The 57,671-nt window shown below is 60.2% G+C and carries 49 protein-coding genes (1 of these 49 cut by a window edge); 16 read left to right on the top strand and 33 right to left on the bottom strand.

Features of this window, described 5'->3' with window-relative positions; translation table 11 throughout:
* The 13 genes from ACE3SE_RS17660 to ACE3SE_RS17600 all read right to left on the bottom strand — a co-directional run.
* Window positions 1-443, bottom strand: the 5' portion of a protein-coding gene (locus ACE3SE_RS17660) for a flagellin N-terminal helical domain-containing protein (protein WP_045846808.1). Its footprint begins 400 nt before the window's first position; the window shows 443 of its 843 coding nt (coding positions 1-443); it begins with the start codon at window positions 441-443; the stop codon falls past the left edge of the window.
* A gap of 90 nt (window positions 444-533) precedes the next feature.
* The gene (locus ACE3SE_RS17655) at window positions 534-5,414 is read right to left on the bottom strand and encodes a glycosyltransferase (RefSeq protein WP_374557205.1); all 4,881 of its coding nucleotides are present in this window, start codon (window positions 5,412-5,414) and stop codon (window positions 534-536) included.
* Window positions 5,415-5,446: 32 nt separating this feature from the next.
* On the bottom strand, window positions 5,447-6,595 hold the full coding sequence (rffA, locus tag ACE3SE_RS17650) for a dTDP-4-amino-4,6-dideoxygalactose transaminase (RefSeq protein ID WP_131355941.1): 1,149 nt from the start codon (window positions 6,593-6,595) through the stop codon (window positions 5,447-5,449).
* A 94-nt stretch (window positions 6,596-6,689) separates the two neighbouring features.
* A complete protein-coding gene (locus tag ACE3SE_RS17645; protein ID WP_131355944.1) occupies window positions 6,690-6,917 on the bottom strand; it encodes a hypothetical protein in 228 nt (75 codons plus the stop codon).
* A gap of 41 nt (window positions 6,918-6,958) precedes the next feature.
* Window positions 6,959-7,447: an acyltransferase gene (locus tag ACE3SE_RS17640; protein ID WP_045846803.1), complete on the bottom strand. Its 489-nt coding sequence runs from the start codon at window positions 7,445-7,447 to the stop codon at window positions 6,959-6,961.
* An 8-nt stretch (window positions 7,448-7,455) separates the two neighbouring features.
* Window positions 7,456-8,568, bottom strand: a complete 1,113-nt coding sequence (locus tag ACE3SE_RS17635; RefSeq protein WP_045846802.1) for a radical SAM protein — start codon at window positions 8,566-8,568, stop codon at window positions 7,456-7,458.
* Between the two features lie 89 nt (window positions 8,569-8,657).
* On the bottom strand, window positions 8,658-10,040 hold the full coding sequence (locus ACE3SE_RS17630; RefSeq protein ID WP_374557202.1) for an aldehyde dehydrogenase family protein: 1,383 nt from the start codon (window positions 10,038-10,040) through the stop codon (window positions 8,658-8,660).
* Window positions 10,037-11,452, bottom strand: a complete 1,416-nt coding sequence (locus ACE3SE_RS17625) for a class I adenylate-forming enzyme family protein (protein WP_374557200.1) — start codon at window positions 11,450-11,452, stop codon at window positions 10,037-10,039. Before ACE3SE_RS17625 ends, ACE3SE_RS17630 begins: the two co-directional genes overlap by 4 nt.
* A gap of 44 nt (window positions 11,453-11,496) precedes the next feature.
* Complete coding sequence (locus ACE3SE_RS17620) at window positions 11,497-12,237, bottom strand: S-methyl-5'-thioinosine phosphorylase (RefSeq protein WP_374557198.1); 741 nt, start codon at window positions 12,235-12,237, stop codon at window positions 11,497-11,499.
* 182 nt (window positions 12,238-12,419) lie between these two features.
* Window positions 12,420-12,884: a DUF3592 domain-containing protein gene (locus ACE3SE_RS17615; RefSeq protein WP_062786526.1), complete on the bottom strand. Its 465-nt coding sequence runs from the start codon at window positions 12,882-12,884 to the stop codon at window positions 12,420-12,422.
* Window positions 12,877-13,389 carry a DUF3592 domain-containing protein gene (locus tag ACE3SE_RS17610; RefSeq protein ID WP_062786529.1) on the bottom strand — a complete coding sequence of 171 codons (513 nt, stop codon included), beginning with the start codon at window positions 13,387-13,389 and terminating at the stop codon, window positions 12,877-12,879. Before ACE3SE_RS17610 ends, ACE3SE_RS17615 begins: the two co-directional genes overlap by 8 nt.
* An 11-nt stretch (window positions 13,390-13,400) precedes the next feature.
* Window positions 13,401-13,838, bottom strand: a complete 438-nt coding sequence (ruvX, locus tag ACE3SE_RS17605) for a Holliday junction resolvase RuvX (RefSeq protein WP_199102432.1) — start codon at window positions 13,836-13,838, stop codon at window positions 13,401-13,403.
* Window positions 13,822-14,382 carry a YqgE/AlgH family protein gene (locus ACE3SE_RS17600; RefSeq protein WP_374557195.1) on the bottom strand — a complete coding sequence of 187 codons (561 nt, stop codon included), beginning with the start codon at window positions 14,380-14,382 and terminating at the stop codon, window positions 13,822-13,824. Before ACE3SE_RS17600 ends, ruvX begins: the two co-directional genes overlap by 17 nt.
* Between ACE3SE_RS17600 and smc the strand changes: the two genes are divergently transcribed.
* From smc to ACE3SE_RS17585, 3 genes are all read left to right on the top strand, one after another.
* Window positions 14,381-18,007: a chromosome segregation protein SMC gene (smc, locus tag ACE3SE_RS17595; RefSeq protein ID WP_445290655.1), complete on the top strand. Its 3,627-nt coding sequence runs from the start codon at window positions 14,381-14,383 to the stop codon at window positions 18,005-18,007. The genes ACE3SE_RS17600 and smc overlap by 2 nt on opposite strands.
* Before the next feature lie 124 nt (window positions 18,008-18,131).
* Complete coding sequence (locus ACE3SE_RS17590; RefSeq protein ID WP_062786541.1) at window positions 18,132-19,511, top strand: MFS transporter; 1,380 nt, start codon at window positions 18,132-18,134, stop codon at window positions 19,509-19,511.
* A gap of 16 nt (window positions 19,512-19,527) precedes the next feature.
* Window positions 19,528-20,223: an energy transducer TonB gene (locus ACE3SE_RS17585; RefSeq protein WP_374557191.1), complete on the top strand. Its 696-nt coding sequence runs from the start codon at window positions 19,528-19,530 to the stop codon at window positions 20,221-20,223.
* A 77-nt stretch (window positions 20,224-20,300) separates the two neighbouring features.
* On the opposite strand, the gene ACE3SE_RS17580 is transcribed toward ACE3SE_RS17585, so the two are convergent.
* The 6 genes from ACE3SE_RS17580 to moaA all read right to left on the bottom strand — a co-directional run bounded on the left by ACE3SE_RS17580 (window position 20,301) and on the right by moaA (window position 28,057).
* Window positions 20,301-20,843, bottom strand: coding sequence for a hypoxanthine-guanine phosphoribosyltransferase (locus ACE3SE_RS17580; RefSeq protein ID WP_045846793.1), 543 nt, complete (start codon window positions 20,841-20,843; stop codon window positions 20,301-20,303).
* A gap of 65 nt (window positions 20,844-20,908) precedes the next feature.
* The gene (gene galU, locus ACE3SE_RS17575) at window positions 20,909-21,778 is read right to left on the bottom strand and encodes a UTP--glucose-1-phosphate uridylyltransferase GalU (protein ID WP_045846792.1); all 870 of its coding nucleotides are present in this window, start codon (window positions 21,776-21,778) and stop codon (window positions 20,909-20,911) included.
* A gap of 82 nt (window positions 21,779-21,860) precedes the next feature.
* Entirely contained in the window at window positions 21,861-23,300 is a 1,440-nt protein-coding gene (locus ACE3SE_RS17570; RefSeq protein WP_374557189.1) for a tetratricopeptide repeat protein, read from the bottom strand.
* Window positions 23,301-23,310: 10 nt separating this feature from the next.
* A complete protein-coding gene (gene ligA / locus ACE3SE_RS17565; RefSeq protein ID WP_374557187.1) occupies window positions 23,311-25,737 on the bottom strand; it encodes an NAD-dependent DNA ligase LigA in 2,427 nt (808 codons plus the stop codon).
* Window positions 25,738-25,792: 55 nt separating this feature from the next.
* A complete protein-coding gene (locus ACE3SE_RS17560) occupies window positions 25,793-26,980 on the bottom strand; it encodes a cell division protein ZipA C-terminal FtsZ-binding domain-containing protein (RefSeq protein ID WP_045846789.1) in 1,188 nt (395 codons plus the stop codon).
* Window positions 26,981-27,076: 96 nt separating this feature from the next.
* On the bottom strand, window positions 27,077-28,057 hold the full coding sequence (gene moaA, locus ACE3SE_RS17555) for a GTP 3',8-cyclase MoaA (RefSeq protein WP_374557185.1): 981 nt from the start codon (window positions 28,055-28,057) through the stop codon (window positions 27,077-27,079).
* Between the two features lie 232 nt (window positions 28,058-28,289).
* Here moaA and ACE3SE_RS17550 point away from each other — a divergent pair, with 232 nt between their 5' ends.
* Genes ACE3SE_RS17550 through ACE3SE_RS17535 form a run of 4 tightly spaced genes read left to right on the top strand, consistent with a single transcriptional unit; the run spans window position 28,290 to window position 30,461 of the window.
* Window positions 28,290-28,757: a MarR family winged helix-turn-helix transcriptional regulator gene (locus ACE3SE_RS17550; RefSeq protein ID WP_374557183.1), complete on the top strand. Its 468-nt coding sequence runs from the start codon at window positions 28,290-28,292 to the stop codon at window positions 28,755-28,757.
* Entirely contained in the window at window positions 28,744-29,289 is a 546-nt protein-coding gene (locus ACE3SE_RS17545) for a cytochrome b (RefSeq protein ID WP_045846786.1), read from the top strand. Before ACE3SE_RS17550 ends, ACE3SE_RS17545 begins: the two co-directional genes overlap by 14 nt.
* A 26-nt stretch (window positions 29,290-29,315) precedes the next feature.
* Window positions 29,316-29,867 (top strand): YceI family protein, encoded by a 552-nt coding sequence (locus ACE3SE_RS17540; protein ID WP_242673571.1) that lies wholly within the window; start codon window positions 29,316-29,318, stop codon window positions 29,865-29,867.
* Between the two features lie 21 nt (window positions 29,868-29,888).
* Entirely contained in the window at window positions 29,889-30,461 is a 573-nt protein-coding gene (locus ACE3SE_RS17535) for a YceI family protein (RefSeq protein WP_045846784.1), read from the top strand.
* A 67-nt stretch (window positions 30,462-30,528) separates the two neighbouring features.
* On the opposite strand, the gene ACE3SE_RS17530 is transcribed toward ACE3SE_RS17535, so the two are convergent.
* The 9 genes from ACE3SE_RS17530 to ACE3SE_RS17490 all read right to left on the bottom strand — a co-directional run bounded on the left by ACE3SE_RS17530 (window position 30,529) and on the right by ACE3SE_RS17490 (window position 40,896).
* A complete protein-coding gene (locus ACE3SE_RS17530; RefSeq protein ID WP_374557180.1) occupies window positions 30,529-31,998 on the bottom strand; it encodes an amidase in 1,470 nt (489 codons plus the stop codon).
* Window positions 31,999-32,143: 145 nt separating this feature from the next.
* Window positions 32,144-33,469 (bottom strand): MFS transporter, encoded by a 1,326-nt coding sequence (locus ACE3SE_RS17525; RefSeq protein WP_374557178.1) that lies wholly within the window; start codon window positions 33,467-33,469, stop codon window positions 32,144-32,146.
* A gap of 344 nt (window positions 33,470-33,813) precedes the next feature.
* Window positions 33,814-34,755, bottom strand: a complete 942-nt coding sequence (ylqF, locus tag ACE3SE_RS17520; RefSeq protein ID WP_045846781.1) for a ribosome biogenesis GTPase YlqF — start codon at window positions 34,753-34,755, stop codon at window positions 33,814-33,816.
* A 3-nt stretch (window positions 34,756-34,758) separates the two neighbouring features.
* Window positions 34,759-34,971, bottom strand: a complete 213-nt coding sequence (locus ACE3SE_RS17515; protein WP_045846780.1) for a DUF3820 family protein — start codon at window positions 34,969-34,971, stop codon at window positions 34,759-34,761.
* 353 nt (window positions 34,972-35,324) lie between these two features.
* Window positions 35,325-35,663, bottom strand: coding sequence for a DUF4870 family protein (locus ACE3SE_RS17510; protein WP_374557176.1), 339 nt, complete (start codon window positions 35,661-35,663; stop codon window positions 35,325-35,327).
* A gap of 9 nt (window positions 35,664-35,672) precedes the next feature.
* The gene (locus tag ACE3SE_RS17505; RefSeq protein ID WP_374557174.1) at window positions 35,673-36,287 is read right to left on the bottom strand and encodes a hypothetical protein; all 615 of its coding nucleotides are present in this window, start codon (window positions 36,285-36,287) and stop codon (window positions 35,673-35,675) included.
* Between the two features lie 325 nt (window positions 36,288-36,612).
* Window positions 36,613-38,232, bottom strand: coding sequence for an electron transfer flavoprotein-ubiquinone oxidoreductase (locus tag ACE3SE_RS17500; RefSeq protein ID WP_374557228.1), 1,620 nt, complete (start codon window positions 38,230-38,232; stop codon window positions 36,613-36,615).
* A gap of 105 nt (window positions 38,233-38,337) precedes the next feature.
* A complete protein-coding gene (locus tag ACE3SE_RS17495) occupies window positions 38,338-39,528 on the bottom strand; it encodes a CaiB/BaiF CoA transferase family protein (protein WP_374557172.1) in 1,191 nt (396 codons plus the stop codon).
* A gap of 180 nt (window positions 39,529-39,708) precedes the next feature.
* Complete coding sequence (locus tag ACE3SE_RS17490; protein ID WP_062786581.1) at window positions 39,709-40,896, bottom strand: acyl-CoA dehydrogenase; 1,188 nt, start codon at window positions 40,894-40,896, stop codon at window positions 39,709-39,711.
* 190 nt (window positions 40,897-41,086) lie between these two features.
* Between ACE3SE_RS17490 and ACE3SE_RS17485 the strand changes: the two genes are divergently transcribed.
* A complete protein-coding gene (locus tag ACE3SE_RS17485) occupies window positions 41,087-41,860 on the top strand; it encodes an IclR family transcriptional regulator (RefSeq protein ID WP_045846775.1) in 774 nt (257 codons plus the stop codon).
* 64 nt (window positions 41,861-41,924) lie between these two features.
* Here ACE3SE_RS17485 and ACE3SE_RS17480 read toward each other — a convergent pair whose 3' ends face one another.
* Window positions 41,925-42,359, bottom strand: coding sequence for a CBS domain-containing protein (locus tag ACE3SE_RS17480; RefSeq protein ID WP_374557169.1), 435 nt, complete (start codon window positions 42,357-42,359; stop codon window positions 41,925-41,927).
* A 145-nt stretch (window positions 42,360-42,504) separates the two neighbouring features.
* A complete protein-coding gene (gene argB, locus ACE3SE_RS17475) occupies window positions 42,505-43,377 on the bottom strand; it encodes an acetylglutamate kinase (RefSeq protein WP_231588865.1) in 873 nt (290 codons plus the stop codon).
* 164 nt (window positions 43,378-43,541) lie between these two features.
* On the opposite strand from argB, the gene ACE3SE_RS17470 reads away from it, so the two are divergent.
* The 6 genes from ACE3SE_RS17470 to gabD all read left to right on the top strand — a co-directional run bounded on the left by ACE3SE_RS17470 (window position 43,542) and on the right by gabD (window position 52,731).
* Entirely contained in the window at window positions 43,542-44,186 is a 645-nt protein-coding gene (locus tag ACE3SE_RS17470) for a TetR/AcrR family transcriptional regulator (protein ID WP_045846772.1), read from the top strand.
* A gap of 14 nt (window positions 44,187-44,200) precedes the next feature.
* On the top strand, window positions 44,201-45,280 hold the full coding sequence (locus tag ACE3SE_RS17465; RefSeq protein ID WP_374557166.1) for an efflux RND transporter periplasmic adaptor subunit: 1,080 nt from the start codon (window positions 44,201-44,203) through the stop codon (window positions 45,278-45,280).
* The gene (locus ACE3SE_RS17460) at window positions 45,281-48,343 is read left to right on the top strand and encodes an efflux RND transporter permease subunit (RefSeq protein WP_374557164.1); all 3,063 of its coding nucleotides are present in this window, start codon (window positions 45,281-45,283) and stop codon (window positions 48,341-48,343) included.
* On the top strand, window positions 48,340-49,644 hold the full coding sequence (locus tag ACE3SE_RS17455) for a TolC family outer membrane protein (protein ID WP_374557162.1): 1,305 nt from the start codon (window positions 48,340-48,342) through the stop codon (window positions 49,642-49,644). Before ACE3SE_RS17460 ends, ACE3SE_RS17455 begins: the two co-directional genes overlap by 4 nt.
* A 271-nt stretch (window positions 49,645-49,915) precedes the next feature.
* A complete protein-coding gene (gene gabT / locus ACE3SE_RS17450; protein ID WP_045846768.1) occupies window positions 49,916-51,181 on the top strand; it encodes a 4-aminobutyrate--2-oxoglutarate transaminase in 1,266 nt (421 codons plus the stop codon).
* An 89-nt stretch (window positions 51,182-51,270) separates the two neighbouring features.
* Window positions 51,271-52,731, top strand: coding sequence for an NADP-dependent succinate-semialdehyde dehydrogenase (gabD, locus tag ACE3SE_RS17445; RefSeq protein ID WP_374557159.1), 1,461 nt, complete (start codon window positions 51,271-51,273; stop codon window positions 52,729-52,731).
* Between the two features lie 64 nt (window positions 52,732-52,795).
* Here gabD and ACE3SE_RS17440 read toward each other — a convergent pair whose 3' ends face one another.
* The 3 genes from ACE3SE_RS17440 to ACE3SE_RS17430 all read right to left on the bottom strand — a co-directional run bounded on the left by ACE3SE_RS17440 (window position 52,796) and on the right by ACE3SE_RS17430 (window position 55,479).
* The gene (locus ACE3SE_RS17440; RefSeq protein WP_062786607.1) at window positions 52,796-54,235 is read right to left on the bottom strand and encodes a hypothetical protein; all 1,440 of its coding nucleotides are present in this window, start codon (window positions 54,233-54,235) and stop codon (window positions 52,796-52,798) included.
* An 81-nt stretch (window positions 54,236-54,316) separates the two neighbouring features.
* Window positions 54,317-55,081 (bottom strand): GNAT family N-acetyltransferase, encoded by a 765-nt coding sequence (locus tag ACE3SE_RS17435; protein ID WP_374557157.1) that lies wholly within the window; start codon window positions 55,079-55,081, stop codon window positions 54,317-54,319.
* An 8-nt stretch (window positions 55,082-55,089) separates the two neighbouring features.
* Window positions 55,090-55,479, bottom strand: a complete 390-nt coding sequence (locus ACE3SE_RS17430) for a rhodanese-like domain-containing protein (RefSeq protein ID WP_062786615.1) — start codon at window positions 55,477-55,479, stop codon at window positions 55,090-55,092.
* Window positions 55,480-55,582: 103 nt separating this feature from the next.
* Between ACE3SE_RS17430 and pdxR the strand changes: the two genes are divergently transcribed.
* Together pdxR and ACE3SE_RS17420 are read left to right on the top strand one after the other, a co-directional pair.
* Window positions 55,583-57,037: a MocR-like pyridoxine biosynthesis transcription factor PdxR gene (pdxR, locus tag ACE3SE_RS17425; RefSeq protein ID WP_374557155.1), complete on the top strand. Its 1,455-nt coding sequence runs from the start codon at window positions 55,583-55,585 to the stop codon at window positions 57,035-57,037.
* Entirely contained in the window at window positions 57,034-57,534 is a 501-nt protein-coding gene (locus tag ACE3SE_RS17420; protein ID WP_374557153.1) for a DUF523 domain-containing protein, read from the top strand. Before pdxR ends, ACE3SE_RS17420 begins: the two co-directional genes overlap by 4 nt.
* Window positions 57,535-57,671: the final 137 nt, after the last annotated feature.

The raw sequence follows: 57,671 nt of genomic DNA, 5'->3' as shown, positions 1-57,671 counted from the left end.
ACCTGGAAAGTCAGGGTATTACCACCAGACAGCAGCTTGGTGCCGTTGAACTGGGTGGTTTGTACGATACGCGAAATTTCCTGGGTCAGCTGGTCAACTTCTTTTTGCAGCTGCGAACGGTTGGTGTCGCTAACCGAGCCGTTGGCGGACTGGGTGGCGATTTCACGGATACGTTGCAGGTTGTTACCGATCTGGCCCAGCGCACCTTCAGCCGTCTGGCCTACGGAAGTACCGTCGTTGGCGTTACGGATGGCCTGGTTGTTACCGCGAATGGCGGCAGTCAGGGTCTGGGAAATGGCCAGACCGGCAGCATCATCCTTGGCACTGTTTACGCGCAGACCGGAGGACAGGCGTTGCAGAGACAGGTTGAGCGAAGAGCTGGAGTTGCTCAGGTTGTTCTGTGCGGTGAGCGACGCAATATTGGTGTTGACGGTAAGTGCCATGATGATTCTCCTTAGAGCATTCGGGGGGGCGACTGTGTGGGCCTTGACTAGTTATCGACCCCCCGTTGGCAAACTTTAGTACCGGGATGATTATTTTTTTACAAGCTGCCCGGAAAGTGCCTGCTGCCAGTCATCCAGGTGGTCCTCGATCCAGTAATGCCGGTCCACCCAGGCACGCAGGGCATCCCCTTCCCGATAGGTGCTATCCAGATCATGCACACGGCTACGGATGGCCTCGACCCACGCCTCGGTGGTGTTGGGCACGCGGCACACCGGTGCGTCATTGGTACGATACGGATAGATATCGGTGCAGATCACCGGCCAGCGCATCACACCGTATTCCAGCAGGCGCAGATTGCTCTTGGATTCGTTGAACGGGTTGACTTCCAGCGGGGCAATGGCCAGGTCCAGATTCAGGCTGGCCATCTTTTCCGGGTATTCCTGGAAAGAGACACAAGGGTGTTCTTCCGCGATGTATGGCCGCATTTCCGGCAGGCACATGCCCATGAATACCCATTCGACTTCATCTGCCGTTTGCTTGACCACATCGATGATCAGCGACAGGTCGCCCTGATGCTGCTGGGCCCCCACCCAGCCTACCCGTGGCTTTTTCCCTTGCCCGCGCAATGAGGTCACCTTACCCCACATATGGCGGGCCAGACGGTTAGGCACCACGCGGATATCTGCAATCATGTCGCGGCAGGCGTCGGCCAGGGGCTCGGTAGACACCACCAGGGTGTCAAAATGCTTGAGCATGGCACGCAGACGCGGGCGGGCATCAGGCATGGTCTTGCGCCATACCCGGTTGAGAATGCTCTTCTCCGGCAGTGCGCCTACCAGGTCATCCAGACCGAATACCAGACGCAGGTCCGGCATGAATTCACGGTATTGCTTCACGGCATGCAAAATGCCATCGGTCAGCATGGTGTGAATCAGCAAGGCGTCCGGGTTGAAACGTGCCATCTCCACCACCGACAGCAGCGGCGCGGCACCGTTCTCGGGCGAGATCATGGCGACATCCAGCCGCCCGCCTTCTTGCAGGGCATGGAAGGGCAAGGAAACCCGGTACTCGCCGCTGCCACCCGGAATGGGCAGGCCCAGCACCTTGTAACGGCCAGCCTGGTGCGGCAGCCAGTTCACATCCCGTGTCGGCTCGAACGCCATGTCCTTGGTACGGAAAGTCAGGTGTCGGTTGTAGGCCGGGTCACGCGCCAGCTGTGGCAGCCAGCGCTTGAGTACCACCGACAGCTCTTGCTGTTCGCGCACGGCGGCGGCCAGCGCAACAGCAGGTTCGTAGGTGAGCTTGCCGATACTCTTGGCATGGTGATGCACCATGGTGATATAGGGTGTGAACACGTTCAGCAAGCCCTGCTGCTGCAGCTTGAGGCAGAAGTCCACGTCGTTGAACAGCACGGTGAGCTGCTCGGCATCAAAGCCGCCGACTGCCTGGTATTTCTCGCGCGACACCATCAGGCAGGCTGCGGTGACAGCGGAGTAATTCTGCTCGGTCAGCAGGCGATTCATATAGCCCGGCGTGTCCAGTTCCGACTTTTCAAACACGTGGTCGGCCACCGACAGCACCCCTCCGGGCAAACCCAGCACAATACCGGCATGCTGGATGCTGCCGCTTTCCGGATACACCAGCCGGATGCCCACGGCACCCACTTCCGGACGCTGGGCAATGCCTATCATCCGCTCCAGCCATTCCGGCTGGATGATTTCGGTGTCGTTATTGAGCAGGACAATGTATTCACCACGCGCCTGTTCCACCCCCAGATTGCACTGGGCGGAAAAATTGAAGGGCTGCGGGTAATCGATGATGCGGACCTGCTCCGGGTAATCCTGCTGCAAGTCCTGGTAGAAGCGGAAGGTATCCGGGTCTTGCGAGCCATTGTCGACGATCAGCAATTCGAAATGACGATAGCCGGTGCGGGCAAACAGGCTTTCCACGCATGGCTGCAGGTATTCCATCTTGTCCCGGGTGGGGATGATGACAGAGACTAGCGGCGTGCCGCTGACCTGGTATTCCACATGCAAGGTGTTGTCGGCATAGCCGTTGACCACACTGGCAGCAATCCCCAGACGCTGCAAGTGATTTTCCAGTGCCACCTGGCGCGCGGCCTCGCGCTGATGCTGCACACCCAAGGGTTCGGCTGGCAGGTGCATCAGTACTTCGTCGATATGCTGCACCACGTTCAGGCCGAAGTTCTCGGCCAGACGCAACAGATGGTTCCAGCTTTCGCAAGCCGGGTAGGCTTCGAAGCCGCCCAGACTGGCCAGCCCCTGATAGGACAGCGCCACGGCGGCACCGACATAATCCTGCGCCCGCAGGTAATCCAGCGAGAAGTCCGGCTTCAGTTGTGGCAGTACACGGCACTCAGGCTGGGTATAGCTGTCATGGTCGGTGTAAATGGCCAGTGCTTGCGGCTGGGCGTGGATGGTGTCACCCATGCGCAAGAACAGCTGTGGGGCAGGCATGGCGCCGGCCGGCAGCAACATCACCCAGTCGGCCGGCACCTCGCCAAGCAAACCGTTGAGTGCCATGGTAAACAGCTGCGGGTCATCCAGCGTGTCCAGCTGCAACCAGCCCAGGGTGTCGTTCTGGCTGAAAATGGGGTCCGGCATGTCCCAGTCGGCAATGACAATCAGCTTCCAGTTTTTGTACAGCTGCTGTTGCAGGGCATCGATGGTATTGGCCAGCAGCTCGGCTTCGCTGGCGCGGATGGGCATCAGCATCAGGAACTGCGGCCGCTGCTGCCACTGCATCAACATGCGTTCGGCCATCATTTCGGCGTCGATTTCACGCAGCTGATGCAATTTGTCCCAGTTTTGCCAGGCGCGATAGGTATTGGGCCACATCAGTTGCAGGCGCTGGCTTTCCACCACGCCATGCTGATCGGGATGATAGCCAGCCAGGGGTTCGAGCAAGGGCGTGGGCAACACTTCGCGCAGCAGGTCCACCCAGCGGTAGGCCTGGCTTTCCAGTGTGGCGTAGCGCAGCAGGTACTCTTGCGAGGCTTGTTGCAGCTTACGCCGGTGCTCGGCGTCATCAATCAGCCGTGACAGCGCCGCATCCCAGCTGGCGGTATCGTTGCCAACCACTTCGGCCAGCCCCAGTGCCTTGGCCTCGCGATACGCCGGTACGTCGCTGAGCACGCAGGCGGCACCAACTGCGGTGTACTCCAGCCATTTGAGGTCCGACTTGGACTCGTTGAACACGGTGTCTTCCAGCGGTGCGATACCGATGTCGATTTCCAGCCGGTTCAGTTCCTTCATGTATTCGACATAGGTGACCGACTTGCCGACCACCTTGACGTTGGCAGCCCCCTCCAGGCCGTGCAGGCTGCAACCCCAGAACACAAACTGCACCAGATGGGCGTATTTCTGCTGGATATTGAGCAAGGCCTGGCCGATGACCTTCATGTCGTCGGCGTGGGTGGATGTGCCGGCAAAACCGATGGTAATGGGTGCATCCGGCCCCTTGGGGCTGCGTTGCAGGCTGGCGTAACGGCTGACCGACAAGGCATTCGGAATGAGGTGGACATTCGGGTTCAGCTCACGCAGCCGTACTGCCAGCGGTTCGGTGCTGGCGCTGACTGCGGCAAACAGGTGCAGTTTGTCACGCCAGAAACGCAGCAGGCCGTAAGGGTCGAATTCGTAGAACTGGCGGTGCGAGGCCGGCATGCCGGGCAACCAGTCGTCCGCTTCGAAAATCATGGTTTTGCCGCTGGCAAAACACTTGTTGAGAAAATCGATATTGCGTTCGCTCAGAATGCCGCGCTGGATGATGAAGACATCGGCCCATTGCACCATGGTGTCGATGTCAAATTCCTCCCGGCGGCAGGCATAGGCCGAGTTGCCCGGGAAGTAGGCGGTATCAATCCACGGCGACAGCAGCGTGAAGGCATCGTGCAGGCGCAGGCGCATGCAGGCACCATCCAGAAAGTCACCGGACAGGACCCCTACCCGCAAACGCTGCTTGGGCAAGGCCGGCGCTTCTGGCATGAGCGTGGGTGCGGGCAACTGGCGCTCGGTGCGTCCGGATTTGCCAATGGCCAACTGGACTGCAACATTGGCATAGGACTTGGCCTGCACCCGTCCCTGGGTGCTGGTGATGAAGTCTTGTAATTCGCGCAGGAAATCCTGATGGATGGCGTCGTAATGGGCACGCACCTTGTGTACCGTCGCCTTGGCATGGGCAATGGCTTCCGGGCTATCTCCCCAGGCTACGCCGTCATCCCCCAGGTAGCTGTGCAGCGGCTTTTCCAGGGTGAGCGGGTTGGGCAGATAGACTACCGGGCAACCGCAGAGCAGTGCCTCGAAGCAACCGGTGGTGTGCTCGTAGGTGTAAAACAGCTCGGCCTGGCGATACAGCTCGGCCAATTCCCTGGCGCTGCGAATCTTGCCGCGGAAGGAGATTTCAGTGGCATCCGCCACCACGTCGCCAGGTACGCCGCCCTTTTCCAGAAAGCGATGCAGCCACACCAGCTTGCCATGGCGCTGGCCAACGCCATCGGCGTTGTACACCCGGGTATCAATCAGCGGTACTTGCAGCAAGGTAGCCGACCAGCCATCCGGTACGATATCCCAGCCGTGGGTATACACCATGTCACTGGCCGCCCAGCCCAGCTTGTCCAGCGGCGTGTTAGACAGCCGGCCGGGATAATTCAGCAGGTAGCGCACCACATGACGGGCCTGCAGCGGATTGCCACGGATGATTTCCGGATAGATGACCACCGGCTCTCGTCCTGCTTCACGATGCGCCTGATAGATTTCCTGTGTCAGCACCTGTGTATTCAGTCCATGGCTGGCATCCTGGTGCATGACATAGGCGTCCTGCCCTGCTTCGTTCAGCCAGTGGCACAAATGGTAGAGCGCACGCACACCACCGGAGGTTTCACGGTACGGTGGCGCATAGATGTAATAGGGTGCGTTGGCGTGTTGAACAGTTGCGGACAGGGTTTGAGACATACTGGCCTCGAAAAGAAATGGATGTGAACGACTTAAGCACGTGCGAGATAGAAGTCCTGGATCGCCAGGCAGACACGCCGGACCTGCTCCATGGTCATCTCGGAATACAGGGGCAGGCGCAGCAACTGGCCAGAAAGCGCCTCGGTCACCGGCAATGCGCCGCTGGTGCGGGCAAAGCGCTGCCCGGCCGGAGAGTCATGCAAGGGGACGTAGTGGAATACGGCGGCGATGTTTGCTTGCTGCAAATGCCGGATCAGCGCGGTACGCTCTTCCATGCTGCTGCATAACAGGTAAAAGATGTGGCCGTTTTCCGGGCGATTACCCGGTGACAGCGGCAGACGGAACAAACCGCGAGCGGCCAGCGGCTCCAGCAGGCTCAGGTATTTGCCGTAGAGCGCGCGGCGGTGGGCATTGATGCGCCTGGCCTGCTCCAGCTGGGCATACAGGAAGGCCGCACTCAATTCGCTGGGCAGAAAGGAAGAACCGATGTCCACCCAGGTGTATTTGTCTACTTCACCACGGAAGAATGCCTTGCGGTTGGTACCCTTTTGCCAGATCACTTCTGCCCGGTCGATCAAGGCCGGATTATTGATCAGCAATGCCCCGCCCTCGCCACAAATGATGTTCTTGGTTTCATGAAAGCTCAGGCAGCCCAGGTCGCCGATGGTCCCGAGCGAACGCCCTTCGGACTGGGCCAGAATGGCCTGAGCCGCATCTTCGATCAGCAACAGGCCATGGCGCTGGCAGATGTCCTTGAGCGCCTCCATGGCGCACGGCTGGCCGGCATAGTGCACGGCAACAACGGCCTTGGTACGCGGGGTAATGGCGGCCTCGACCAGGGTTTCATCCAGATTGAGCGTATCTGGCCGGATATCGATGAACACCGGAATACCACCGCGCAGCACAAAAGCATTGGCAGTAGACACAAAGGTGAAGGACGGCATGATGACTTCATCACCCGGGCCGATATCGGCCAGGATGGCCGCCATCTCCAGCGCAGCGGTGCAGGAATGGGTCAGCAGGGCCTTGGGCGTGCCCAGATGCTCCTCCAGCCAATGCTGGCATTTGCGACTGTAAACACCGTCCCCGGCGATGGAACTGCTCATCACCGCCTGAGCGATGTAAAACAGCTCCTTGCCAACAATGAAAGGTTTGCCAAACGGGATACGCGGAAGATTCATGCCGCCACTTTCCGGTCAATGCCTGAACATGATTTGTGCATAATACAGCAAGCCATCACACCAGCCTGCCGGAATAAATCAGGCAAATCTGCCATTACGTCCGTTGATAACTAGCCAGCAGCGTGGCCATTTCATCCAGCGTCAAGCCACTGAGCGCTTGGGCGGTAATGTCCTCAAAGCAGCTGAAACGCTCTTCGACCGCCATCAGGAAACCCACCACACTGAAGGAGTCGATCTGTTCGAACAGGGGCAGGTCTGCTTGCAGATCAGTCTTGCCTTCGGCACGCAGGTAATCGCTTATCCAGTTGCGTATTTCTTCCATCTGTTTTTTTCCTTACAAGCACAGCAGACCGGTCTGCTGGCTCAGGGTAGTTGTACCGAGCGGATGCCCATGCTGACATAGCGTCCGCCATCAGCCACCTGGTCCTTGATCACGCAGCCCACGCCGATGGAGCAATGACGCCCGACCACGGCACCGGGGAGGATGACGCACTGCGCACCAAAGATGGTGTGCGCGCCGATCAGCACATCACCTTCCACCTTGTTGCGCGGGCCATCCGCCTGCTGCTGGTAGTCGTCGCTCTTGGTGAATACGCTGACATGGGTGGAGAAACCGACGCCCTCCTCCAACACGATGCGCCCTCCGGTTCCGCCCAGAAAGCAGAATGGGGAAATATGGGTACGCGGGCCGATGTCCACCCGGCCGGTGAGGATGGCAAAGTCGTCGATGCGCGCACCATCGCCGATATGGCCGTCAATGACATAAAACACGGCACGGCGTGATACCCGCACGCCTTCACCTACGGTATGAAAGCCAATGGCCAGCAGTTCTTCGCGACTGAGCAATTCCATGGGCAGGCTTAGATGAACAGGTCGAAATCGGACACGCTATCCACCACCTCACCGGCGGCCATGCGTTCGAGCAGCAGGTTGGATTCGTGGCGGATGCAATGGAAGGTGCAGTGACGCGCCGGGTCCACCCGGTTCATCACCGTCTTGCGCCGATCGCCCTGCCACAGCTCTTCCAGCGACACCTTGGCAATGTCGCCGATGCGCATGTTGAGGTTGCCGCGATGATAAGGGCAAACATAGGCACCACTGGGGGTGATGACGGTGCGCAGCTCGGCGGTCAGGCAGCGGTTGTAAGGCTTGATCTGGGTGCCGACCCCGCGCAGGGCTTCTTCCAGCGTGAATGGCGCGATGATCTTGAAATTGTCATCTGCCAGTTCGTGAATGGCCTTGAGGTTGCGATTGACCAGATCCACCACCGACAAATCCTGCTGCTGCAGGAAGTGCATCATGTCGAATGCGGGTTTGACTTCGAAATAGTCGCAACCGATGTCCTTGGCCAGTTGCGCGGCTTTTTCGATGTCGACCGCATTGGTACGGTGCAGGCTGCCGTCCGGATTGAACTTGGATAACAGCAGGAAAGAGTAACCCAACAGACCCTTCTTGCTGGCGGCCATCTGCCGCATGTTGTCGATCACCAGATTGAACTGCGACTTGCCGCTGGCATGGGGGCGGAATTCGGCAAACACTTCTTCGCTGCCTGCATCCACCGACACCCGCAGCCAGCTGGTCATGTTGATGCACTGGTCCATGTAGCGTGGCATCAGGGTGCCGTTGGTGGTGACGCCCACCTTGATGCCTGCCTGATAGAGGGACTCCACCAGCGCACCGAATTTGGGATGCGCCATCGGCTCACCGCCGCCAATCAATACCACGGCACGCACGCCGTGCTGGGCGAATTCCTCAGCCAGGCGCAGCAGGCGTTCGTTATCGATACCACCCTGGTTGAGCAAATTGGCACTGATGCAGTCATGGCAAGCCAGATTGCACGCCGTCGTGGGGTCCAGCTCCACCACAAACGGTGCGCTATTGCTTTTGTTCCACAGGAATTTGTTGATGAACTCCTGTACCGATTCCTGCTTCAGCTTTTCGACCAGCGAAAGCGGACGGGATATCTGACCCATGGACTCACTCCTTGATGACCCGCTGTGCTGGCTTGCAGCCCGCTCACACCGGGTAAATGTCCCCCGTGCATGGCACGCGGGATGTTTGTTCAGTAAATGATGGCAGCCTTGGGCAGGGAGTAGGTATCCAGCGCCCGGATGCCCCCTTCGCGCCCTACGCCGGAATCGGCAAAACCGCCCACCGGCAACTCCGGCAGCCAGAATTCCGGATCGGCATTGACCCAGATCCGTCCGACTCGTAACTGCCGGACCGCCTGCAAGGCCGTGCTGCTTGCCGCCGTCCAGACATAGACGGCCAGCCCATACTGGTTATCGGCAACAATGGCATTAAATTGACTGGCAGCGACACGACAAATGGTGATGACCGGACCGAACAGCTCCTGCTCACGCAAGGCAGAGTCCGGTGCCACATGGTCGATCAGCACCGGGCCGAGGAAATGGCCGGGGCCATCCAGCCGGGAGCCGGGCAAAGCGACGCCCCCCTGTGCCAGACCGGCTTGCACCAGCGCCTGAATGCGCTGCTTGTGTGCCAGGGTGATCATGGGCTGCAATCCCTCGGGCACGGCATCGCCGCTGCAGGCAGGAAAACGACGCTGCAAGGCCTGCTGCAGCTGGCTGACAAATTCATCGGCCACTGCCGGGTCCACCAGCACATGGGTGCCGGCAATGCAGGCTTGTCCGCCATTGCGCAAAGCGCCGGCAATCACGCCGTCCGCCGCAGCTGCCAGGTCGGCATCGGGATACACCAGCACCTGGTTGTTGCCACCCAGCTCGGCCGTCACCCGCTTGCCGCAGCTTGCCGCGGCGGTTTCGATGGCACGGCCGGTAGCGGTGGAGCCGACAAAGGCAATCATGTCGACCGCCGGGTGACGGGTGAGTGCCTGACCGGCTTCCTTGCCCACGCCGTACACCACCTGCACCACATCGGCAGGAAACAAGGGGTTCTGCTGCAAATGGGCGACCAGCAGGGCAAGCGAGCCGACCGCCAGTTCACTGGGCTTGAGAATGACGCAGCAACCGGCGGCCAGTGCAAAGGGCATGCGCTCGGCGGTGGTGATCAGCGGATAATTCCACGGCACAATCAGCCCCACCACCCCCATCGGCTCGCGCAGTGTCAGGGCCAGTCCGCTACCGGTGGCACTGCCCAGGGTTTCGGTATGCTCCACACGCGCCAGGGCGGCGGCATATTCCCACAGCCCGGCAGCACCGGCCACCTCGCCACGGGCGGTGGCCAGCGACTTGCCGGTATCGGCCGCTTCGGCGGCGGCAAAGGCTTCCAGTTGCTCGCGCAGGTGGCGGGCGACACTCAGCAGGGCCTCGCTACGCCTGGCGGCAGGCAGGGTACGCCAGTGCTGGAAAAATGCCTGCCGGGCACGCTGGCATATCTGGTCAATCTGCGTGGCATCGGTGCAGGCATGGCGTGCAACGGCAGTGCCGGTACGCGGGTCGTGAGTCAACAGCATTTGTGTCATTGCACCGCCTGATAGCTGATCAGCCGCTTGATGGGCTTGCCCGAAGCGGTACGCGGAATGCTGTCCACCGCCCGCACCTGATCCGGCCGCTGCACCTGCGGCAGCGCGCCATTGAACAGACGAATCAGTGCGTCACGAATGGCTTCGGCATTGCCATCGGCGCGCGGAATGAAAAACACATCGTAGGTTTCACCCCAGAACAGGTCCGGCTTGCCCACTGCATAACACTCTTCGCACAGGTCCGCCGCATGGACCATGTCTTCGATTTCGGAGAGATTGATCAGCTCGCCACCCTTCTTGATGGAGTCTTTGCGACGGCCGGAGACAAACAGTTCGTTTGCTGCCAGATGGCCCAGGTCCCCGGTACGGAAAGGCTGGCTGCGATCGAAGGGTTCGATATGGCCCTCTGCCCCCAGATAGCCCAGCGCCATGTAAGGCGACTGCACCAGCAGTTCTCCATCAGCCTGACTGTCGATGCTGACGGTGACCCCCGCCATGACCTGCCCCACCGAGAAAGGAGCACTCTGGCCGTGACCGATGGTAAACGAGCCACCCAGTTCGGTAATGCCGAAGCAAGGGCGGATTTCCACACCACACACCTTAAGAAACTCGTCCTTGATGGCCGGATAAAGAATGGAGCTGGTGGAAATGACGCTGGCGCGCTGCAAGGGGGCCAGATCAGCCTTAAAGAACTTGTAGGTCTTGCTCAAGGAGGCGGCCATGGTGGGGGACAGGTAGAGATAGTCTGGCTGATGACGTGCCACATCCTCCCAGAAGCCGCCCATGGATTTGGCGCTAAAGCGCGGGCAAACCGCAATGCAACCACCACTCATCAGGGGGCAGGCAAACAGGTTGAACAGACCGGCGTTATAGAACATCGGCCAGTTGTGCAGGGTGATCTGCCCGGGCTGCTGCCCCACCGCACTGGCAAATGCCCCCGCAGCGGCAAAGAAATTGCCCAGCGATTGCACAATGCCTTTGGGCGCGCCGGTGGTGCCGGAGGAAAACACCACCAGGAATGGCTGGTCCATATCCCCCTGTGCCACGCAGTCCGGCAGACTGTTGTCCAGTGAATAGGCCAGCTGGTCGTAGGAGGTGATGCTCATCGCAGCACTGACCACCTGGCGGGTCTTGTTGAGCTGGGCGACGGTAATGTCCGGGTCCACCGGGCAGGCTGTCATGCCACCCAGCGCCAGCGCCAGCATCAGTTCCAGGTACTCCGGCCGGTTTTCCAGCCCGATGACGATACGGTCGCCATGGCGGGCACCTTGCTGCACCAGGTGGTTCAGCAGGCGGATGGCCCGGTCAAGGAACTCACCATAGCTGACACTGACGCCGTCATGCAGAATCAGCGGCTGCTCGCGCCGCGGCGCGAAAATGGCATCAAAGAAATCATATCGAACCGAAGACATTACCTTCTCCATATCTAGGCCGTGCCAGCAAAGCCGGGCCGGATTCAGGCCGTGGTAGTGGCAGACAACAAGGCCAGCAGCACGGCAGTGACATCATTCATGCCGGCTTCGGCCGTGGCCGGGTCGAAATTCACCGTGGCACTGCCGCCCTTGCCTGCCGCCCAGTTCACCACCAGGCACAGATGGACATAAGGCAGGTTCATTTCACGGGCGAGGCAGGCCTCCGGCATGCCGGTCATGCCGACAATATCGGCACCATCCCGCTCCAACCTGAGGATTTCCGCTGCGGTTTCCAGCCGCGGGCCCTGGGTGCAGGCATACACGCCCTGATTCACCGCCGGTTTGCCACTGGCATTGACCGCGGCAATCAGTCTGGCGCGCAACGCATCGTCGTAAGGATTACTGAAGTCGACATGCACTACCGGCCGCTCCGGGCCATCAAAAAAGGTGTGCTTGCGACCCCAGCTGTAGTCGATGATGTTGTCCGGCACCACCAGGGTGCCCGGCCCCATGTCGGCGCGGATGCCACCGACCGAGCCGATGGACAGGATGCCCTTGACGCCCTGGTTGTGCAGCGCCCAGATATTGGCGCGGTAATTGATTTCGTGCGGGGCCAGCGAGTGACCGTGACCGTGACGGGCAATGAACACCACGTTTTGCTGGCCGATATGGCCGAATGTCAGTGCGCAGGACGGGTCGCCATAGGGTGTGCGCACCACCTGACGATGGGTTACTTCCAGTAAGGGCAGCTTGGCCAGGCCGCTGCCTCCGATGATGGCCAACATAGTCGGTCCCCCCTTGTAATGACATGGCGTCAATGCAAACGCCATGCCGCTTGGTTTTTACCGCATTATGGCTGAATCGGACGGGGGGATAAATTGCTTTATCCCCGGACAGGGCAAACCGGGAATGATTTGCCGGAGGAAAACCATCAGCCCGGCAGATGACATCAAGCGGCTGCAGCCGCTTAATCGGCGCGCAACAGCAGCCAGGCCGCCACCGCGACAATCAGCAAGGCAATGGCCTTGCCAACCCATGCCGTCCAGTGCTGGCCGGTTTCAAGGCAAGCCTCGGCCGGATTGGCCGGGTTGTAATACACCCGCACCTGCGCGCCTGCCGGATAGCGCGCCAGAATGGCCGCCACTTCCTGCTGGCTGCGGCTGTAGCCGGGATTGGGAAAGCGGCGGTTGCCGGACTGGTAGGTTTTACCCTGCACCTGATACTGATACCGCAGCTGCGGGAAATATTCCCAGGTATTGTCGCGATCGCCGCCGGCATTGACCTGACGCTGTTCCTGACGGCTTTCCAGCACACTGCCCACCGCACTGGGCCAACTGGCCGACGCATCGCCCTTGGCACCCAGCCACCACAAATAAGCGAAGGCGGCCAGCCCGGCCAGCAGCATCAGGCCTTGCAGCAGTTTCTCAACCATGGACACCAGCCCTCAGCCGCCGTACATGGCGCCAGCGTTGCAGCAAGCGGTCACACAAGGCCCAGCCGAACAGGGTGCTGAGCGCCGCCAGAATGAAACGGCCACTGCCGATGCTGCTGTCGCCCTCGCGGATCAGCACCGAGCGCGCCGGTTCTTGAGGGTTGTAATACACCACCACGGCCTTGCCGGTGGGAAAGCGCCGTGTCAGGTCTTCGGCACTGCTGTGATCGCCGGGCAAGGCAGTGGCAAGCGCATACAGCTGGTCGCCGTGATAGACCTCGCCATTCACGGTGTAGAGGTACTGCACGTAAGGCTCCCAGCGGGTCTGGTCCGGATGCCCTTCCGGGCTGCTGACCATGATGCGGCTGGATTCCACATGACCGGGAGCAGCCTGCCAGTGCCGTACGGCCTGGGCCGGGTCCAGCAGCAGGTTGATGAGGCCCATCAGGCTGAGCAGGAATGCCAGCATCAGGATGGAAGTTTGCCAACGCGGGGAAAGATGCATGATGGACAGGTTCAGACGGCGGTACCGTGACTTTCAAACCAGGTGGTGAGAATGGCCTGGGCAGCAACCTGGTCCAGCGCCGGTTTTTGCTTGCGGCCACGCACGCCGGCCTCGGCCAGCATGGATTCGGCAATCACCGAGGTCAGCCGCTCGTCCACCAGCCACACCGGCAGGCCAAAACGCCCTTTGAGCCGGTTGGCAAAGCGCCGTGCCAGCTGGGTCATCTGGTGTTCGGTATCGTCCTGATGCATGGGCAGGCCCACCACCAGCTGGGCAGGATGCCATTCGTCGATCAGCTTGCCGATGGCGGCAAAGCGCGCGTCGGTGATCTCGGTATCAATGGTGAGCAGCGGATGGGCAATGCCCAGCATGGTTTCGCCCATGGCCACACCGATACGACGTTCGCCAAAATCAAAAGCCAGTACCGTTCCCTCAGGCATGGCCGACATCTCCGGACAGCAGGGACGGGTCGAAACCCAGCAAGGCCATGGCGGCGTCGTAACGCGACTCGGCAGGAAGGTCAAACAGGATGTCCGGATCAGCCTTCACCGTCAGCCAGCTGTTGTCGCTGATTTCCTGCTCCAGCTGCCCGGCCGACCAGCCGGCATAACCCAGGGTCAGCAACATGCGCTGGGGGCCACGCCCTTCAGACACGGCAATCAGCACATCCTTGGAAGTAGTGAGCGCCAGGTCGTCCTTCACCACCAGGCTGGACTGCCAATGCCCCGCCGGCGCATGCAGCACGAAGCCGCGATCCGGCTGCACCGGACCGCCGAAGAACACCGACTCGCCACGCAAGGGGTCGATCTCCAGCGGCAGGTCGATCTGGTCGAACAACTGTGCCATGGCAATGCCCGAGGGCTTGTTGACAATCAGGCCCATCGCCCCGTGGTCGCCATGCTCGCACAGGTACACCAGCGAGCGGACAAACAGCGGGTCGGCCATATTGGGCATGGCAATCAGAAAGTGATCGGTGAGCGATAACGGTTCCATGGGGGCATTATGGCACAACACTTCTGACAAAAGTTCTGCTACGCCACAACAGCAGCCGCACCCTTGTCTTGCAGCAAAAGCAAACAAAAGCCGCCACCCTGATAAAATGCCGCGGTTGCTTCTTAATTCTTGCGAGAACGCCTTGCGCCTCACCCACGTCAAACTGTCCGGCTTCAAGTCATTTGTCGATCCCACCAGCATTCCGGTCCCCGGCCAGCTGGTAGCCGTGATCGGCCCCAATGGCTGTGGCAAATCCAATGTGATTGACGCGGTGCGCTGGGTGCTGGGCGAATCCAGCGCCAAGCAGCTGCGCGGCGAGTCGATGCAGGACGTGATTTTCAACGGTTCCTCCACCCGCAAACCTGTCAGCCGCGCCTCGGTGGAACTGGTGTTCGACAATGCCGACGGCCAGCTTACCGGCCCGTGGGGGCAATATGCCGAAGTCGCCATCAAGCGCGTACTGACCCGCCAAGGCGAATCCAGCTACTACATCAACAACCAGCAGGTGCGCCGCCGCGACATTACCGACCTGTTCCTCGGCACCGGCGTGGGTGCGCGTGGCTATGCGGTGATCGAACAAGGCATGATCTCGCGCATCATCGAAGCGCGGCCGGAAGAACTGCGTGCCTATCTGGAAGAAGCCGCCGGGGTGTCCAAATACAAGGAACGCCGCCGCGAAACCGAACACCGCATTGCCGATACCCGCGCCAATCTGGAACGCATCGAAGACCTGCGCCAGGAACTGGAACGCCAGGTAGAGCGCCTGAGCGAACAGGCCGAAGTAGCCGCCCAGTACCACGACCTGCGCGGCACCCTGACCCACAAGCAGAACCTGCTGGCACTGGCAAGGCGCGAAGAAGCCGGCCGCAACGAAGCCCATGCCCGCGCCGAACTGTCGCGCATCGAAACCGAAGAAGCCGCCATGGAAGCGGCACTCACCCATCTGGACACCGAGCTGGAAACCGTGCGGGAAAGCCACTACGCCGCAAGCGACGCGGTGCACGAAGCCCAGCAGCAACTGTTTGAAGCCAATGCCGCGCTGGCCCGGCTGGAAGAACAACAACGCCATCGCCAGCAAAACCAGGTACGGGTAGAGCGCGAACTGGCCAGCGCCCGCAATGAGCGCCAGCAACTGGCGGAAAGTCGCCAGCAGGCCGCCATGGAGCTGGACGAATGGTTGCCACGGCGCGAAGAAGCACAAATGCGGCTGGAAGAAGCCCAGATGGCACTGGAAGACGGTGCCGACCTGCTGCCCAGTGCCGAAGCCGAATTCCGCGCCAAGGACCAGTTGCAAGCACAAATGCTGGCACAGCAAGCCAACCTCACCCGCGAACGCGATCTGGCCCGGCAAAAGGGCGAACACCAGCGCCGCACGCTGGAACAGCTGGCCAGCCGCCAGCAAGCCCTGCAACGCGAGCTGACCGAACTGAACCTGCCCGACCAGGACCAGCAAGCCGCCGCCCAGGCCGAAGTCGAGCGCGCCCGCGCCGCACTGGACGCTGTGCGCGCCCGCGTGGTGGCCGATGAAGCCAAGCTGGCCGATCTGGCTGCCGAGCGCGAAAAGCTGGATGAACAACTGGCGCAGCAACGTGCCGAACTGGCGCGCGCCGAAGCCGAAGTCGCCGCGCTGGCGGCCGTGCTGGCACGCGAAGCTGCCGGAGAAAAACTGGGCGACTGGCTGCACGAGCAAGGCCTGGCCGATGTCCCGCAGCTGTGGCAGGCAGTACAGGTTGCGCCACAGTGGCAAACCGCGCTGGAAGCAGTGCTGGGCGAACGGCTCAATGCCCGTGCCGCCTCCAGCCAGCACATTCCACCCGCCGCACTGACCCTGGTGGATGGTCAGGCCGCTCCCTTGCACAGCCCGGCTCAGGACTGGCCGCGGCTGCTGGATCAACTGACCGCCAGCGCACCCTTTGACGCCGCACTGCAAGACTGGCTGGCAGGCGTCTACCTGGCCGATGACCTGGCACAGGCCATCAGCCGTCGTGGCCAGCTGCGCGCCGGCGAATGCCTGCTCACCCCGCAGGGCCATCGGGTCAGCGCCAGCAGCGTGTGCTTTTACAGTGCAGCCAGTGGCAGCGGACTGATGGAGCGCAAGCAGCAGCTGGAAGCCGCCCAGGCTCGCCAGCAGCAACTGCAACCGGATATCGACCGCCTGCAGAAGCGCCGCGAGTCGCTGCAAAGCATGAACGGCATGCTGGCCGAGGCAGTACGCGCACAAAAAGGTGCACTCACCCGGCTGGAAGCCGAACTCAACGCGGTGACGCTGGAGCACGTCAAGCTGGATCAGGCCGCGCGGCAAGGTGCCGCCCGCCTGTCCTTCATCCATGCCGAGCAACAACGCTTGCAGGAAGAACGCCAGCAAGCCCAGCTGGACATCGAAGAGAGCGAGCTGCAGGGCGAAGAAGCCACCATGACGCTGGAGGAGCTGGCGGTACAGCTGGAAGAAGTACGGCTGGACCGGCTGAATGCCGAAACCGGCCTGCAACTGGCGCGCAACAAAACCCGCGATGCCGAACGCCAGCTGCATGAAATCCGCCTGGAACTGCACACCGCCGAACAAAAGACCGCCGAACTGGCCCGCCGCGCCCGCGAACTGGACGAGCGCGACCAGCAACTGGCCGAGCGGCTGGAAACCCTTGCCGAAGAAGCCGAAGTGGTAGAAGAAACCGTGCCGGAAGAGGCCATGCAACAGGCCATCGAACTGCGTACCCGGCACGAGGCCGCCCTCGCAGCCACCCGCGACCGGCTGAACGGCCTGACCGAGCAACTGCGCCAGCTCACCCAGCGCCAGCACGATACCAATGCCGCCCTGCCGGCACTGCGCGAGGCGCGCTCCGACTGGCTGCTCAAGCATCAGGAAGCGCGGCTGGCGATGGAACGCTTTGCCGAAGAACTGAAGGAAGCCCAGGCGGATGAAGCCGCCTTGCTGGCCGACCTGACCGACGCCATCAAGCCCAATGCGCTGGCTGCGGAAATCGCCCGCCTGGCCCGTGCACTGGAAGGACTGGGCGCAGTCAATCTGGCGGCACTGGAAGAGCTGGAAGAAGCGCGCAAGCGCGGCGAATACCTGGCCAACCAGGCCGAGGACCTGAACCAGGCCATGGCCACGCTGGAAGAAGCCATCCAGAAGATCGACGGCGAAACCCGCCAGATGCTGCAGGGCACTTACGAGGCGGTAAACGCCAAGATGCGCGAGTTCTTCCCCACCCTGTTTGGCGGAGGCCGTGCCGAGCTGGTACTTACCGGCGAGGACTTGCTGGATGCCGGGGTGCAAATCATCGCGCAACCGCCGGGCAAGAAAAACAGCACCATCCACCTGCTGTCCGGTGGCGAAAAGGCGCTGACCGCCATGAGCCTGGTGTTCTCGCTGTTCTCGCTCAATCCGGCACCATTCTGCCTGCTGGACGAAGTGGATGCTCCGCTGGATGACGCCAACACCAGCCGTTTTTGCGATCTGGTCAAGCAAATGTCGGAACGCACCCAGTTCCTCTATATTTCACACAACCGCCTCACCATGGAAATGGCCGAGCAACTGGTGGGGGTAACCATGCAGGAACAGGGGGTCAGCCGCATCGTGGCAGTGGATATCGTGGAAGCCCTGAAGATGCGCGAAATTGCATGACGCATCTACGCAAGTTTCAGCGTAGCCCGGTTGATGCATCGCAATTTATCCTCTGACTGTCACGTTCATACTGCGCGACTTGCGTTGCAACGACGCGCCTTTTGACTTCTGCGAGACCTCTGGCATGACCGTCAGCATCAAGCGCTGGGAGCCGGAAAACATCATTTTCTGGCTGACCCGTGGCCGCAGGATTGCCAACCGCAATCTGCTGCTTTCCACTCTGGCCCTGCATCTGAACTTCAACGTCTGGATGATGTGGAGCATTGTCGTCAGCAATCTGCCGGCAGTGGGCTTTGCCATGACCGGTCAGCAGCAGTTTCTGCTGGTCTCCATTCCGCCTCTGGTGGGTGCCATCATGCGCCTGTTTTATGCCTGCATCTGGAGCTGGGTAGGCGGCGGCACCTGGCTGGGCATTTCCACCCTGTTCCTGCTGATTCCGGCGCTTGGCGTCGGCTGGCTGGTACAGGACATCAGTGCGCCCTTTCCGCTGCTATTGCTGGTGGCGGCCTGCTGCGGCATTGGCGGTGCAGCGTCCTCGTCCCACTTGTCCAACACCAGCTTTTTCTTCCCCAAATCGTCCAAGGGTTTTGCCATGGGACTGAATGCGGGCATGGGCAATCTTGGCGTGTCGGTGGTGCAGATCGTGGTGCCGCTGGTGATCAGCGTGCCGCTGTTCGGCAGTCTGGCCGGCGATGCGCAAATCTGGGGGCGTGGCGCACAGGTGCACCCGGTGTGGCTGCAAAATGCAGGCTATATCTGGATTCTGCCGATTCTGCTGATGAGCATGTTTTGCCTCTTGTATGCACACGACCTGCCCAAGCTGCGGCTGACCCTGCACGACCAGTGGCTGATGATGAAAGAACGCCATACCTGGTATATCTGCCTGCTTTACCTCAGCAGCTATGGCACTTTCATCGGCTTTTCCGCTGCCTTTCCACTGCTGGCCCATGCCCTGTTCCCGCAGGTGAATGCCACGCCCTATCTGTTTCTGGGGCCGATGATCTGCGCGCTGGCCCGCCCGATTGGCGGCTGGTGCGGCGACCGCATCGGCGGCGGCATCACCACGCTGATGTGCAATCTGGTGATGGCACTGGCCACGCTGGGCATTCTGTTCAGCCTGCCGGGCGACAGCGATGGCGGCAGCTTCAGCCTGTTTCTGGTATCCATGCAGCTGATTTTCTTTGCCGCCGGCGTGGGCAATGGCTCGTCCTATCAGCTATCGCCCAAGGTATTCCTGATCGAGGCCGGACGGCAGGCCAGGGATAGCGGCGAAAGCGTGGCCGATGCCTATGCGCGCGGTGGCCGCCGTGGCGTTGCCGCCATGAGCATCAGCTCGGTATCGGCCACGCTGGGCGGCTTTTTCATTCCCAAAGCGTTTGGCAATGCGCTGGACTGGTTTGCCAGCTTTGTTCCGGCATTTTTGCTGTTTCTGGCTTTTTATCTGGTTTCGATGGCGGTAGCATGGTGGCAATACGCCCGCCCACGCGCCAGCATGCGTTGCTGAGCCCCAAAGACCAACCGTGAAGCCTGTCATCTTTCTGCCCTGCTCCAGGCTGTCCACCGCCTTGCTGTTGTCCTGTCTGCTGCATGGCACATTGTTGTTCGGGCTGGCCCCTGCCCTGCTGCACACACCACCGCCGCTGCCCGCCGCCTTGCCATTGCAATTACAAGCCGCTCCCGCCCCGACAGCCACCAAGGCAAGAACTCGTGCAGCAGCCAGCCAGTCCCCGCTGCACAGCACAAGCCACAGTGCTCATGCCACGATGACGGCACCAGCCAACACGCAGGTGCAGCCTGTGGCCGACAGCAGCCCGCATCCGGCGGCCACTGCCAACCCGGCAGCAACAGTCAGCGCGGCACCAGGCAGCACCATGACCAATACTGGTGAGGGCAGCAACGCCAAACCCGCAAGCAGCGGGGCAAGCATGCATCAGCCTGCGCTGTACCGCTCGGCCTATCTGCATAACCCCGAACCACCTTATCCGGAACGCTCGCGCGAACTGGGCGAGCAAGGCCGGGTGATCCTGCAGGTCAGGGTCAGTGCCGAGGGGCGTGCGCTGCAAGTGGAAGTGATCGGCCACAGCCACAGCCGTCGTCTGGACGAAGCCGCCCGGCAAGCCGTGGCCGACTGGCGCTTCATTCCGGCACGGCAGGATGGGGTGGCGATCGAGTCCAGCCTGCAAGTCCCCATTACCTTCTCGCTGCAAGCGCCCTGACCGGGCCGCCTGGCATGAAAAAAGCCGCCGGCAGTCAGGCTGCGGGCGGCTTTCTGGCCGATCTGGCGTATGGCTTATTACTTCAACGCATGGATGGCCGGCAGGTTACGCCAGGCACCGCGTACGTCCATGCCATAACCGAATACATAACGGTCCGGCACATCCAGGCCGACAAAGTCAGCAGCAATCGGCTTGTCCTTGGGGATCAGCTTGTTGGCAAACACGCCGCTGTAGAACTCCTTGGCGCCCATGCCCATCACCTTGTCGCGGATGGCTGCCATGGTGTGGCCTTCATCCAGGATGTCATCCAGTACCAGTACCACGCGGTCCTGTACATCTTCTTTCGGAGCCTGTTTCCAAACCAGTTCGCCGCCATGGGTCTTGTCGCCATAGCGGGATACGTGCACATAGTCGAAATCCAGCGGGAAGTTCAGACGCGGCAGCAGCTGACCGGTAAACACCACGGCACCGCCCATCACGGACAGCACCAGCGGGTAGGTTTCACCCAGCTTGGCAGTGATTTCTTCTGCCATGCGATCGACGGCTGCGCTCACTTGTTCGGCAGTGAACAGAATGTCCGAACTGTTGATCAGGCCGCGGGCTTCGGCAATGTTAGGCATGTTGGCTCCTAGAGAAAATGCAAACGCCGCTCCGTCGCTGGAGCGGCGTGATGGTTAATAATGGATCAGCCCTGCAGTTCTTGCAGATAAGCCGAGAAATCTTTTGCTACTTCATGGTGCTTCAGACCGTAGCTGACCGTGGCTTTCAGATAACCGAGCTTGGAACCGCAATCGAAGCGGGTTCCCTTGAACGGCAGCGCCAGTACTGCTTCTTCTTTCAGCAAGGCGGCAATACCGTCGGTCAGCTGGATTTCACCACCGGCACCCGGCGTGGTATTCAGCAATTTGTCGAAAATGCGCGGGGTGAGGATGTAACGCCCCACCACGGCCAGATTTGACGGTGCCACATCCGGATGCGGCTTTTCCACAATGCTGACCACGCGCTGTCGGCCATGCGGCTGGCTGCTGACTTCCACAATGCCGTAAGAGCCGGTTTCTTCGCGCGCCACGGTTTCCACGCCCAGCACCGAGCTGTGGGTGGTATCGAACAGGCTGACCATTTGCTCCATGGCACCGACTTCGCCATCAATCAGGTCGTCCGCCAGAATCACGGCAAACGGCTCGTCCCCCACCACCGGGCGGGCGCACAGTACCGCATGCCCCAGGCCCAGTGCCTCGGACTGACGGATGTAGATGCAGCTGACCGACGGCGGAATGATGCCGCGCACCGTGTCCAGCAGCTTCTGCTTGTTCTTGTTTTCCAGCTCGGTTTCCAGCTCGTAGGCCTTGTCGAAATGGTCTTCGATGGAGCGCTTGTTACGACCGGTGATGAAAATCAGTTCGGTAATACCGGCGGCAATGGCCTCTTCCACCGCATACTGGATCAGTGGTTTGTCCACCACTGGCAGCATTTCTTTCGGACTGGCCTTGGTTGCCGGCAAAAAACGGGTGCCAAGACCGGCAACCGGGAATACAGCCTTGCTGATTTTTTTCATCGTCGTAAAAAGTCTTCAATTGAAAATATTTCTGACTGGCGCGCATTCTATACCTGACTTGCACGCCGCTCCAAACAACAACTCAACAGGGGTGCCACTGACGCAGCGTTTTTGCCACGCTGTCAATCAGTGGCGGCCAGTCGCCCGGTATCTGCTGACGACAGATACGCATGCTGGCATACCAGGGTGACACTTCTGCACTGGCCATGAAAAACGGTGCGCTTTCCGCCCGCATCAACACCCACACCGGCTTGCCCAACGCTCCGGCCAGGTGCACCACCGAGGTGTCGACGCTGATCACCAGATCCAGCTGTTCGATAATGGCGGCGGTATCGGCGAAATCGCCGATCTGCGCGGCATGGACACGTCCTTGCAATTCATCCGGCAGCGCGCCCAGTTGCAGCGAGACAAAATCCACCTGCGGCATGTCCAGCAAGGGCAGGAACTGCGCAAGCGGCACCGATTTGTTCTGACGGCCATGATCGGCAATGCCCACGCCCCAGCTGCCGGTTTCCCAGACTATGCCCACCCGCAGGCGGCCAGCCTGTCTGGCTGGCAAATGCTGCTCCTGCGCGGCACACAGCGCAGGGTCTGCCCGCAGATAGGCTTGGTCGGACAAGGTATCCAGGGTGACATCCAGCCGCAGCGGCAAGGACATCAGCGGAATCTGCCAGTCGTAGGCTGGCGGGGTATCTTCCAGCGGCACCAGGTCAATGCCCTCCAGCTGCCCGAACAGGCGCAGGCAGGCCGTCTGGCAGGCCAGCGTAATGCGGGCTGCCGGGTGCTGCTGGCGCAACACGGGCAGGAAGCGTGCCATTTGCAGGGTATCGCCCAGCCCTTGTTCGGCCCACACCAGCAAGTGCTGCTCGCCCAGCGGCTGGCCTTGCCAGGCATGTTCGCGGTAACGCGGCTGCATGATGGTGCGCCAGCGCTGTTCGTACAGCGGCCAGGCTGCGCGGTACTCACCTTGCAACAGCAAGGCCACCGACAGGTTGAAACCGAGGTAAGCATCGCCCGGCTGCAGTTCCAGACCCTGACGATAGGCACTCACCGCTTCATCCAGCCGCAAGGCGCAGGTCAGGGCATTGCCCAGATTGTTCAGCCGTCCGCCACTGGGGCCGGCCAGTTGCAAGGCATTCTGGTGGCAGACCACGGCATCGTCGTAACGCAGCGCGTATTGCAGCACCACGCCCAGATTGCTCCAGGCCTCGGCATGCTGCGGCTCGGCCTGCAACACTTCCAGCAGCAGGTTTTCCGCCAGGGTCAGCTCACCCAGTTCCTTCAGCAGCACCGCCAGATTGCACTTGATATTGCTGGAGGACGGATTCAGACCAGCGGCAGCCAGATAATCCTCCAGCGCCTGCGGGTATTGTTTCAGCCGCATATGGGCCGTGCCGCGGTTGAACAAGGCCTGCCAGTCCTGCGGATTGTGCTGCAGACAGCTACTGAAGGCGGCAATGGCCTGCTCTTGCTGATCGGCTGCCGCCAGACGGTTGCCGCGCTCGAATGCCGTTTCGCGCATGATGTCCCTTTCAGTCCGCGGTTTGCTGCAACATGGCTTGCAGGCCGGCTTCATCCAGAATGGCAATGCCCAGCTCTTCAGCCTTGGCCAGTTTGCTGCCGGCTTCGGCCCCCGCCACCACGAAATGGGTCTTTTTCGATACGCTACCCGCCACCTTGCCACCGGCAGCCTCAATCAGCGCCTTGGCCGCATCGCGTGACAATGTGGGCAGGGTGCCGGTGAGGACAAAGGTTTTGCCGTCAAACAGCGGATGGGCAGCTGCCGTCTCGGATGGCAATTGCGCCAGAATCTCGTCGCGCAAGGCAGATAGTGCTTGCAGGCCGCTGCGCTGGGCCGGGACATCCAGCCAGTCGGCCAGCGCGTTGATGACTTCGGCCGGCAATTGCAACAGCAAGAGCTGACGTCTTTCCATGCGCGCCAGTTGCTCCAGCCCACTGACCTGGGCCGCCAGTTGCTGGCTGCGCACCTCGGTCAGCCGTGGAATGTCCAGCCTGGCCAGCAGGACAGCCGGTTCCAGCCGCTCTGCGAGTTTGGCAGACGGGGCGTGCTCGTCGGCCGGGCTGACATACTGCAACAGGGCATCCAGTGCCGCTTCGTTATTGGCTTCGGCAAAAAAGTCGGCCAGCGATTGCGCCACCACACCGCCAATATCGGGCAGCGCAGCAAACAGGGCGGCGGGCGCGCGCCGGATCAGCGCCACGGAGCCCAACCAGTCGGCCAGCGTCTTGGCGGTGGATTCCCCGACATGGCGGATGCCCAGTGCAAACAGCAAACGCGCCAGCGGCGGGGTGCGACTGGCAGCAATAGCCTCCAGCAGGTTTTCTGCCCATTTGCTGGCAACCTTGCCGGCTTTCACCGTTTCTGGCGTCACGCCTTCGTCTTCATCGGCCCGGCGTTTCATTTCCAGCAGATCATCCAGCGTCAGGCGGTACAGGTCCGCCACGCTGTGCACATAGCCATACTCCACCAGCTTGTCGATGTAACGCTCGCCCAGTCCGTCGATATCCATCATGCGGCGACCGGCAAAATGCTGGATGGCCTGGCTGCGCTGCGCCCGGCAGGATAGCCCGCCCGAGCAGCGAGCCACCGCCTCGCCTTCCTCGCGTACCACATGGCTACCGCATACCGGGCAATGGCTGGGCAGACGATAGGCCGGATACTGCGGTTCTTCACCCTGACTGAACAGGTCGCCACCGGCTTGCGGGCGCATCGGGCGGCGCTCCAGCACCACGGCCACCACTTCGGGAATCACATCACCGGCCCGGCGCACGATGACGCTGTCACCAACGCGTACATCCTTGCGCCGCACTTCGTCTTCGTTGTGCAAGGTGGCGTTGGTGACGGTCACCCCGCCGACAAACACCGGTTGCAGGCGTGCTACCGGGGTGATGGCACCGGTGCGCCCCACTTGCTCTTCGATGGCTTCCACCAGGGTGATGGCCTCTTCGGCCGGGAATTTGTGGGCAATGGCCCAGCGCGGCGCGCGCGACACAAAGCCCAGTTCCTCTTGCAAGGCGCGGCTATCCACCTTGTACACCACGCCGTCGATTTCGAACGGCAGCGCCGGACGGTGCTGCATGACCGTTTCGTAATAGCTGGCCAGGCCTGCCGCACCTTCCACCACCGGTCGCAAGTCTACCGCCACCACCGGAAAGCCCAGCTGCTGCAGCCAGTCCATTTCTGCGGCATGTGTGGCGGGCCAGCTGGCACCTTCCACCTGGGCGATGGCATAGGCGAAAAAAGACAGACGACGCTGGGCGGTGATGCGGGAATCCAGCTGGCGCAGACTACCTGCTGCCGCATTGCGCGGGTTGGCAAAGGTCTTGTCGCCACGGGCCAGTTGCTCGGCATTCAGGCGTTCGAAGTCCCGTTTGAACATCAGCACTTCACCACGCACCTCCAGCAAGGCCGGTGGCTGACTGATGGCCAGTTTCAGGGGAATGGACTGAATGGTGCGGATGTTTTCCGTCACGTTTTCGCCGGTAATCCCGTCGCCGCGGGTTGCTGCCTGCTCCAGCACGCCGTCACGGTACAGCAGGCTGATGGCCAGACCGTCAAACTTGGGCTCGGTGGCATAGCGGATGACCGGTTCGCCCAGCTCGCGGCGGATACGCTCGTCAAACTGGATCAGCTCGGCATGGCGCAGGTCAAAGTCAGCGGCCTGCATGTCGGAAAAGGCATTACCCAGCGACAGCATGGGCACGCGGTGGGTGACCTGGCCGAATGCCGGCAAGGGCGCACCACCCACCCGCAAGGTGGGTGAGTCCAGGGTTTTCAGTTCCGGATGGGCGTCTTCCAGCGCTTGCAGTTCACGGAACAGCCGGTCGTATTCGGCATCCGGGACGCTGGGGGCATCCAGCACATAGTATTCGTGGCCATAGCGCGTCAGCAGTTGACGCAAGTCGCTGGCACGGGCAACAAGATCGTTGGTACTCATCTCGTGGTCTCAAACAGAAAAAGGCCGGCATGAGCCGGCCTGCGTGCAATGGGTATCAGGCAAACAACCTGAGGGCAGCCACGCTGCCCGGCGCAATGCCCCGGTCATCCATGCTGCTGTAAATATGGACCAGTTGGTCACGGATGCGGGCCAGCCCCACATCGGACAGCACGCGGCGGTTGTCATCCACCAGCTGGGCATCAAACTCCGCCGCCAGTTGCTTGGCAAACAGCACGGCGCGGTCGAATACATCCACCCCACCGGCTACGCGCGGCACGTCAAACAACAGGGTGAGCGCCGGGAAGGATTTGTCCAGCAGGGTATGGAAGGTGAAGGGCATCTGGTCTGCCGCCATCAGCGAATACAGGGTATTGCCGGAGTCGGCCAGATAGTGGAATGCGCCATCCGGCTCCAGCTGCAGGCCACCGGCCTCGACGAAGCTGCGCAGGCGGGTGCCTTCCACCGCCACGCGTGGCACCACGTTGATGCCGATCAGCACGTCCACATCGGCGCAGAAGCGGTCCAGCTCGCGCGCGGCCACCAGCTTCTGCTGGCGTTGCGGGAAGCTGACGGCTGCATCGTGTTCTTCGGCAAAGCGGGAAACCTGCTGGCAAAAGCCGGCCAGTTCCGGTTCGGTGACAGCACCGCTGCGGTCCACCATCTGCATGCCGATGTTGATCTGCTTGTAGCGGGTACCCGGCACTGCTTCGGCCGGTTTCCACAAGCCCTTTTCGGTGCGGCCGATGATGTGGGTGCGCTTGCCGACATTGAAACGCGGCATGGCGGCCAGTTCGTGCGGCTCGTGGAATACCACCTCGGCGATGAAGTCCAGCGAGGGGTCAAGCAAGGCTGCGACCAGTGCCTGGTGATCGGCCGATTCGAAACCACTGTTCTCTTCGTCATCACGCGCGGGCAAGGGCATGGGTTCGGGCTGCGGCACCGGCCGTTCGACCGCTGCGGGCATGATCAGGCTGGTATCTTCCGGAATTTCCGGCTCGAATGGCTCGTCGTCGTATGCCGCCGGAACATGCACGCTGTCAGCCAGCACCGGTTCCATGCGGTCGGCACGCACACCGTCACGCACATTGTTTTTAGGGACATTCAGCAGTACGTCGTCATGAGGGCGCGCAAAAGCCTGGCTGGCCTTCTTGCGAAAGCGCCACTCTTGAAAAACATTGAATCCGAACACCAGGGCAATCACTGCCACGCCCAATATCAATACACCAATCTGCAATTCGCTCATTAGGCCGTCCGCGTTAAGGCGAATAATTTGCCAATAGTATAACGAAAGCGGGCCCGTGCAGGCTATGTCTGGCGCAAACTTGCAGCGTTTGTGCGCTTAACCGCCGGTCATCGACATGATACGGATGAGTTTGCCCGGCTTTTCGCGGAATTCGTGGCGCTCGGGTTTCAGTTCGATCGCCTCCCGGATAGCCATTTCCAGTCCGGCATCGCTGATCCCTGCCCGTAACAGCGGGCGCAGTGCGAAGCGTTCTTCCTGGCCAAGGCACATATAGAGTGTGCCATCTACTGACAGCCGTACCCGATTGCAAGTTGCACAGAAGTGCTGGGATATCGGTGTAATCACCCCCAGGGTGAAAGCGCCATCGGTACTGCGCCAATAGCGGGCAGGACCGCCACCCAGCTCCAGGCTTTGCGGTAGCAGGTCAAAGCGCTGGCGCAGTTGCTCCAGCACGGGCTGCAAATCCAGGTAACTGGTGTTGCGACCGGTATCACCCATCGGCATGGCTTCTATCAGCCGCAGGATAAAGCCGTGCTCGATACAGAAACCGACCATGGTTTCAATATCGGCCTCATTGACACCTTTCATGGCGACCATATTGATCTTGATCGGAGAGAGGCCCGCCGCCTTGGCAGCCTGCAGGCCAGCCATGACCTGCGGCAGACTGTCGTGACCGGTGATGCTGTTGACGCATTCGCGGCGCAAGGAATCCAGACTGACATTCACCCGGTTGACTCCTGCCGCATGCAAGGACTCGGCATGACGCGCAAGCTGGGTGGCATTGGTACTGAGCGAGAGGTCCTGCAGCCCGGGCAGCGCAGCCAGGCTGGCCGCCAGCTGCGGCAGGTTGCGCCGCAACAGGGGCTCGCCACCGGTCAGGCGGACCCGACGCGTACCCAGACGGACAAACGCGGCCACCACGCGGGTGATTTCCTCAAAGGTCAGCCAGTGCTCCGGCTCTTCGAAGTCCTTGAATCCTTTGGGAATGCAATAACTGCAGCGCAAGTCGCAACGGTCGGTCACTGACAGGCGGAGATAATCGATACTGCGGCCAAAACGATCCTGCAGAGTGTTCATGATGTTGCTGCCGGGTTGTAGGGTGTTAAACCGATTGCACACAAACGGATAGTATTCAGAATAGCGATTTCTTTTCCTTGCCGACAGCCAGCAGGAATTATTTTCGTTTAGTACAGTCAATCTGCGCCGGGATACAGCTGTGGCGTTTTTGTTGCTACGACGAGAATTATTCTCGAATGGCTTGTTATTTTGTACTAACAAGAACTATACTGATCAAAACAAAGGTTGCATCATGCCTCATGCCAACAAGGAGCTGTCCCTGTCTGTCATTCGTGAATTGGCCCGGACTTACCAGGCATTCGAACAATTATCGGCCTTTCATATCCGGCAGATGGATCTCACCCCGCCACAATTTGACGTTGTGGCGACCTTGGGGAATACACCCGGGATGAGCTGCAAGGAGCTGTCGGAAAAGACGCTGATTACCAAGGGCACGCTGACGGGTGTCATTGACCGCTTGATCGACAAGGGCATCGTCACTCGCTGCACGCTGGAGCAGGACCGCCGCAGCGTGATGGTGGCTCTGACAGCGCAAGGCGAGGCTTTGTTCCAGCAGGTTTTTCCAGCTCATCTTGCATTCATGAAGCCTGCATTTGATTTGCTGGAGCCTGCCGACATGACTGAGCTTTGCCAGCAGCTGGCCCGCTTGCGTGCAGCCTTCAACCAAGTACTGGAGCAAAAGAAAAATGAAACCGAATGAACGCTACGCGCCGCCAGCCATTTTGCTGCACTGGCTGATTGCCGGCCTGATCATTGCCACCTTCATCTGGGGGCTGGTGGTATCCGACATGCCGCTCTCTCCGGCCAAGTTCAAATATATCGCCTGGCACAAATGGGCTGGCATCTCGGTTCTGGCCCTGGTTGCAGTGCGGCTACTGGTTCGTTTGTTCAAGCGGCCACCGGCACTGCCGGCCCATATGAACAGCATGGAACGTTTGCTGGCACACGGCGGTCACCTGGCTCTCTACCTGCTGATGTTTGCCGTACCGCTGACTGGCTGGCTGATGAGCTCCGCCTATGGTTTCCCGGTGGTGCTGTTCAAACTGGTGCCATTGCCGGATCTGGTAGCCCAGAACGAACAACTGGCCGCCACGCTGAAAACCGTGCATGAAACCCTTAACTGGCTCATGGCAGCCTGTGTGGTCGGCCATGTACTGGCAGCAGTGAAACATCATGTGGTGGACAAGGACGGCATGCTCTATCGCATGAGCCTGCGCGGCCCCCGTCAATAAACCCGTTAACTGGAGCAAGAATGCGCATGCAACAACTGAAACTGATGGCAGCAGCCCTGATTGTTGCCGCCCCGCTGACCCAGGCCGCCGCACTGGATGCCGGCAAGAGCCAGATCAACTTCACCATGAAACAGCTGAATGTTCCGGTGAACGGCAGCTTCAAGAAGTTCAGCGGCAATGTGGTGCTGGACCTGAAAAAACCTGAAGCAGGCAAGGCGGACATCACCATCGACACGGCCAGCATCAACCTGCCCACTGCAGAAGCCGTGGGCGAGGCCAAAAAAGCCGACTGGTTCAATGTGGCCAAATTCCCCACTGCGCGCTTTGTCAGCAGCAGCATCAAGCCGCTGGGTGGTGGCAAATTGCAGGTGGCGGGCAAGCTGACCATCAAGGGCAATACCCGTGATGTGACTGCGCCATTCACCGCACGCCAGGAAGGTGGCCTGACCGTGGTGGAAGGTGTACTGCCGGTTTCGCGCCTGGCTTACAAGATTGGTGAGGGCGACTGGGCCGATACCGGCACAGTGGCTGATGAAGTGCAAATCAAGTTCAAAGTGGCCATTCCGGCCAGCAAATAAACACTCAGGAGAGTTGAAGTCATGATGAAGAAAGCCCTGTTCGCTGCCGTGTTCTCTGCCATTGCAGGTGCTGCCGTTGCAGCTCCGGTAAGCTATAGCGTTGATCCGACCCACACCGTGGCCCAGTACGATGTGCGCCACCTGGGTTTCTCGGTACAGTCCGGTGTGTTCACCAAGGCCGCCGGCACCGTAGTGCTGGATACCGAAGCCAAGAAGGGTGCTGTTGATATCACCATCGATACCAACTCCCTGCAAACCTACCTGGCCGCCCGTGACAACCACCTGAAGAGCAAGGATTTCTTCAACGTGGCCCAGTTCCCCACCATCACCTTCAAGTCTACCGACCTGAAGTTTGCCGGTGACAAGCTGACTGCCGTGAATGGCAACCTGACCATTCTGGGCGTAACCAAGCCGGTTACCCTGACCGTTACCAACTTCGGCGGCGGCAAGAACCCGATGAGCGGCCAGGAAACCTATGGTGCCAACGCAGAAACCACCATCAAGCGTAGCGATTTCGGCATGAAAACCTTCCTGCCGGCCATTGCTGACGACGTGACCCTGAAAGTGGCCATCGAAGCTGTCAAGGCTCAGTAAGCAGCAACTAATCTCATAAGGAAAAAACCCGCTACGGCGGGTTTTTTCTTGCCCAGCAAATGTACGCTCAGACAGCGCCTGCCGACTGCTGCAATAGTGGTGGATGACAACGCTGCACCCACTGCCGCTGCTGGTCGTAGGCATGTGCCAGTTGCAACACCGCCATGTCGGCATGCGGCCGCCCGATGATCTGCAAGCCCATGGGCAAACCCTGACTGCCAAAGCCGACCGGTACATTCATCACCGGCAAACCAGCCATGGTGGGACCAATCACCACCTCCATCCAGCGGTGATAGCTACTCATCGCCCGCCCGGCAATCATCCGTGGCCAATGCTGTTCCAGTGCGAAGGGGTAAACCTGGGCACTGGGCAAGAGCAGGAAGTCGTAGCTCTCGAACATACGCAGCACGGCACGATACCAGTCGCTGCGAATACGGGATGCACGGTAGACATCCAGCGCAGTCAACTGCAAACCGCCTTCTATCTCCCACAGCAATTCAGGCTTGAGCTGGCAACGGCGTGCCGGGTCCTGATAATCGGCATACAGGCTGCCAGCCATCTGCCAGTGGCGGTGCACCTCCCAGCTTTCCCACAAGCTGGATGGGTCAAAATCGATGGTGCAGGCCTCCACGGAACAACCCAGCGCAGCGAAATCGGGCAGCACAGACTCGCATTGCGACAACACACCGTGTTCTATCGGCAAATAACCATTCCAGTCTCCCAGCCAGCCCAGGCGACAAGCACGGAAATCATGCTCCAGCGATTGCTCGGGCAAGGTCCGGGCGGAGGACAGCGGTGCGCGCGGATCAGGCCCCATCTGGGTGCGTAACAAGGCAAGAATGTCCGGAACATTGCGTCCCATCGGACCTTCGGTAGCCAGCTGCTGCAAGAACAACTCCGGGGACGGGCCCAGTGGCACCGCGCCCCAGCTGGGGCGAAAGCCGAATACATTGTTGAATGCCGCAGGATTTCGCAGGGAACCCATCATGTCACTGCCATCGGCCACGGGCAGCATGCGCAAGGCCAGGGCTACCGCAGCGCCACCACTACTGCCTCCGGCGCAGCGACCGGGATCGTAGGCATTACCAGTGGCACCAAACACCGCATTATAAGTATGCGAACCGGCACCGAACTCGGGCGTATTGCTCTTGCCGATGACAATGGCACCAGCGCTACGCATGCGCGCCACCATGATGCTGTCCGCAGCAGGGACATGATTCTGATACAAGCGCGAACCCATGGTGGTGGGAATGCCCTGCGTGGCGGACAGGTCCTTGATGGCTTGTGGCATGCCGTGCATCCAGCCGCGCGACTTGCCGGCATGCAGTTCGGCATCACAGTGTGCAGCCTGTTGCAGCAAGTCCTCTTCATCCTGCAAGGACACCAGCGCGTTGACCCGGGGATTGAGCAAGGCGATATGGGACAGATAAGCCTGCATGACCTCGACGCAGGAATAGTGCCGCTGATGGATGGCACGTGACAACTCCAATGCATCCAGCGCCACGATCGGATTGAGAGAGGATGTACTGGCCAGCATGAAAACTCCTGAAAGATAGATGCAAATGCAGTTAAACCGCAGAAAGCAACGACCGAGGGCTACACATCAACTGCGAATAGCAAACAGCGCAACGCCATGATCGCGCTACAGCCCGATATGCCGGATGGGCCTCGCACACGCAGTGTCAGGACGGATGCTGGCCGACAGGAATAGCGTCTGGCCGTGGCTGCGTCCCGGCCTCTGCTTTTGGCAGGTAGTAGCAGGCCACCACACCCAAGGCAGTGGAAAACAACAGATAGTAAACAGGGGCAATGGGTGAACCGGTGGCACCGGACAGCCAGGTAACGATGAATGGCGCAAATCCGCCAAAGAGCATCACGGCCAGGTTGTAGCCGATGGAAACCCCGGTAGAACGCACCTTGACCGGAAATAACTCCGAAACCGCCGTGGGTGCCGGGCCAAAGCTCAAGCCCAGCAAGGTGCAAAACAGCAACTGAACCATCAACAAACGCTCTATGCCGGGCGCGGCTGCCAACCAGGCAAAACCGGGATAAACGGCCAGCAGCAAGCCGACATAGGGCCACAGCAGCAATGGGCGACGCCCGATGCGGTCGGACAGGGCGCCAGACAGCGGAATCAGCAATGTCATCCAGGCGACAACCAGCATCTGAATGGAAAATACCTGATCCAGCGGCAAGCCGAATTGGCGATGCACATAAGCCGGCATGTTCACCAGCAATACATAGAAGGCAGCGGTTCCGGGGATGGTGAGTCCGATGGTGAGCAGGATCTGACGACGATTCTGCTGCAAGGCAGCCGGCATGCTGGGGGCTTCATCGCTGACCTCGGCTTGTGCGGCATCGACGAATGCCTCGGTTTCATCCATGTAGCGGCGTATCCACAAGCCCACCGGGGCAATCAGCAGCCCCACGACAAAAGGCAGCCGCCAGCCCCAGTTCTCTAATTGGCCCTGATCCAGATTGTGGGTGATCAAGGCCCCCATTCCTGCCCCTCCCAGAATGGCCAGCATCTGCCCGACCAGTTGCCAGGAACCATACAAGCCACGCTGATGCGGTGGAGCCGCTTCAACCAGAAATGCCGTTGCGCTGGCGTATTCCCCTCCGGTGGCAAAGCCCTGCAGCAAACGGGCCAGCACGATGAGAAAGGGTGCGGCAATACCGATTGCTGCATAGGGTGGCGCGCAGGCGATCAGCAGCGAAACCAGCGCCATGATGGCCATGATCAGCTGCATGGCAGCCTTGCGGCCCTTGCGGTCGGCATAAATGCCCAGCAGCACCCCACCGACTGGCCGCATGAAGAAACCGACCCCGAAGGTGGCGGTTGCCATCAGCAGGGAAATGAATTCATTGCCATCCGCCGGGAAGAACAGTTTGGAAATGATGCTGGTCATGAAGCCGTAGACAATGAAGTCATACCACTCCAGCGTATTACCGATAACGGCGGCAAGAATCTGTCGTTTGCGGGAAACCGGTTTATGCGTACTGTTCACCTTGCCACCTCCAGCCAGCTGATTGGACTATTGCTCCGGGCCGACAGCGCACAAGCATCGAACAGGAACAAGCGGACGAAACAGTCCTGCAAGGTAGAGAGGGATCAAATCGTATGCTACTGGCCTATCTGCCAAGCCCAGAGCAGCCATGCGCAAACGGACTGACTGCAAATCAGGCAGGAATGGTCAGCAAGGGATTGATATTGAAAACAAACAGATGTGAACTCGCCTGATTGGCGAGCACCATTTCAGGGACGGCGCTCACCGGCAATAGCCGGTAGCAAGAACAGGAAGAATCAGGATGAGCAGGCTCAAACCGAAGGGGTTTGAGCCTGTAGCAGAAATCAGCTGTTGCGCGATGCGTGCTTGCGCTTTTCCTTTTCGCTGAGCATGGCCTCGCGGGCGGCAGCCTTCTGGGCCGCCAGTTCCTTGGCGCGTTTTTCCCACACCACCCATTCTTGCGGACGCTCCAGCGTGATGCGACCGGTATTGCCATCGCGAAAATCGGTCAGCACGATTTCAGCTGCTTTCTGGATATTGACGCGACCGCCACCCAGCATGGCACCACGCTTGCGGCCAATCATTTCCAGCACCTGCCAGTCCTGCAGGCCATCCACCTCATCCAGCTTGTAGCGGGCGGTCAGTTCAGGGACATAGTGTTGCAGCAGGTATTTGAGCAGCTCCAGCGACACTTCTTCCTCGTCCATGGCATTGCGGCCAACGGCACCGCTGGCGGCCAGATTGTAGCCACCCTCTTCCACTTCGATCTTGGGCCACAGCATGCCGGGGGTATCGTACAGCTCGACGTCATCGGCCAGGATAATGCGCTGCTCGTTCTTGGTGACGCCAGGCATATTGCCGGTCTTGGCTATCTTGCGGCTGCTCATGCTGTTGATCAGCGTGGACTTGCCGACATTGGGAATACCGCAAATCAGTACACGCAGCGGCTTGTCCAGCCCGCCACGGTTGGGTGCCAGTTCGCGACAGGCGGCCACCAGCTTTTGCGACGGCGCACGCTCGCCGGCATCCAGGCCAATGGCCTGGGTCTGCTTTTTGGCGCGATACCATTCCAGCCACTGGCTGGTGATGGCGGGGTCGGCCAGGTCTTGCTTGTTGAGGATCATCAGGCGCGGCTTGCCCTTGGCCATGCGCGCCAGCATCGGATTGGCGCTGGACGCCGGCAAGCGCGCATCCAGCATTTCGATGACCACATCGATTTCTTTCAGGCGCTCCATCACATCTTTGCGCGCCTTGTTCATGTGGCCGGGAAACCATTGAATTGCCATGCTTTAACGCTTTCTTAACGGGTCCAGTAAATAACTCAGTCCATTGTGGTCTATCTCCTGCATCAATTGCAGCAGACGTCCGATCTCACTCTTGGGAAAACCCTCGCGGGCAAACCAGTTGAGGTAATTGCCGGGCAAATCACAAATCAGTACACCCTGGTGTTTGCCAAAGGGCATTGCGGTGGTAACCAGACGCTGCAGATCTTCTTGTTGCATGCTTTCAGACCGGACTGAAGGAGGCGCATTGTGCCAAAGGCTGCCATTTTACGCCACAGCCTTGTTTTGTCGGACTTTTATTGTCGAGTTGCCGGATTTGACCTGCGACAAGTGCCGTTGTCATTTTTCTGTCGAAAACCGGCGTGGACGGGATAGCATGGTGGCCATTCGTTACCGGGGTCTGGTCGGTTCCGATTGCGACCGCAATGCGAAGTCAGTTCAGTGATAGCGACGTAGGTTCTTTGGCGCAGGCAGCGTGCCCATGCATGCTTGCACATGGCAGCAGGCGGTAGCCTGCTTTCGCGCTCAAGGCCTCTTCGGGCAGCCAGCCTTGGTTGCCCTTCTTTTTTTGCTCAGTGCGGCAGTGCTTTGCCGTCATTCAAGGCCAGAATGCCGCGCAATACCCGGTACAGCCCCCACAGCCAGATCAGGCCCCAAATGGCCAGGCCGACAAATAGCCACAGCAGTGCATAGCCCAATACGCTGCCCAGCAGGCAGAACCAGAAGGTGCGGATCTGCCAGTCAAAATGGCTTTCGTACAGCGTTCCGCGACAATCATCGCGCTTGAGATAATTGATGATCACCGCCACCACCATGGGCAACCCGGTAAACAGGCTAATGCCTTGCAGGATATACACCAGCAGGGTGAGGTTGTTCAGCCGGCGCTCATCTTCGCGGGTGAATAAATCCATACTTGTCTTTCAGTTGCTGGCCGGGGCCTGCAGGCGCTGCCACAGCGGGTGCAGACGGTCGCGGCATTGCTGGGCCGCCAGACGCGATGCCATGAACAGGGATTGCATGCCGTGCGCCACACCGACCATGCCGCTCATGCGCTGGCGGCTCCAGCCCTGCAACATGCCCGGATTACGCTGGGGCGCAGTCAACAAAACCGGTGCGGCCGTTGGCAGCGTCATGTGCAGCTGGTCAGACAGCATCCGCAGGCGGCGGTTGGCTTCGTCCAGCAGGCTCAGCTCCGGCAAGGTAACGGCGACATGGCTCAAGGCAAGGACGGCAATACGGGCAGCCAGCCAGTCGGCTTCATCGGCAAAGCGGCTAGGGGAACAGGTGCTTTTGCTACGCAGCGAAGACAGCAACATGGCCAGGGCGCGGATGTCCGGCAGCAGGGTCTCCAGCACCGGGGTGGCCGCGGTCTGGTCGTGCTGTTGCAGGGTGTGATACAGGCTGTCCGTTTGTGGTGCCACGGTATTGGCCAGGGCCTCACCATCGGTCAACAGGGTTACGGACCATACGGCGCCGTCCAGCACCAGATTGGCGCTTTCTCGGGCGATCTGCCTTGCATCACTGACTTCATTCATGACCTGGATCTCCAGTCTGCTTGCCTGGGTGGGTCCGGCGCCTGCTTTGTCTGGAAATAACAAATGCCGCCGGATTGACCGCGGCGGCATTGTTCGGGTTTGTTCGTTCTCTGTTACTTTTTACTGCTGCAGAGACGCCCCTTGGAGCCGCCGTGATGTGCGGTACCAATAAAAATAGGCGTTAAAGACTGCGGAAAAAGTAATCATGTCGACCATCCTGCCAACAAGGGCAGTGGGCTGTCAAGGCGGAATGCAAGAAATCGTTGCATTGCACAAAAAAACCCGGCCTTGGCCGGGTTTTTGCAACAGCAATACTGCGCGCTGCTTACATATTGGGATAGTTGGGACCGCCACCACCTTCCGGGGTGCACCAGTTGATGTTCTGGCTGGGGTCCTTGATATCACAGGTTTTGCAATGCACGCAGTTCTGCGCATTGATTTGCAGGCGCGGGCTGCCTTCTTCCTGACCGACGATTTCATACACACCGGCCGGGCAGTAACGCTGCTCGGGTGCATCATACTTGGCCAGGTTGAAGCTGATCGGCACGCTGGCATCTTTCAGCTTCAGGTGTGGCGGCTGGTCTTCGCTGTGATTGGTGTTGGAAATGAACACCGAGGACAGGCGGTCGAAGGTCAGCACCCCGTCCGGCTTGGGATAGTCAATGCGCGTGCATTCGCTGGCCGGGCGCAGCGCTTCGTGGTCGGCATGCTTGTGACGCAGCGTCCACGGGGCCTTGCCACGGAACAGGAAGGTGTCGATGGCCGAATAGATCATGGCCGGCCACAGGCCCCAGCGGAAGGACGGGCGGATATTGCGCACCTGGTGCAGTTCTTCGTGCAGCCAGCTTTGCTTGAAGCTGGCTGAGTAAGCGCTTGCTTCCAGCCCCTGGGCTTCCGGATTGGCATGCAGCAAGGCAAACACGGCATCGGCCGCCAGGATGGCGGACTTCATCGCGGTGTGCGTGCCCTTGATCTTGGGCACATTGAGGAAGCCGGCGGTGTCGCCCACCAGCAAGCCACCGGGGAAGGTGAGCTTGGGCAGACTCTGGATGCCGCCTTCGGTCAAGGCGCGCGCGCCATAGCTCAGACGACGGCCACCCTCGAACACACCCTTGATGGCCGGGTGGGTCTTGAAGCGCTGGAATTCCTCGAACGGCGACAGGTAGGGGTTGGTGTAATCCAGCCCCACCACATAACCCACCACCACCTGATTGTCTTCCAGGTGGTACATGAAGGAACCGCCGTAAGTGGCGGTGTCCACCGGCCAGCCCACGGTGTGGGTGATGGTGCCGGGCTTGTGATTTTCCGGTTTGACTTCCCACAACTCCTTGATGCCGATGCCGTAGGTTTGCGGGTCGGCGCCGTCACGCAGGCCAAAGCGCTCGAACAGCATCTTGGTGAGCGAGCCGCGACAGCCTTCGGCAAAAATGGTCTGTTTTGCCCACAGCTCCATGCCGGGTTCGCCCGGCTGGTCGCCATTCTTGCCGGTACCCATGGCACCAGTGGCCACGCCCTTGACCGAGCCGTCGGCATGGTAGAGCACTTCTGCGGCGGCAAAACCGGGGTAGATTTCCACGCCCAGGGCTTCGGCCTGCTCGCCCAGCCAGCGGCAGAAGTTACCCAGGCTGACAATGTAATTGCCGTGATTGTGCATCTGCGGCGGGGTCGGCAGCTGGATGGACTCGGTTTCCGTCAGGTAGAGGAAACGGTCGGACAGCGCCGGGGTATTCAGCGGTGCACCTTTTTCTTTCCAGTCCGGGATCAGCTCGGAAAGCGCCCCGGTTTCGATCACGGCACCGGACAGGATATGTGCGCCGATTTCCGAGCCTTTTTCCAGCAGACAGACACTGATTTCCTGGCCGTTCTGTTCGGCCACTTGCTTCAGGCGAATCGCGGCAGACAGCCCGGCAGGGCCGCCGCCGACGATCACCACGTCGTATTCCATATAATCGCGTTGCACCACATCTCCTTTGCGCCCGGAGGGCTGTCCTTATTAGCTGGCAGTCATCATGCAATGAAGCAGCCACGCTCGTCAAAATCAAACAAGCGTTTAAACGGTGCCTTGCTCACGCAGTGTGGCAATCGTGGCAGCGTCGTAGCCCAGCGCGCGCAGTACGTCGTCGGTATGTTCACCCAGTTTGGGAGGGGCCTGATTGTACTCGACCGGCGTGCCGGAAAGTTTGATCGGACACCCTACCAGGGGCACATTTTGCCCCACACTGTCCTGCATGTGTATTTCCATGCCGCGATGGCGAATCTGCGGATCGCGGAAGGCCTCGTCCACTGTGTTGATCGGGCCACATGGCACTCCAGCCTCATCCAGCCGTTTCAGCCATTGTTCGCGGGTATTGCCCATGAAAGCTTCGGCCAGCAAGGGTACCACGCTGTCGCGGTGCTTCACCCGCAGCGGATTGCTGGCAAAGCGTTCGTCATCGGCCAGTGCCGGCAGGCCGATGACCTGGCATACCGCACGGAATTGCTTGTCGTTGCCGCAAGCCAGAATGAAATGGCCATCGGCGCAGGCAAACACCTGATACGGCACGATGTTGGCGTGGGCATTGCCCAGACGCGGCGGCACTTGCTGACCAATCAACCAGTTCATATTGATATTGGCCAAGGACGCCAGCGCGCAATCAAACAAGGCCATGTCGATATACTGGCCCTTGCCACTGCTCTGGCGCGCAATGATGGCCGCCAGAATGGCATTGCTGGCATAGATGCCGGTGAACAGGTCGGTGACCGCCACGCCCACCTTGTGCGGTTCGCCATCGGCGGGGCCGGTAATGCTCATCAGGCCGGACATGCCCTGCACGATGTAGTCGTAGCCGGGCAGCTCGGCATAAGGGCCATCCTGACCAAAACCGGTGATGGAGCAATACACCAGCCGCGGATTGAGCTGGCTGAGGCTGTCGTAGTCCAGCCCGTATTTTTTCAGCCCGCCCACCTTGTAGTTTTCAATCACCACGTCGGCATCGCGTGCCAGCGCGCGGACAATCTCCTGCCCTTCCGGCTTGGTGATATCCACCGTCACCGAGCGCTTGCCGCGGTTGGCACACAAAAAGTAGGCTGCCGTGCCATCCGCCAGGCTGGGCGGTGCCCATTGGCGGGTGTCGTCCCCGGCACCGGGGCGCTCCACCTTGAGCACTTCGGCACCCAGATCGGCCAGCAACTGACCAGCCCACGGCCCGGCCAGTACCCGGGAAAGATCCAGAACCTTGATGCCTGCAAGTGCGCCCGCCATGGTGTTCTCCTGATTGATTCGTTAGTGGCCGTCTGGTGGCCGGATGGACAGTGTGATGCCGCCGCTTAAGCAGCCACATGACACTGTTCACCAAAAAAAGGGCCCGGTAAGCACCGGGCCTCGCAAGGACAGACAGGAACCAACAACGGGGGCAGGTGGAGCCACACCCCCGCTGTGCTATCAGGCAAATGCCTGAATACCGGTCTGGGCGCGGCCCAGAATCAGGGCATGCACATCGTGCGTGCCTTCATAGGTGTTGACGGCTTCCAGGTTCATCACGTGGCGGATGACATGGAATTCGTCGGCAATACCGTTACCGCCGTGCATGTCGCGGGCGATGCGGGCGATGTCAAGCGACTTGCCGCAGTTGTTGCGCTTGATCAGTGAAATCATTTCCGGCGCAGCCTTGCCTTCGTCCAGCAAGCGGCCGACGCGGATGGCGGCCTGCAGGCCCAGCGCGATTTCGGTCTGCATATTGGCCAGCTTCAGCTGGATCAGCTGGGTGGCGGCCAGCGGGCGGCCAAACTGCTTGCGGTCCAGCGTGTACTGGCGTGCGGCGTGCCAGCAGAATTCGGCGGCACCCATGGCGCCCCAGGCGATGCCGTAGCGGGCCTTGTTCAGGCAGCCGAACGGGCCTTTCAGGCCTTTCACGCCCGGCAGGATGGCGTCCTCCGGCACCAGCACTTCGTCCATCACGATTTCACCGGTGATGGAAGCGCGCAGGCTGAACTTGCCGTGAATCTTGGGAGCGGACAGGCCCTTCATGCCTTTTTCCAGCACGAAGCCGCGGATTTCACCTTCGTCATCCTTGGCCCACACCACAAACACATCAGCCACCGGGCTGTTGGTGATCCACATCTTGCTGCCGGACAGGACATAACCGCCGTCTACCTTGCGGGCGCGGGTTTTCATGCCGGCCGGGTCGGAACCGGCATCCGGTTCGGTCAGGCCGAAACAGCCCACCCATTCGCCGGTGGCCAGCTTGGGCAGGTATTTGTCTTTCTGTGCTTCCGAGCCGTAGGCCCAGATCGGGTGCATCACCAGGCTGGACTGCACGCTCATGGCCGAACGGTAGCCAGAATCGACGCGTTCCACTTCACGCGCCACCAGACCGTAGGCCACGTGGCTCAGACCGGCGCAGCCGTAGCCGTCGATGGTGCAACCCAGCAGGCCCAGTTCGCCCATCTCGCTCATGATTTCGCGGTCGAAGCGTTCTTCACGGTTGGCCGTTAGCACGCGCGGCAGCAGGCGGTCCTGACAGTAGGCTTCGGCAGTCTGCTGGACCAGGCGCTCTTCTTCGGTCAGCTGGTCGGCCAGCAGGAAGGGATCTTCCCAGGCAAAGGGTGCGCGGCTGTTGGATGCGGCCATCGAGAGTTCTCCTTGATTAGCTTGTTCCGCATTGCGGAATTGCGTTTTACATTGCAGAATAGACTAGCAACTCCAAAATCGGCTGTAAAGCGTTTTCTTTTACCGGCGCCGCAAGCAGGCTATCCTTGCCGCTCGCGCCAGACAGCCCGGAGGGAAAATCCGGGCCATCCATACAGAATCGAGGAATGCAATGCAGGAAGAAGATGACAAGGACCGACTGTTCGTCACCGCGCTGGCGCGTGGCCTGCAGGTGATGGCCGCGTTCCGGCCCGGGGAGTCGGCACTGTCCAATCTGGAAATTGCCAAGCGCACCGGGCTGCCCAAGTCCACGGTATCGCGGCTGACCTACACCCTGACCACGCTGGGCTATCTGTCCCAGGACGAACACAGCGGTTTCTACCGCTTGGGCGTAGCCTTGCTGGCACTGGGTTCGGTAGTACTGGCCAGCTACGACATCCGCCAGGTCGCCGGGCCGCTGATGCGGGAATTTGCGCTGGAGAACAATGTTTCCATCAGTCTGGCCATGCGCGACGGCACAGACATGGTTTATCTGGAAACCTACCGCAGCCAGTCGCGTGTCAGCGTGCAACTGACCGTGGGCTCGCGCGTCCCCATTGCCACTACCGCCATCGGCCGGGCTTTTTATGCCGGACTGCCGGTAAATGTGCGCCAGCAACTGGATGGCGAACTGGCCACGCGTTATGGCGAGCGCTGGCCGGAGCTGCAGCAACGGCTGCAACAGGCGATGGCGGAATACCAGCGCTGCGGCTACTCCGCATCATTCGGCGAGTACGAGCCGGACGTGATGGCCGTGGGCGTACACCTGCCCTCGCCCACTCCCGGCCAGCCGCCGATGAGCCTGAACGCCAGTGGCCCGGCCTTTGCCTTCAGCGCCGAGGTGATGCAACAGCAAGTGGCACCTGCGCTGATTGCCTTGCGCCAGCGCATCGTGCCGGTGGCCTGATGCCTTACGCCAGATAGCAAAAAGCCGCCATCTGGCGGCTTTTTGCTATCTGGCTGGCCGAAACTCAAGCACTCTGGATGTAATGCACCAGCTGATTGATGACCTGCTCCTGCTCCTTGATGGTGGCGTGAACCAGATCGCCAATCGACAGCATGCCCAGCACCGTTTTGCCTTCCAGCACCGGCAGGTGGCGGATGTGCTTTTCGGTCATCAGCGCCATGCATTGGTCGGAATTCTGTTCCGGTGTGACATACACCACCTTGCTGGTCATGATCTCGCGGATGCGGGTGCCAGCAGAAGTACGCCCCTGCAGCACAATACGACGCGCATAGTCCCGTTCGGAGAAAATGCCGACCACTTCGCCGCCATCCATCACCAGCACCGCACCGATATCGTGCTCTGCCATCACCTGTAATGCCTGAAATACGGTACTTTCCGGCGTAACGGTAACCAGTACCCGCCCGGACTTTTGCTCCAGCAACTGTCTGACTGTCTGCATTGCACCCTCCTCATCGGCCAAGAGAACCTGAAACAGGCTGTTTCAATACTATAGAACAAGTTTGATCAACAACATGGCTGGCGGCAGGGCAAGAAAAAGGCCGGCGGGCATGACGCCCCCGGCCTGGTCAATTCGAAGCAGTGGTTCAGCTGGCGCGAATCATGGTGCCCACGCCGTCATCGGTCATGATTTCCAGCAGCAGTGCATGCGGTACGCGACCATCAATGATGTGTACGGTATTCACGCCGCTGCGGGCGGCATCCAGCGCCGAACTGATCTTGGGCAGCATGCCGCCGTGGATGGTGCCATCGGCAAACAGGGCATCCACTTGCTGGGCGGACAGACCGGTCAGCAGCTTGCCTGCCTTGTCCAGCACGCCGGGGGTATTGGTCATCAGGATCAGTTTTTCGGCGTTCAGGGTTTCCGCCAGCTTGCCCGCCACCAGATCAGCATTGATGTTGTAGGCTTCGCCATTGGCACCCACACCGATAGGCGCCACTACCGGGATGAAATCCTGACGGTCCAGCAAGGACACCAGCGACGGGTCGATGCTGGAAATTTCACCAACCTGGCCGATGTCGATCTTTTCATCGCTCTCATCGCTGAGGAACATCTTTTCCGCACGGATGAAGTGGCCGTCCTTGCCGGTCAGGCCAACAGCCTTGCCACCATGGGTGTTGATCAGCGACACGATTTCCTTGTTCACCAGGCCGCCCAGCACCATTTCCACCACGTCCATGGTTTCCTGGTCGGTCACGCGCATACCCTGGATGAACTTGCCTTCCTTGCCGACACGCTCCAGCAGCTCGTTGATTTGCGGGCCACCGCCATGTACCACCACCGGGTTGATGCCCACCAGCTTGAGCAACACGATGTCCTTGGCAAAGCCTTCCTTGAGCGCGTCGTCGGTCATGGCATTGCCACCGTACTTGATCACGATGGTCTTGCCGGAAAAACGGCGGATATACGGCAGGGCCTCGGCGAGAACCAACGCTTTTTCAGCGGCATTTACAGACACAACGATCTCCTTCTGCAGGGTGAAGGCCGGAAGCGCTCCGGCCATGGGCGACAATGTGTTGCATTCTAATCAATCAAACTACTGAACACTGATTTATTAATTGTATTGGCCACTGCTTTGCACTACATTGCACAGCATTAATGAACAGGTATTCAGATAAATCCATGACAGAAAACTGCCCAATCGCACGCTGGCGCAGAAAAAAGGAAGCCCGCCCGGCCGAAATTCTGGACGCAGCACTGATCCAGTTTGTCGAGAAAGGCTATCGCGCCACCAAAATGGAAGACATCGCGCGGGCTGCCGGTGTGACCAAGGGCACGCCTTATCTTTACTTTCAGAACAAGGAAGAGATTTTCAAGGCCATCGCCCGTGGCACCATTGTGGCCAATCTGCAGCAGCTGGCGCAGGTGGCGGCCGACTTCCAGGGCAGTACCAGCGAACTGCTTCATCACATGATAGAGCACTGGTGGCAGGAGGTTGGCTCTGCGCCATCCGCCGGCCTGTGCAAGTTGATGATTGCCGAGGCGGCCAACTTCCCGGAACTTGCACAGTTCTACTTTGAAGAAGTGATTGCCCCCAGCAATCAGATGCTCAGCACGGTGCTGGAGCGCGGCATTGCCAGCGGTGAATTCCGCCAGGTACCGCTGGTACACACGGTGGATGCGCTGCTGGCCCCCCTGCTGACCACCATGATTTTCAACCATTCCTTCGCCCAGCTGCCCGGCTGCTGCATCGGCTCCACCAAGGACCCGCTCGGCTTCCTCAAGGATGCACTCGATCTGGTACTGCACGGCCTGAAAAAGAACTGACAGGAATACTGCCAATGTCCATTCCCTTCCGACTCGCCGGCCTTGTGGCACTCACCCTGCTGCTGAGCGCTTGCCAACAACCCGACAACAGCGTGGAAGAAATCCGCCCGGTGCGCGTGACCACGGCCGGCACCCTTGGCAACACGCCAAGCGATAGCTTTGCCGGGCAGATTCGCGCCCGCACCGAAACCGACCTTGCCTTCCGCATTGGCGGCAAGATGGTCGCCAAGCTGGTGAACAGCGGCGAACACGTGAAAAAAGGCCAGGTTCTGGCGCGTCTCGACCCCAGCGACACCAGCCTGGATATCAGCGCCAAACAAGCCCAGCTGGCCGCAGCAGAATCCGATCTGGCCCAGCAGCAGCTGAACCTGCAACGTTATCAACAGTTGCTGGCCAAGCAATTCATCAGCCAGGCCCAGGTGGACAGCCAGCAAAATGGCGTCAACGCCGCCCGTGCCAAACGGGATGAAGCCCGTGCCCAACTGGCTGCCAGCCGCAATCAGGGCAGTTACACCCAGCTGCTTGCCGACGCCGACGGCATTGTCAGCCAGATGCTGGCCGAGCCGGGTCAGGTCGTGGCAGCCGGCCAGCCAGTGGCACGACTGGCACACGATGGCGAGCGGGAAGCTGCCATTCAGGTGCCGGAAAACGCCTTGCAACAAGTTCGTCAGCAAAAACAGTTTGTTGTCACCCTGTGGGCTGGCAAGCAGCAGTTCGAGGGCAGCTTGCGTGAACTGGCCGGTGATGCCGACCCGGCCACCCGCACCTACGCGGCCCGCATCAGCCTGCCTCATGCCAGCGCACTGGCACTGGGCCAGACCGTTACCGTCACCCTGAGCGGCAATGGCGCAAGCCAGAGCCAAAGCCTGCGCCTGCCGCTGACGGCCCTGCTGGATGAGCAGGGCAAGCATTATGTGTGGGTGGTGGATGACAAGACCTTGCGCGTCAGCCGTCGGGCAGTCAGCGTACAAAGCATTGACAGTCAGAGCGTCACCCTGCAGGGCGGGGTACGGCCGGGTGAAAAAGTGGTCAGCGCCGGGGTGCACCTGCTGCACGACCAGCAGCGCGTCACCTTGCTGCAAGGTGCCCTGTAAATGAAAAAACTCAATCTGTCGGAATGGGCGCTGCGTCATCAGGCGCTGGTGCTGTACTTCATGGTGATGCTGATGGTATCGGGCCTGTGGGCGTATACCCAGCTGGGGCAAAAGGAAGACCCCGAATTCACCTTCAAGGCCATGCTGGTACAAACCTATTGGCCGGGTGCCAAGGCGGTGGAGGTTGAACAGCAGATCAGCGACCGGCTGGAAGAAAAACTGCAGGAAATGCCGGAAATCAAGTACGTGCAAAGTTACAGCAAGCCGGGCGAATCCCTGCTGCTTGTCACCCTGCGCGAGGACGTCCCGGCAAAAAATGTGCAGTCACTGTGGTATCAGGTGCGCAAAAAGCTGGGCGATGTACGCCACAACCTGCCTGCCACCACCCAGGGGCCATTCTTCAATGACGAATTCGGCGATACCTTCGGCAACATCTATGCCTTTACCGGTGACGGCTTCACGGCGGAAGAACTGCGTCGCTACGTAGACCAGGCCAAGGAGGAAATCCTGCGGGTGCCGGATGTCGCCAAGGTCAGTCTGGTCGGCGAGCAGAGCGAGAACATCTATATCGACCTGTCCAGCAGCAAGCTCGCCTCGCTGGGCCTGGACACCAGCACCATCTGGAGCGCCCTGCAACAGCAAAACGCCATGATGCCCGCCGGCACCTATGAAACCGCCAGCGACCGCATCTGGGTGCGCCCGACCGGCAATTTCAGCACGGTGGAGTCCGTCGCCAACACGCCCATCATTGCCAATGGCAAGAACCTGCGACTGGGCGACATCGCACAGATTCATCGCGGTTTTGTCGACCCGCCCAGCTTCCGAATGCGCTTCAATGGCCAGCCTGCGCTGGGCCTGGCCATCACCATGAAAAGCGGCGGTGATGTCCTGCAACTGGGCGAGCACCTGGATGCCACGCTCAAGCAGATCCAGTCCAAGCTGCCGGTGGGGATCGAGATTCACGCGGTTTCCGATCAGCCCAAGGTGGTGAAGGGCGCGGTCAGCGAATTCATGCGTTCGCTGATTGAAGCCGTGCTGATTGTGCTGGCGGTCAGCTTCTTCAGCCTGGGCCTGCGCACCGGTGTGGTGGTGGCGCTGTCGATTCCGCTGGTACTGGCCATGACCTTTCTCGCCATGTACTTCTTCAAGCTGGACTTGCAGCGCATTTCGCTGGGCTCGCTCATCATCGCGCTGGGCCTGTTGGTAGACGATGCCATCATCGCGGTGGAAATGATGGCGCTGAAGCTGGAACAGGGCTGGAACAAATTCCAGGCCGCAACCTATGCCTACACCAGCACCGCTTTCCCCATGCTGACCGGCACGCTGATTACCGCCGCCACCTTCCTGCCGGTGGGGCTGGCCAAATCCGATGCCGGAGAATATGTATTCAGCCTGTTCGCGGTGGTGGGGCTCGCCCTCATCCTGTCCTGGATTGTCGCGGTGGTGTTCACCCCCTTCCTCGGCTACAAGCTGCTGCCGGAACAAAGCACGCATCATCAACAGCATGACGTCTATCACAAACCGTTCTATCTGCGCTTCCGCGCGGTGCTGGAATGGTGCCTGCACTATCGCAAGACGGTGATTGCCATCACGCTGGGCGTGTTCATCCTGTCCTTGCTGGCCTTCCGCCTGCTGGTGGCACAGCAGTTTTTCCCTTCCTCCAACCGGCCGGAGCTGATGGTGGACCTGTGGCTGCCACGCGGTGCCAGCTATGCAGCCACCGAAGGCGAAGTGAAAAAACTGGAAGCGCTGATACGCCAGGACAAGAATGTACGCAGCGTCACCAGCTATGTCGGCAGTGGCAGCCCGCGCTTCTATCTGCCGCTGGATCAGCAGCAACAGCACCTGAACTATGCCCAGCTGATGGTGATGACCGGTGACGAGCATGTACGCGAACTGGTGAAGAGCCGTATCGAGCAGATTTTCGATCACGACTTCCCGCTGGTACGCGGCCGCGTCACCCGACTGGAAAACGGCCCGCCGGTAGGCTACCCGGTGCAGTTCCGCGTAATGGGGCCGGACCACGACAAGATCCGCGCCATTGCCGCCGAAGTGGAAAAACGGGTACGTGCCAACCCGTCCACCCGCCATGTCAACATCAACTGGGGTGAACAGCTGAAGGCGCTGCGCATCACGCTGGATCAGGACAAGATCCGCCTGCTGGGCATCAACAGCCAGTCGCTGTCCCAGCAGCTGCAAATGCTGATTTCCGGTGCCACCGTCACCGACTACCGCGACGGTAACCGCACCGTCGGCATCGTGGCGCGGCTGAACAAGCAGGAGCAGAGCGATGTGGCGGCACTGGGCAATTTGCAGGTGCAAACGGCCAGCGGTCGCTTTGTGCCGGTGTCGCAACTGGGCAAGATCGACTATCAGCCGGAGGAATCCATCATTTGGCGGCGCAACCGTCTGCCTACGATCACGGTCAACGCGGATGTCGCCGACGGGGTGCAGGGCGATGACGTCTCCACCACGTTGTGGCCACAGATGCAGCAGCTGGAGGCAAGCCTGCCCCTGGGCTATCACATCGAACTGGGTGGCTCGCTGGAGTCCAGCAGCAATTCGCAAACCGCCATTGCGGCAGTCGCGCCGTTCATGATCGTGGTGGTGCTCACCCTCTTGATGCTGCAATTGCACAGCTTCCAGCGCACCTTGATGGTATTGCTGACTGCACCGCTGGGCATGATAGGCGTCACGCTCACCCTTATCCTGTTCCAGGCACCGTTCGGCTTTGTCGCCATGCTGGGGGTGATTGCCCTGTCCGGCATGATCATGCGTAACTCGGTGATCCTAGTGGATCAGATCGAACATGACATCAGCGAAGGCATAGACCGTCACGAAGCCATCATCGGCTCGACGATCCGGCGCTTCCGCCCCATCATGCTTACCGCACTGGCGGCCATCCTGGCCATGATTCCGCTCACCCGCAGCACCTTCTGGGGGCCGATGGCGGTGGCCATCATGGGCGGACTGCTGGTGGCCACGGTACTGACCCTGCTGTTCCTGCCTGCCCTGTACGCCCAGTGGTTCAAGGTGGACCGTCCGCAAAAGAGAACAACATGAAACATCTTGTCCGCTTCACCCCGCTGCTGCCTGCGCTGGCCCTGCTGCTGGCCAGCCCCGCCACCCTTGCCTTCGACCTGAGCGAGGCCTGGCAGGCAGCCCGCAGTTACAACAGCGACTATGCCGGCTCGCGCGCCGACCTGACTGCCGGGCGCGAACTGGCTGTGCAGGGCCGCGCCCAGTTACTGCCGCAAGTGGCCCTCACCGGCAGCTACAGCCACACCAACCCCACCCAGCCCGCGGGGCAGGCCAGCTACGACAGTTCTGGTTATGGCGTCCAGCTGGCGCAGCCCCTGTTTGATGTCAGCAAATACAGCGCTTACCAGAAGGGAAAGATCGCCAGCCAGCAGGCGGACATCAGCTTTGGTGCTGCCGAACAGCAACTGATGGTGGAAATTGCCCGCGCTTACTTCGACGTGCTGCTGGCCGAGGACACCCTGACCGCCACCCGTGCCAGCAAAAAGGCGTACCAGACCCAGCTGCAGCAGGCAAAAGCCGCCTTCGATCTGGGCACCGCCACCATTATTGACACCCACGAAGCCCAGGCCGGCTTTGATGCTGCCAGCGCCAGGGAAATCGTGGCGCTCAACCAGCAGGAAATCAGCCAGAACAACCTGCGCCGGCTCACCGGGCTGGACCCACGCGCCATCCAGCCACTGCAAGCGCAGCTCCCCCCTCCCCCGACCGGCGATCTGCAAAGCTGGCTGGAAGTGGCCACGCACAACAGCCTGGCGCTGCGCGCAGCCGAACAGGCCTTGCAATATGCCAGCCAGACCGTCACCGAAAAGCGCGGCAACCAGTTACCTGTCGTAGCGCTTAATGCCGGTTACAACGACAACCGCAGCAACCAGAATGGCGCACTGCCGGTCACCCGCGGCAGCAGCATCGGCGTGTCGGTCAGCCTGCCGCTGTTTGCCGGTGGCGGCATCAACTCGCAAATCCGCGAAGCGCTGGCCAAGGAGGAGTCCGCCCGTGACAAGCTGGAATCCACTCGCCGCCAGTTGCGCGAGGATGTACGCAAAAGCTGGCTGGGCGTGACCAATGGCGCCGCCCTGGTAAGGGCGCAACAACAGCTGCTGGTTTCGGCCAAAAGCAAGGTGGACTCCACCAAGCTGGGCAAGGAAGTCGGCATCCGTACCAATCTGGATGTGCTGCAGGCCGAGCAGTCTTACTACGATGCCATGACCAGCCTGGCCACCGCCAAGTACGACTACCTCACTGCCCGCCTGCAACTGGAGCAAGTGGCAGGCACCCTGGATGAAGGCCGGCTGCAGATAGTCAACGCGGCAATTCGACATTAGACAACTTGCCATTTGTGATCAAATAGGGCTACTGTTTGCGCAGCAGCCCTTTTTTCATGGTGTGCTTGTCTTGCAACAAGTGTTTAACTTTTTGATGCAGGTGTAGCTTTTTGCTAAACACCTGATTAGAATCAAACCACTCTGGAAAACGCCAGAATCTGGCCCAGCCAACTGGTTGACACTGATAAAAGCATCGCCAAATGCCCTAGGTGCTCCAGCATTCATGTTCAGGACAATGCCACCAGGCACCCCAATCTTTAGGAGAGATGGAATGAGCAACAAAGATCTGATGCAACGCAAGGCCGATGCAACCCCGCGCGGCGTGGGCGTAATGTGTACTTTCTTTGCCGACAAGGCCAAGAACGCCGAAGTATGGGATGTTGAAGGCAATCGTTACATCGACTTTGCTGGTGGTATCGGCGTACTGAATACCGGCCATCTGCATGCCAAGGTACAGGCTGCCGTAGCCGAACAACTGAACAAGTTCAGCCACACCTGCTATCAGGTTGTGCCTTACGAATCCTACGTTACCGTGGCCGAAAAGCTGAACAAGCTGAGCCCCGGTAACTTCGCCAAGAAAGCCGCCTTTTTCAGCACCGGAGCTGAAGCAGTCGAGAACGCCATCAAGGTGGCCCGCGCAGCTACCGGTCGCCCGGGTGTGATCGCATTTGGCGGCGCCTTCCACGGCCGTACCATGCTGGGCATGGCACTGACCGGTAAGGTTGCCCCGTACAAAATCGGCTTTGGCCCGTTTGTAGGCGAGATCTACCACGCTGCTTACCCGAACGCCCTGCACGGTGTTTCGGTTGAAGACTCGCTGGCCAGCATCGAAAAACTGTTCAAGTACGACATCGAAGCCAAACGCGTTGCCGCCATCATCTTCGAACCGGTACAAGGCGAAGGTGGTTTCTACTCCGCACCGGCCGAATGGGTACGTGCCATCCGCAAGCTGTGTGACGACAACGGCATCGTGATGATTGCCGATGAAGTACAAGCCGGCTTCGCCCGTACCGGCAAGCTGTTTGCCATGGAACACTTCGACGTTGCCGCCGATCTGACCACCATGGCCAAGTCGCTGGCCGGTGGTTTCCCGCTGGCAGCGCTGGTAGGCAAGGCCGAACTGATGGACGCACCGGCACCGGGCGGCCTGGGTGGTACTTATGCTGGTAGCCCGCTGGGCCTGGCTGCTGCCAATGCCGTGATCGATGTGATTCAGGAAGAAAACCTGCTGGAACGTTCCAACAAGCTGGGCGACCTGCTGAAGGAAAAACTGCACAGCCTGAAGAAGGACATCCCGCAGATCGCCGACATCCGTGGCCTGGGTGCCATGGTGGCTGTTGAATTCAACAAGCCGGGCACTCACGAGCCGGATGCCGAATTCACCAAGAAGGTACAGACCAAGGCGCTGGAATCCGGCCTGATCCTGCTGACTTGCGGCGTGTACTACAACGTGGTTCGCTTCCTGTTCCCGCTGACCATCGAAGACGAAGTGTTCGCCGAAGCGCTGGCCAAGCTGGAAGCTGCCCTGAAGGCCTGATCCGTCACGGACTGATGATGACGGCCAATCCCGGCAACGGGGTTGGCCGTCTGCACACACACCATCCTCCACCCATTCTGGAGAGACACATGCTGAATCTGAAAGACCCTTCCCTGCTCAAGCAGCAGTGCTACATCAACGGCCAATGGCTGGACGCTGACAACGGCGAAACCATTCCGGTCACCAACCCGGCCACCGGCGAAGTCATCGCCAGCGTACCGAAAATGGGCAAGGCCGAAGCCGAACGCGCGGTAGCCGGTGCCGCCGAAGCCTTCAAGAGCTGGAAAAGGAAATCCGCCAAAGAACGCTCGGTCATCCTGCGTCGCTGGTTTGAACTGATGATGGCCAACCAGGACGACCTGGCCGTCATCCTCACCAGCGAACAAGGCAAGCCGCTGGCCGAAGCCAAGGGCGAAATCGCTTACGGTGCTTCCTATATCGAATGGTATGGCGAAGAAGCCAAGCGCCTGTATGGCGACACCATTCCGGCCCCGGCATCCGACCGTCGCATTCTGGTCACCAAGGAGCCGATCGGCGTTACCGCAGCCATCACGCCGTGGAACTTCCCCAATGCCATGATCACCCGCAAGGCAGCCCCGGCACTGGCCGCTGGCTGCCCGATGGTGGTACGTCCGGCCAGCCAGACTCCGCTGTCCGCCCTGGCCATTGCCGTACTGGCCGAACGTGCCGGCATTCCGGCTGGCGTGTTCTCGGTACTGACCGGCAGCTCCAGCGAAATCGGTGCCGTACTGACCGGTAGCGACACCGTGAAGAAGTTCTCCTTCACCGGCTCCACCGAAGTGGGTCGCAAGCTGATTGCCCAATGTGCCGATACCGTCAAGAAAGTGTCGATGGAACTGGGCGGTAACGCACCGTTCATCGTATTTGACGATGCCGATCTGGATGCTGCTGTTGAAGGCGCCATGATTTCCAAGTACCGCAATGCCGGCCAGACCTGCGTCTGCGCCAACCGCATTCTGGTACAAGACGGCGTGTACGATGCCTTCGCCGAAAAGTTTGCCGCTGCCGTAGCCAAGCTGAACGTGGGCAATGGTCTGGAAGCAGGCATCACCCAAGGCCCGATGATCGACCAGAACGCCGTGGCCAAGGTGGAAGAGCACATTGCCGACGCGCTGGCCAAGGGTGGCAAGCTGATCGCCGGTGGCAAGCGCCACGCGCTGGGCCACAGCTTCTTCGAACCGACCGTGATCACTGGCGTGACCCCTGCCATGAAGGTGGCCAAGGAAGAAACCTTTGGCCCGCTGGCTCCGGTATTCCGCTTCAAGACCGAAGAAGAAGCCATCCAGATGGCCAACGACACCGAGTTCGGCCTGGCCAGCTACTTCTATGCCCGTGACGTGGGTCGTATCTTCCGCGTTTCCGAAGGCCTGGAATACGGCATGGTTGCCGTCAACAGCGGCCTGCTGTCCAACGAAGCCGCACCGTTCGGTGGCGTGAAGCAATCCGGCCTCGGCCGCGAAGGCAGCAAGTACGGTATTGAAGACTACCTGGAAATCAAATACGTACTGCTGGGTGGCCTGGACAAATAAGTCCGGCTCCCGCCAAGCAAAAAGCCCGCATCAGCGGGCTTTTTGCTTATGGCGCCAGCACAGATCAATGCAGCTTGACGATGGTTTCCGACAGCGGGATATCCGCCTCGCGCAGGCAGTCACACAGGTCTTTCCAGCCGGCATCCTTGTCCGGCGCCACATCCGGCACCAGCAGCCAGGGCGAACGTGCCAGCAGCTCATCCTTGCCCTGCAGCTTGAGCCCTACTTCGTAACCCTGCATTTCCGGCTGGTATTCCGCCACGGCTTCCAGCTCCTGCAGCCCGCCCACCTTGCTGGCAATCAAGGCCACGGTGAGGCCCAGGCGCTTGCGGTTCCAGGCCCGTACACCGGCGGACAAGGCCTCCCACCATGGCAGCGGGGCAAACAGTTCGGCCTCGCCATATTCCATCTCGGCACCAATGGCCTGCTGCACCAGCGGCATCACCGCATCCAGTGCCTTGCGTGACAGCTGTCTTGCCTGGTCAATCGGCAAGGCACCACGCTCCACCAGGAAGGGCAGCCAGGAAATCACCAGTTGCGGATCCTGCGTCTTGCGCGCGGCCTCGTAAGTGGCACGTGAAGAGGCCGGGTCCAGCGGGGCAAAGTCACAACCGGCATCCATCACGCTGGCCAGATGCATCAGGTTCTGACAAGCACGCTCATTGAGCATGTCGACAGTAAACAGGGTGGGAGATATCCAAAGGATGGCCTTTTCCGGTACATCCAGCGCATCCGCCAGCGGGGTTTCCAGCCGCTCCAGCAAGGGAAAATGCCACCACACACCACCTTGCGCACGCGAGAAGGCAAAGGGCAGTGCCCATAATTCGAAAGACACCACAGAGCCGTCTGCACGCACCACTTCGGGAAAGGCAATGGCATCCCGCGCACTGTTCACCAGCAAGGCACGCGCTGCCGGTTCCGCCAGCAAGGAAAGCTGGGCTTCGGTGAACACGGCCTGGTCACCGCCCATCAAGGCCTGCTGCACCTGGGCGGCAAAACCGGCGCGATGCATGGGGTCAAGGGCGGCGGCACGGGCTGCATCACGCAGCGTGCGAATGGCAAGGCTACGCTCAGCAGGTGGCAGCGGCTCGGTCGGCCCCTGGCGCATTTCACGCGGGCGCGGGCCAACCTCACGCTCGGCATAGGCTTCATGCAGGCGCTGATAAGTGCTCATGGCTTCATCGCAGATTGCCTGCAAGCGCGCCGCCGTCGGCACCTCGGCACTGAAGACAAAATCAAACAGCCGCAAACCGCGATTGCAGACATAAACACTCTGGTTGGCGACCGGATCAAACAGCAGGTCGCTGGCGAAGGCTTCGGTATCGCGACCGGCAAACTCGGTAAAATCATTGCCAACCAGGCGGCAAACAAAGGCGGGGGCTGCGGTGTGGATCAGATATTCGGTGGCCTCCAGGCCTGACGCGTCCACGGCATCGCCAAAGATGAAACGGTTAGGCGGCTGCGGCTCACCCTTGATACGGGCATTACGGGGATGCGGAGTCATCGATCAACCAAAAAAATCTGCAAAAACATCCCATTGTACCCGCCACCCCCATGTGGCGAAACCGCTGCAATGCGAAATGCCCTAGTTGCCTGTTACGCCACCGTTACGCCAGTCGGACATCAGCCGGGACAAGGCCAGTCGCTGTCGGCCGGCCGCATCAAAGTTTTCCGGTGCCAGCCATTGCTCCAGCGCCTGGCGTACCGCCGGCCATTCGCTATCCAGGATCGAATACCAGGCGGTATCCCGATTACGCCCCTTGATCACCATGGACTGGCGGAACAGTCCTTCAAACAGAAAGCCCAGCCGCTCTGCCGCCCGGCGCGATGGCAGGTTCAGAGCATTGCACTTCCATTCATAACGGCGGTAACCCAGTTCGAAAGCATGACGCATCATCAGGTACATGGCCTCGGTGGCAGCAGGTTTCTGCTGCAACAGGGGCGAATAGTTAAGATGCCCGACTTCAATTACACCGTTGGCCGCATCGATGCGCAGATAGCTGGCCAGACCCACCGGCTGCCCGCTGGCAGCGTCGATGATGGTGTAAAACTGCGGATCGCTCAGACCTTCCATTCCCCTCAACCAGGCGGTGTAGTCGGTGAGACTGGCAAACGGTCCGTAGCCAAGATAAGTCCAGTTCGCCTCCGCGCCATCTTCTTGCATGGCGGCATACAGCCCTGCAGCATGCTGCGCCACCGACAAAGGCTCCACCCGGCAATACTGCCCGTGCATGACCACCGGCTGCGGCACCGGGCAAGCCTGCCACTCGGGCAAGGCCACACCATGTAACTGGCCATACTGATTCAATTCACCCTGCGCCAGGCGTTGTGCAATAAATTCCTCAGACATACTGCCTCCTAACACGCACACTGAATGGCAGACCCGGCAGTCGCATGGCTGCCTGCTGTGGCAAAACCATCGCGCTTCCACCAGTCCAGCCCACCCTGCAGCTCCTTCACCCGAAAACCCAGCTGCAACAGCTTGATGGCACCATTGGTGGAGCCATTGCAACCAATGCCATCACAAAATGGCACCAGCAGTGCATCCCGAGGTAATGCGGCCGTGGTTTCCGCATTCATGGTGCGGTGTGGCAGGGACAAGGCACCGGGAATGCTTTCACGCTCGAATGCGGCGGTGGCACGCGTATCAATCAGAATCAGTTTCTCGCCCGCTTCCAGCGCCGCCTTGACATCGGCAGCATCAATTTCATAGGCCAGCTTGGCCTGGTAGAACTCCAGCTGAGTCATTGGCTTCTCCTTGCTTGCTGTATTTGCAATAGCAGCAGATTACGGGCAAATTGATTCCTTCAAAAGAACCACTCTTTGTACCAGCAAAGGAACCACTTCATTCATGCATGCCGACTGGATCATCGACTATCTGCAAGGACAGCTGCAGCGGCAAGGGCAATCAACACTGTCACAGCAGGTGTACAAGCTGCTGCGCGAAGCCATTGCCCGGCAGCAGCTTGTCGCTGACACGGCACTGCCCGCCAGTCGCATGCTGGCGCAGGCCTTGCAGATCGGTCGCAATACCGTGCTGGCAGCCTACGATCAATTACTGGCCGAAGGCTATCTTTACAGTCGGCCAGGGGCCGGTACCTTTGTCAGCCCGGCCTTCAGCAGTCTTGGTCAACCCACGGCAACAGCACGCGGGCATGCCGGCCTGTCACAACGGGGGCAGGCACTATCCGAGCAATACCGGCTCCCCACCGGCCTGACCGGAGCCTTTGCTCCCGGCTTGCCGGAGTTGCGCCAATTCCCGCATGCCGTCTGGCAGCGACTGCAGCATCAGCATAACCGCCAGGCACCGTCGCACTGGTGGCACTATCAGCAAGAAGGCGGTCTGCCAGCCCTGCGCCAGGCCATATGCACCTATTTGCAACTATCACGCTCGGTGCACTGCCAGCCTGAGCAGATTCTGGTGGTGCAAGGTGCGCAGCAAGCGCTGGAGCTGACCGCACGACTGCTTGCCGACCCGGCTGACCAGGCCTGGATGGAGGATCCGGGTTACGCCGGGGCACAGGCAGCCATGCAGGCAGCCGGTTTGCACATCATCCCGGTGCCAGTCGACAGTGAAGGGCTGAATCCCGCTGCTGCACCGCCAGATAGCCGGCCACGGCTGGTTTACATCACGCCATCACACCAGTACCCCAGTGGCGTTGTCATGTCCCTCGCCCGCCGCCTGGAACTGCTGCAACGTGCAGAGGCCGATAACAGCTGGATCATCGAAGACGACTACGACAGCGAATTCCGTTACGATGCCCAGCCCATCGCCTCGCTGCAGGGGCTCGCGGACAGCGCACGGGTCATCTACATCGGCACCTTCAGCAAAGTCATGTTTCCTGCCATGCGATTGGCTTATCTGGTCATCCCACCCGCGCTGGTCGATGCCTTCCGCTCAGCCTACGCCCGTCTGTATCGTGAGGGCTGCTATGCCCAGCAGGCTGCGCTGGCCGACTTCATCGAGCAGGGGCATTTTGCCCGCCACATCCGCCGCATGCGCGACTTGTACCGGATACGCCAGCAATTGCTGCGCAGCACATTACAGCAGGCCGTGGGAGATGCCGTTCCCCTCTCATCCGGCCAGGCCGGCATGCACCTGGTGGCAAGCCTTCCTCCCACGATCAATGACCAGCAGCTCAGTCAGCAAGCAGCACGAGAGCAATTATGGCTGCGCCCGCTGTCACGCCATTTTCTGGGTGCACAACAGCGTAACGGGCTGGTCCTTGGCTATGCCGGGGTCGAAGAAAATGACATTCGCCGGTCGGCATTGCGACTGGCCCAACTGGTGGAGCCCTTATTGTGAGTACCAACAAACCCGCATTACTGATCAGCGCCTGTCTTCTGGGCGAAGCTGTTCGCTACGATGGTCAGGCAAAAGGACAAGCACCAGACCAACTGGCTGCATTGGCTGAGCGTTTCCAGCTGATTCCTACCTGCCCGGAATGCGCCGGAGGCCTGCCCATTCCCCGCCCGGCTGCAGAAATCAGTGGCGGAGATGGTTCCGACGTATGGCAAGGCAAGGCAAAGGTCGTGACTGCTGATGGCCAGGACCTTACCACGGCCTTTACCAATGGCGCAGAGCACAGCCTCGGACTGGCGCAACAGCATAGCTGTCAACTCGCCTTACTCAAGGCCAATAGCCCGTCTTGCGGCAACCGGCACATCTATGACGGCAGCTTCACCGGTCAGCTACAGCCTGGCGAAGGTGTAAGCAGCAGCCTGCTACGTCAGCACACTATCCGGATATTCAATGAGGAAGAAATCAGCAGCTTGCTGGAGCTTGCCGCTCGAAAGACATGATCTTGCATCAGGAAAATAAAAAGCCCGGAACATGATGTCCGGGCTTTTTACTGCCAGCTGGCTGGCGAATGGGGAGTTTGGCGGTGTCCTACTTTCACATGGCGAATGCCACACTATCATCGGCGCTAAGGCGTTTC

It is taken from the genome of Aquitalea pelogenes (assembly GCF_041914625.1).
Taxonomy (GTDB): domain Bacteria; phylum Pseudomonadota; class Gammaproteobacteria; order Burkholderiales; family Chromobacteriaceae; genus Aquitalea; species Aquitalea pelogenes.
The sequence above is the reverse complement of the archived record's forward strand: the minus strand, read 5'-3'. Positions and strand labels throughout refer to the sequence as shown.

Bases quoted from the DNA above. Each gene is read 5' to 3' on its own strand.
- ACE3SE_RS17655 (WP_374557205.1), bottom strand. From the start codon at position 5,414: ATGTCTCAAACCCTGTCCGCAACTGTTCAACACGCCAACGCACCCTAT.
- rffA (WP_131355941.1), bottom strand. From the start codon at position 6,595: ATGAATCTTCCGCGTATCCCGTTTGGCAAACCTTTCATTGTTGGCAAG.
- ACE3SE_RS17645 (WP_131355944.1), bottom strand. From the start codon at position 6,917: ATGGAAGAAATACGCAACTGGATAAGCGATTACCTGCGTGCCGAAGGC.
- ACE3SE_RS17640 (WP_045846803.1), bottom strand. From the start codon at position 7,447: ATGGAATTGCTCAGTCGCGAAGAACTGCTGGCCATTGGCTTTCATACC.
- ACE3SE_RS17635 (WP_045846802.1), bottom strand. From the start codon at position 8,568: ATGGGTCAGATATCCCGTCCGCTTTCGCTGGTCGAAAAGCTGAAGCAG.
- ACE3SE_RS17630 (WP_374557202.1), bottom strand. From the start codon at position 10,040: ATGACACAAATGCTGTTGACTCACGACCCGCGTACCGGCACTGCCGTT.
- ACE3SE_RS17625 (WP_374557200.1), bottom strand. From the start codon at position 11,452: ATGTCTTCGGTTCGATATGATTTCTTTGATGCCATTTTCGCGCCGCGG.
- ACE3SE_RS17620 (WP_374557198.1), bottom strand. From the start codon at position 12,237: ATGTTGGCCATCATCGGAGGCAGCGGCCTGGCCAAGCTGCCCTTACTG.
- ACE3SE_RS17615 (WP_062786526.1), bottom strand. From the start codon at position 12,884: ATGGTTGAGAAACTGCTGCAAGGCCTGATGCTGCTGGCCGGGCTGGCC.
- ACE3SE_RS17610 (WP_062786529.1), bottom strand. From the start codon at position 13,389: ATGCATCTTTCCCCGCGTTGGCAAACTTCCATCCTGATGCTGGCATTC.
- ruvX (WP_199102432.1), bottom strand. From the start codon at position 13,838: ATGTCGGCCATGCCTGAGGGAACGGTACTGGCTTTTGATTTTGGCGAA.
- smc (WP_445290655.1), top strand. From the start codon at position 14,381: ATGGGGGCATTATGGCACAACACTTCTGACAAAAGTTCTGCTACGCCA.
- ACE3SE_RS17600 (WP_374557195.1), bottom strand. From the start codon at position 14,382: ATGGAACCGTTATCGCTCACCGATCACTTTCTGATTGCCATGCCCAAT.
- ACE3SE_RS17590 (WP_062786541.1), top strand. From the start codon at position 18,132: ATGACCGTCAGCATCAAGCGCTGGGAGCCGGAAAACATCATTTTCTGG.
- ACE3SE_RS17580 (WP_045846793.1), bottom strand. From the start codon at position 20,843: ATGCCTAACATTGCCGAAGCCCGCGGCCTGATCAACAGTTCGGACATT.
- galU (WP_045846792.1), bottom strand. From the start codon at position 21,778: ATGAAAAAAATCAGCAAGGCTGTATTCCCGGTTGCCGGTCTTGGCACC.
- ACE3SE_RS17570 (WP_374557189.1), bottom strand. From the start codon at position 23,300: ATGCGCGAAACGGCATTCGAGCGCGGCAACCGTCTGGCGGCAGCCGAT.
- ligA (WP_374557187.1), bottom strand. From the start codon at position 25,737: ATGAGTACCAACGATCTTGTTGCCCGTGCCAGCGACTTGCGTCAACTG.
- ACE3SE_RS17560 (WP_045846789.1), bottom strand. From the start codon at position 26,980: ATGAGCGAATTGCAGATTGGTGTATTGATATTGGGCGTGGCAGTGATT.
- moaA (WP_374557185.1), bottom strand. From the start codon at position 28,057: ATGAACACTCTGCAGGATCGTTTTGGCCGCAGTATCGATTATCTCCGC.
- ACE3SE_RS17550 (WP_374557183.1), top strand. From the start codon at position 28,290: ATGCCTCATGCCAACAAGGAGCTGTCCCTGTCTGTCATTCGTGAATTG.
- ACE3SE_RS17545 (WP_045846786.1), top strand. From the start codon at position 28,744: ATGAAACCGAATGAACGCTACGCGCCGCCAGCCATTTTGCTGCACTGG.
- ACE3SE_RS17540 (WP_242673571.1), top strand. From the start codon at position 29,316: ATGCAACAACTGAAACTGATGGCAGCAGCCCTGATTGTTGCCGCCCCG.
- ACE3SE_RS17535 (WP_045846784.1), top strand. From the start codon at position 29,889: ATGATGAAGAAAGCCCTGTTCGCTGCCGTGTTCTCTGCCATTGCAGGT.
- ACE3SE_RS17530 (WP_374557180.1), bottom strand. From the start codon at position 31,998: ATGCTGGCCAGTACATCCTCTCTCAATCCGATCGTGGCGCTGGATGCA.
- ylqF (WP_045846781.1), bottom strand. From the start codon at position 34,755: ATGGCAATTCAATGGTTTCCCGGCCACATGAACAAGGCGCGCAAAGAT.
- ACE3SE_RS17515 (WP_045846780.1), bottom strand. From the start codon at position 34,971: ATGCAACAAGAAGATCTGCAGCGTCTGGTTACCACCGCAATGCCCTTT.
- ACE3SE_RS17510 (WP_374557176.1), bottom strand. From the start codon at position 35,663: ATGGATTTATTCACCCGCGAAGATGAGCGCCGGCTGAACAACCTCACC.
- ACE3SE_RS17505 (WP_374557174.1), bottom strand. From the start codon at position 36,287: ATGAATGAAGTCAGTGATGCAAGGCAGATCGCCCGAGAAAGCGCCAAT.
- ACE3SE_RS17500 (WP_374557228.1), bottom strand. From the start codon at position 38,232: ATGGAATACGACGTGGTGATCGTCGGCGGCGGCCCTGCCGGGCTGTCT.
- ACE3SE_RS17495 (WP_374557172.1), bottom strand. From the start codon at position 39,528: ATGGCGGGCGCACTTGCAGGCATCAAGGTTCTGGATCTTTCCCGGGTA.
- ACE3SE_RS17490 (WP_062786581.1), bottom strand. From the start codon at position 40,896: ATGGCCGCATCCAACAGCCGCGCACCCTTTGCCTGGGAAGATCCCTTC.
- ACE3SE_RS17485 (WP_045846775.1), top strand. From the start codon at position 41,087: ATGCAGGAAGAAGATGACAAGGACCGACTGTTCGTCACCGCGCTGGCG.
- ACE3SE_RS17480 (WP_374557169.1), bottom strand. From the start codon at position 42,359: ATGCAGACAGTCAGACAGTTGCTGGAGCAAAAGTCCGGGCGGGTACTG.
- ACE3SE_RS17470 (WP_045846772.1), top strand. From the start codon at position 43,542: ATGACAGAAAACTGCCCAATCGCACGCTGGCGCAGAAAAAAGGAAGCC.
- ACE3SE_RS17465 (WP_374557166.1), top strand. From the start codon at position 44,201: ATGTCCATTCCCTTCCGACTCGCCGGCCTTGTGGCACTCACCCTGCTG.
- ACE3SE_RS17460 (WP_374557164.1), top strand. From the start codon at position 45,281: ATGAAAAAACTCAATCTGTCGGAATGGGCGCTGCGTCATCAGGCGCTG.
- ACE3SE_RS17455 (WP_374557162.1), top strand. From the start codon at position 48,340: ATGAAACATCTTGTCCGCTTCACCCCGCTGCTGCCTGCGCTGGCCCTG.
- gabT (WP_045846768.1), top strand. From the start codon at position 49,916: ATGAGCAACAAAGATCTGATGCAACGCAAGGCCGATGCAACCCCGCGC.
- gabD (WP_374557159.1), top strand. From the start codon at position 51,271: ATGCTGAATCTGAAAGACCCTTCCCTGCTCAAGCAGCAGTGCTACATC.
- ACE3SE_RS17440 (WP_062786607.1), bottom strand. From the start codon at position 54,235: ATGACTCCGCATCCCCGTAATGCCCGTATCAAGGGTGAGCCGCAGCCG.
- ACE3SE_RS17435 (WP_374557157.1), bottom strand. From the start codon at position 55,081: ATGTCTGAGGAATTTATTGCACAACGCCTGGCGCAGGGTGAATTGAAT.
- ACE3SE_RS17430 (WP_062786615.1), bottom strand. From the start codon at position 55,479: ATGACTCAGCTGGAGTTCTACCAGGCCAAGCTGGCCTATGAAATTGAT.
- pdxR (WP_374557155.1), top strand. From the start codon at position 55,583: ATGCATGCCGACTGGATCATCGACTATCTGCAAGGACAGCTGCAGCGG.